Origin of the sequence: Nostoc sp. DedQUE08 (genome assembly GCF_034530895.1) — a bacterium.
Lineage (GTDB): Bacteria > Cyanobacteriota > Cyanobacteriia > Cyanobacteriales > Nostocaceae > Nostoc.
Genome location: NZ_JAVRCD010000038.1, coordinates 1 through 57,671 on the forward strand (window position 1 = coordinate 1; position 57,671 = coordinate 57,671).

Here is a 57,671-nt window from a genome sequence, read left to right on the forward strand (position 1 = left end):
CGCACGGATCTAACTGAGAGGTGCGGGGAATAATATCCCCCATCGACTCAACCAAAACTACTTGCCTTTACATATGTGACTGTAACCATAAGTTTTGTGACTTACACCATAAGTTGTCCGCTACGGACAACTTATGGTTTCAAAAACGGACAGCTTATGGTGTAAGTCCCATTGTCGGTTTGCAGACTAAATGAAATTTGTGCAGACTAAGTGAAATTCTGTCGCAGACTAATTGAAAATGTGCTTTTGTAACCCTTATTATTCCGTAGCCCTCAGCGATCGCCCCTTACGAAATTTTTGCTCCAAACCCTTGTGTTGTAATGAATTGGAACGTTTTATGGCCATTTGGTGGAAAATTTCATTTAGTCTGCGAATTTAGGGGGAATTTTTCACTTAGTCCGCAAAAAAATTTCATTTAGTCTGCAACAAAGGTTGCTCAAACCCTTATTCTTGTGTGAGTTCGCAGATAAGATGAAATTTGAACAACGGAGCTATAGGGATTCCAGGCGACGGAATTTACGCATAAAGTGAAATCAATTGTAGTGTCTGGGTTTGAGCCAAATAGCCAATTCGCACATAAATTGAAATTTTCCGACTTTAATTTGACGACAGCCCGAATACTTTTAAAAGCGGACTTTTGAGGTGCGATGGAATTACGCCTTGCCCCAGGCGCTCGCTCCGTGCCATAAGTAGCCAAGTAGCTTGACTATAGAACATTTAGGAATTTAGGTCTAAATTATCATCAAGATTCAAGAAAATACCCTGATTTTCCATGATTAGATGCAAAATTTCACTTTATGCTCGAATTTCCTAGCTAGCTCAAAGCCTTGCTTCACAGTCGATTCCACTTTATGTGCAAATTGCAGTGGTTCAAACCCCTGTAACTTCGTTGTTCTAATTTCATCTTATCTGCGAACCCACACCACACCCTGATAAAACAGGCTTTTCAGTCTAAGTATGTTTTCAAGAATCAAATCGGAGCTCTATAGTAAAGATAAGTAATGCAAATGACAGGCTATAAACTTTATATCTTCATAGCTTGCAGCATTTTGAGAGATAAATTTGTTCATTAATTTTACAATTATTTACAATCAGCTAGTTGCATCTTAACTACTTTATCGGCAAGATAACTACAGTTCAGTCTTTTAATAAATCGGCTATTCTAGCGGAAAAAAATATGATAACCCTCTGCTGAGAAAGATAAATATTTCTTTACACCCATCACGAGCAACCACCTGTAAACAGGTTTCATCCCTCGGTTAACTTACTTTACGGGATTGTTAAGTGATTTTTTAATATTGCAGTCCCTCTAGTTTTGTCATACAAAATCCACTCAAGTTCTTAAGCAATTCTCATTAATGTTTTGTCTGAGCGGAACTTGACAAGACAAACAACTGTTTGTAATTCAACTTTAGATACTTTCGCTCTTAGCACCTTACTCATGCAGATATGTGCTAAATCTGACGATATGTAATTCATATTAGAGGAACAGAAGCTTTGGAAAGAATAGGGACAAAAGGTGTTTGCTCAGAAGCAGATGGTATTGAGCGATTCAACTATAGCGGTTCTCAATTGTATGGAATACAAACCCAACCCCTAGCCTTTCCCCACAAAGCTACGGGTGTATACACAAATCCTAAAATCTTTGCCTGATAAGATACAAGGCTTAGTAGGCGAGGTTTTGAACTGAGCAAGCTAATTATCAATAATGTCTGCTTATTGATAGAAGTTTAACGGAAAATCAAGGATTTTAAAAATAATTTTCCGTTCTTATATGTGTCCATTTGATTCCCAACTCAACTTGTGTATACACGGTAGTTCCACAAGGAAGAGGAGTAAGATTCAAAGGCTCTGTTCTTACAGGAAAGAAGTCAAAACTGTACTGCACGCAAGCGAGAACCGCTATATACATTGAGGCACCGAGTGTCTCGGTTAATGGAAAAAACCTCATCCTTTTCTAAATCGTTAGAAAACTACATTGGGGCATTTGGTATTTTGTACATTACTACAATGCATCATTACTTGTTTAGTACTACCATCGGGGTTACTGAAATGAGGAAAGTCTGTTTTTCTACGCTCCTATCTGTTCTTCGTGACAGAAGCTTATACAGTCCTGATAGAGTTATTTATACATTTCTAAAAGATGGAAAAACAGAAGTTAATAGTCTGACTTATCAAGAGATCGATCGACAGGCAAGAGCAGTTGCAGCTCAATTGCAAGTTTCAGGGTTGAAGGTGGGTGAACGAGCACTACTACTATACCCACCATGTTTAGAGTTTATTGTTGCCTTTTTTGGCTGTTTGTATGCTGGAGTTATTGCTGTTCCTGTATATCCCCCGGAAGGTAATCGAGCAAGTTTAAGGTTAGAGGCAATTTTATCTGATGCTCAAGCATCTATAGCACTCACCACTAGTTATACGCTGGTTAGTGTAGGACAACAAATAATTGACAACCCAAGTTTGGGAAGGCTGCAATGGTTAGCTACTGATGATTTGGATAAAGATATAGAATCTACTTGGCAGGATCAGAATTTGAGTGATGACACCTTAGCTTTTCTCCAGTACACATCAGGTTCTACTGGGATACCTAAAGGAGTTATGGTCAGCCATAAGAATCTACTAAACAATAGTGCTGATCTCGATCTAGGTTGGAAGCACACAGCAGAGAGTATTATGGTCTCTTGGCTACCTTTTTTCCATGATATGGGTCTCATCTATGGAGTAATTCAACCTCTATATAAAGGTTTTTCCTGTTATTTGATGTCCCCTATGTCCTTCTTACGTAAACCTTTGAATTGGCTAGAAGCAATTTCACACTTCAAAGCTACTCATAGTGCTGCTCCTAATTTTGCCTATGAGCTTTGTCTACGTAAGATTACACCAGAACAAAGGTCTACATTAGACCTCAGTAGCTGGCATATGGCTTTAAATGGTGCAGAACCAGTAAGAGCAGAAATACTCCAGCGATTTTCTCAGACATTTAAACCGTGTGGTTTTGATCTAGCTGCTTTTTGTCCTGGTTATGGTCTTGCTGAAGCTACTTTAAAAGTCGCTGCGGTACGTCGAGAAACTCCACCGACTTTCTATGAAATTCAAGCTGATGCTCTTTTACAAAATAGAGTGCTAGAAGTGAATTCATCTAAACAGAAAGCACAAGTGTTGGTTGGATGTGGATTTAGCGAGATTGATACAAAGGTTGTTATTGTTCATCCTGAGTTATTAACCAAATGTGCATCTGATGAAGTAGGAGAGATTTGGGTGTTAGGTTCCACTGTTGCTCAGGGGTATTGGAGAAAACCTCAAGAAACACAGCAAACCTTTCAAGCTTACCTAGGAGATACAAATGAGGGTCCATTTCTACGTACTGGTGATTTAGGGTTTTTAAAAGATGGAGAACTATTTGTTACAGGAAGGCTCAAGGATGTAATAATTGTTTGGGGCCGTAATCATTTTTCTCATGATATTGAATTAACAGTAGAACAAAGTCACATTGCATTAAGACGTGGTTGTGGTGCAGCCTTTGGATTAGAGATAGAAGGTGAAGAAAGATTAGTGATTGTTCAAGAAATAGAGCGGAGGTATCTGCAAACATTAAATATAGAAGAAGTTATTGGCAATATTCGTCAGGCAGTTATGACACAACATAATTTACCAATTTATGCTATTGTGTTAGTAAAACCTGGAAATGTTCCCAAAACTTCTAGTGGGAAAATCCAGCGTCGAGAATGCCGAACTAGGTTTTTAGATGGTTCTTTAGCATGTGTGAATCAAGTTGGAGAAAGTCTAAAAATTCAAAAAGAATTAGTTTCCTAAGATTTTAATTCACAATTGGATTTTTTAGTCCTAAGAGCTAGGTTGTTGTCAAGATTTTTAATGCCAATGCACATATAACTTACTAAGGCATTAAAAAATTCAGTAATACAAACAAGAAAGGAAAAGATAATGTACACACTTAATGAAGATCAAGTAAAAAATTTCCATGAAAAAGGATGGATTGGTCCTCTAGATATATTTACAGAGGCAGAAGTTGCTTCTGTAAAAGAATGTTTAGAATTTAATAGTACTATCAAAGTTGTAGATGAACAACCAATGATGATGTTCTATAATAATATAATGAACATTAGTACATCTCGTGATCTTCATCTATTCCATAAAGCAATAACTGATTTTTTCACGAGCCAAAAAATTGTGCGGTTATTAAATCAGTTGGGTGAACCAGATCTGTTAATGTGGCGTTCAAACGTTTTTTGCAAAATGCCAGGCGAAGGTGAGATAAAATGGCATCAAGTTTATGATTCTTACAATCCTACTGGTTACGATGAGGAAAAACCAACTCTAGTATATACTGAAGAAAAAGATTTTTTAAATCTCACCGTATGGGTAGCTTTGGATAATGCCACTATCGAAAGTGGTTGTGTGCATTTTGCTAATGGTACTCATAAACACAAGTTTGGACGTTTACAAGTGCCTGCGGAAGAAGGTATGTTTGCAGGTGTAAAAGTTCACAAAATGATTTGGCAAGGAGGAAAACAATATTCAGAAGTATTTGATTTTGATGCTAGTCAATGGGAAGTAGAAGCAGTACCAGCCAAACCAGGGCAGATCATCATTTTTACTGAGAGATGTATGCATTATTCTCCTGGTAATAGTTCCAATAAACGTCGCTTAGGTATTAATGCACGTTATATACATCCGAAGGTACAGATTTATCCTCATCGCTTAAAGGGTGATTTTTTTGATGAAAACTATCATAATATTGAAAGACATTTCTGTATTCTTGTCTCTGGACGCGATGATTATGGAATTAATCGTGTACGAGCCTGGAATGATTTAGATAAAACAGAAGTTGAATTTCAAAACATGACAAACTTAGTAAGGTTTGACCATGTTGAGCTACCAACGGGTAAGCAAAGAGTAGAAATTGATAGTTTATACCAACAAGCAATAGAGGGGGATTGTACTATTGAAGAACCAGACCCAATTTTACATGCACGTAAATACATTCAGTGGCAAGCATGGAAGAAGCTGGAAGGAATAAGCCGTATTGAGGCAATGCAAATGTATAGCAAATTAGTAGCTTCTTTACCACGTAAGCGCAGCCAGGTTACGACTCTAGATGAAGAAAATAATGATAATAATGGCTCTGTTAATGGGGCAAATCCTGGGGTAATAGAGATTCAAGAATGGTTAGTTGCTTACCTAGCTGAACTTTTGAAACAGGAACAGGAGCAGATAGATATTACAGCACCCTTTGATCGCTATGGTTTAGGGTCTCTTGATGCTACAAGTCTAATTGGAGACTTAGAAGCTTGGCTGGAAAGAGAACTTACTCCTACTCTGCTGTTTAATTACCCAACTATTCAAATTTTGGCTGAAAGTTTAGCTGGGAAAACCAATGTTTTGGTTAATGCCTAGATTGAGTACTGGCTCAGGTGAACTGTTGGAGGAATTTTTAAGTATTTTTCTTCACCTATATGGGATTTAGCCTATTGAGTTTTAGGAAGGAAGTAAATAGTACTTCCTTCTTCCCTCGGTCTGGTTAACAACTGGCATAAGTGAAGGAAAGAGAAAGTCTAGTCCTTTATTCAAGGGCATGACATGAGAAAGAATTTCTGTATGAAAATCAGGCGTTGCTGAATTAAGATATGAAAGTCAAAAATTCCATTTTTCAAACTCTTGCTCTTGCGTAAGATAAATTCATACTCAATACGATTCAATTAAACATTTCTTTCTTCTCTCGGTATCCTCTGCGCCTCTGTAATTCGTTAAGAAAATTGGTTTTTTCAAAGCATTTTAGCCTTAACTGAACCATATTTAATTCATACTTTCGTTCAGTAATGCCAAAAATGAATCGGCAAAATTGACCCAGAACCTGCCATCGTTTATCTAAAAAAGGTGCAAAAGCAATTTAAACGCGAGTTTAGATGTCTTTCTGTTAGGCTCCACAGTTTTGTCAATCACCCAGTAATTTTCGCTTTACTTACCATAAAAGAAGTAGATAAAATTGGGAGTTAAAAATTGAAACCTATAGCAATTGTAGGCATTGGATGTCGTTTTCCTGGAGCGAATAATTTAGAAGCCTACTGGCATTTGTTGAAAAATGGCGTAGATGCTATTGCAGAGATACCGCAAGCTCGATGGGATGTTGATGCTTTCTATGATCCAGATCCTACTAAACCTGGGAAAATGAACACTCGTTGGGGTGGTTTTTTAGATCATGTTTCCCTTTTTGACGCTAATTTTTTTGGAATTTCCCCTCGTGAAGCAGAAAGAATGGACCCCCAGCATAGGCTAGTGATGGAGGTAGCATGGGAAGCGTTAGAAAATGCTGGACTGTCACCAGATATTTTAGCAGGTAGTCAGACTGGAGTCTTTATTGCTATAGGTAATTACGATTATGGCTTGCTATTACGCAAAGATATATTTCGTACAGATGCCTATGATGGAATTGGTAGTTCTTTTAGTATTGCTCCTAACCGTCTATCATATTTCCTAAATCTTCATGGGCCAAGCATAGCTATAGATACTGCTTGTTCCTCGTCTTTAGTGGCATTAAATTTAGCTTGTCATAGTTTGGATAGGTTAGAATCTAATGTCTGTTTGGTAGGAGGAGTTAATTTAATTATTTCTCCAGAGTTAAACATTGCTCTTTCTAAAGCTAATATGATGGCCTCTGACGGCCGCTGTAAAACTTTTGATGCTAAAGCTGACGGTTATGTTAGAGGGGAAGGGTGCGGTGTAGTTGTACTTAAACTTCTTGCGGATGCAATCCGAGATGGAGATACAATTCAAGCAGTTATTAAAGGTATAGCAATTAACCACGATGGAATGAGCAATGGTCTGACAGCACCGAATAGCCCGTCTCAACAAATGCTGATTCGTAAAGCTTTAGAAGATGCTCAGGTAGCACCCGCGCAAATTAGCTATGTAGAAGCTCACGGTACTGGGACGCCTTTAGGAGATCCAATTGAAATTGAAGCTTTAAAAGCTGCATTGATGCCTGGTCGCTCTCTCAATCAACGTTGTTGGATTGGTTCTGTCAAAACTAATATTGGTCATTTGGAATCTGCCGCAGGAATAGCTAGTTTTATTAAAGTAGTACTTTCTTTACAACATAAGCAAATTCCTCCTAATTTACACTTAAAAGTATTAAATCCATATATTTCTCTAGCAAAAACACCTTTTTGTATTCCGACGGAGTGCCAGCCCTGGTCTGTTGATCAAGAAACCCGGTTAGCTGGGGTTAGTTCTTTTAGTATTGGCGGTACTAACTGCCATGTAATTTTAGAAGAAGCACCTTTGCTAACAAAGCCAACTAATGATGTAGAACGTCCTGTACATCTATTTACTCTTTCAGCAAAAAGTGAAGAGACACTAGATGAATGGGTGCTGCGTTATGAAAATTTTTTAATATCTCATCCTGAGATAGAACTGGCAGATATTTGTTTCACAGGGAATGTAGGGCGCTCGCATTTTGATCATCGTCTGGCTATTGTCTGTCAATCCACTACACATTTGCATGAGCAGTTAATTTTGTTAGCAGCTGATAAACATATCCCTGGAATTGTTAGCGGTCAATTGTCCAGTAAAAAATGCCCCAAGATAGCCTTTTTATTTACTGGTCAAGGGTCCCAACATATTGGTATGGGATATCAGCTTTATCAAACTAACCCTACTTTCCGGCAAGTTTTAGAACAATGTGATAAGACATTACGTCCTTACTTAGGTTTTTCAATCATCTCTATTCTTTTCTCATCGATTGATAAAAATCAGTTGTATAGAACAGAGTATGCACAACCCGCATTATTTGTCTTGGAATATGCTTTAGCAAAGCTTTGGCTTTCCTGGGGGATTATCCCTGATATGGTTATGGGTCACAGCTTGGGAGAATATGTAGCCGCCTGTTTTGCAGGGGTTTTTAGTCTTGAGGATGGGTTGAAACTGGTAGCCGGACGAGGGCGATTAATGCAATCATTACCAAATGATGGTGTGATGGCTGCGGTGTTTACAAATGCAAGTATAGTTGCAGAAATCATTACTTCTTGTGGGAATAAGGTAGTCATTGCCGGGGTAAATAGTCCGAGTAATACGGTTATTTCTGGTCTGAATGTTGATGTTGAGGAAGTATTACAGCAGCTAGAAGCAGCAGGTATCAAAACTAAGTTGTTAAATGTATCACAGGCTTTCCATTCACCTGCTATTGAGCCTATGCTTGCTGCTTTTAGCCAGGTTGCAGAACAAGTAAAATATGCCAAACCAAAAATACAGATAATTTCTAACTTAACTGGTCAGTTGGATAATGAAGCAATAACAACTTCTCAATATTGGTGTCGCCATGCACGGGAAGGTGTTCAGTTTGCTCAAGGAATGCAAACATTACATAGCTTGGGTATAAAAACATTTTTGGAAATTGGACCCAGTTCAACTTTAATAACTATGGGTCGTCAAAGTATTTTGGAAGCAAGCAGTGTTTGGTTACCTTCATTACATCCACAAATTGGGGAATGGCAACAGTTACTAAACAGCTTAGGAGAACTATATATTCGGGGTTATAAGATTAACTGGTTAGGTTTTGAGCAAGATTATCACCGTTCTCGACTTTCGATTTTACCAAATTATCCATTCCAGCGACAACGGTACTGGATTGAAGATAATTTAGAAAATTCTTTTCAGCTACAGCCTCAATTTTTGCAACTTTGGAATTCTTTAGTGCAAGCAGGTCGCGACCAAAGCTATAAAGGGGTTTTAGAATATAAGTTACCGACTGAGCAAAGACAAAATCAGTGTATGTATCAGTTGTGTATTAATTACATTAATTTAGCATTAAAAAAATTAGGGGCTTTTCGTCAAGATAAAGCTTATACTCTGGCTGAATTAGTAGACAGATTGGCTATTCGCTCTAGTTATAAGCAATTAGTTGCTAGATGGTTAGATGTATTAATAGAGAATGGACAATTACAAAAGCAGGGTGAATACTACATTAATTTTTCACCTATTCAAAGTAACAATTTTGAAGAATTAGTAGAGGAAGTTAGAAATCAATGGGAAGGTACGCCACAATTAGTAGAAATTATTCAGCGTTCTGGGGAACATCTGGCAGAAATACTGATTGGAGAGGAGGATATTAGAGCTTTGCTCTTTTCTGGCGGTTTTTTAGATATTATGGCAAGTCTTTATCAAGAGACTCAATTTTCTAGCTATTACAATGCTATAGCTAGGGAAGCTATACAAGCCGTGATTAAAACTTTATCGTCGAATACTAGCATAAGGATTATAGAAATCGGTGCGGGGACAGGAGGAACAACTTCATGGTTATTACCAATTTTGCCGATGCATCGAAGTACATATACATTTACAGACGTTTCTACCCTATTTTTAAATAAAGCTACTAAAAAGTTTCATAAATACCCGTTTGTTAAATATAGTTTACTGAACATTGAACAGTTACCTCAAAATCAAGGTTATGAAAGGCATAGCTATGATATAGTTCTGGCAGCAAATGTTCTTCATGCTACTCGTAACCTTGAAGAAACGCTACAAAATGTAAAGTCGCTTTTAGCCCCTGGAGGAATTTTATTAGTTTGGGAAGTTACTCAGCCTTTGTTATGGTTTGATGTAGCTTTTGGAGCACTGGTACAGCCGATTGAGGATGAAGAACTCAGACAAAATCAGCCGTTTATCTCGGTATCCCAATGGCAGAACTTATTAAAGGCTCAAGGTTTTAGCCAGGTTGAAGCTTTTCCTGAATCAGGTTTTGAGACTGAGGTTTTGGGGCAACATATATTAGTTGCACAAGCGCCAATATCCACAGAATCAAGCCTTGCAGCTTTTACAATGCCAATGCCCGTAAAGATTAATCAAAAATTTTCTATAAATAATCTTGGCTCACCAATAGCAGATTTAGCTCCGGAGACCCATGTTTTGCTAGGTAATAGGCTACATTCAGCCTTGCCAGATGTTCAATTTGAAACTTATTTGAATAAACATTCATTTCCCTACATCAAGAATTCTCCGGCTTTTGGAAAGATAATATTGCCAGCTTCTGTACAGTTAGAGATGTGTTTGAGTGCTGTGATTGAGACTTTTGGTGTAGACATAAAAGTTTTAAATAATATTACTTTTCAAGAGATTTTGAGCTTATCGGAGGGGGAAACTAAAGTTATACAATCAATTTTAAGCCAGACGGAGAAAGAAAAATTTTCTTTCCGGATTTACAGTGTATCAGCTCCTGTTGAATCAAAATTATCCAGATGGATTTTAAATTGTATTGGTGAGTTTGATAATTCACTCCAAACAATTAAAGAACTCCAACAACAGAAAATGAATTTTGAAGAAATTCAGGGTCAATGTTCAGAGGAAGTACTTAATGTTGAGCTTTATCAAAATTATCTTAATCAAACTTTACAATATTATGAAGAGACTGCCTTAGAAATTCAGGCTTTATGGCGAAAAGATAATGAGGTTTTGTCATTGTTAAGTCTACGACCAGAATTATCTACAACAGTAGACAATTATTATATACATCCAACCTTACTTGATGGCTGTATTCAGCTTGCTGGTGTGGATTGGTCAAAACCAGTAATTCGTGTGATAGCTGAAAATATCCATATTCCTACAGCGGTTAATGAAGTCCAATTTGACCATAAACCTGGAGCAAAAATTTGGCTCCATCTAGTTTTGCGATCACCTTACACCTCATCTAATGAAATAGTAACAGCAGATTTACATTTATTTGATGAAGATAAACAGTTTGCAGCCTCACTCATTGGTCTACATTTACAGCCTGCACACACTCAGAAACCTGAGCTTGTCCGTCAATTGGAAGCAGCTCTACCAAGTCATCGCTCAGAAATTTTAAGTCGTGCTATTTGTGCGGAACTTGCAGAAGTACTAAATTTAAGTACACCTTCTGAAATTCCTGAGCATAAAGGTTGGTTTGAAATGGGCATGGATTCTCTGACAGCAGTTGAATTTAAAAATCGGCTGGAAGTGAGTTTAGGTCAACGTTTGCCTTCGACTCTCACTTTTGACTACCCTAACACTGAAGCCTTGATTCATTATCTAATTAAGAAAATATTTTATTGTGGCTCTTCCCCGGTTACTATGCTTAAGCCGCAGCTCGCTAATACTGACCAGCAAAATATAGCGATCACAGATGCAGAGATTGAACAGCTTTCTGAAGATGAACTAGTTACATTACTTGCCGAAGAATTAGCCCATCCTACGGAAATCAATTGAGATGAATACACCCCCTGATATCCCTGATCGTCACTCTGTATTGAAAAATGCTTTGCTAGAGATGAAAACCCTACGTGCTAAACTCAAGATTCTTGAGTACTCGCGTAAAGAGCCCATTGCAATCATTGGCATGGGTTGTCGATTTCCAGGCGGCTCTAGTAATCCGGAGGCACTCTGGGAATTGTTGTGTAATGGAGTAGATGCAGTTGTTCCGGTTCCACAAAATAGATGGGATGTTGATAGTTTCTACGATCCGCGACCAGAAGCCCCTGGTAAAACTTATATGCAGTGGGGTGCTTTTTTAGATGAGGTGGATAGTTTTGATGCATCATTCTTTAATATTTCTCCCCGTGAAGCAGTTAGTATTGATCCTCAACAAAGGTTGCTGTTAGAGGTAAGCTGGGAGGCTTTAGAAAATGCAGGTTTAGCACCTAATCAATTATTTGGCAGTCTTACAGGGGTGTTTGTAGGTATTTGTGCTAACGATTACACTTACCTCCAAATGCAGAAAGATTATTACAAGAGTATTGATGCTTACAGAGCTACAGGCAATGCTCTTAGCGTTGCATCTGGTCGTTTATCTTACACTTTAGGCTTGAAAGGCCCTAGCCTGTCAGTTGATACAGCCTGTTCTTCTTCTTTAGTAGCTGTACATTTAGCATGTCAAAGTTTGCGAAATAGTGAATCAAATTTAGCGATCGTAGGTAGTGCGAATTTAATTTTATCACCTTACGCAAGTATTGCTTTTGCTAAATCTCGAATGTTAGCTAGTGATGGACGTTGTAAAACTTTTGATGCTGCTGCTGATGGCTTTACAAGAGGTGAGGGCTGCGGAGTAGTAATATTGAAACGCCTTTCGGATGCAATTAAAGATAGAGATAATATTTTAGCATTAATTCGGGGAACGGCTATTAATCAAGATGGAGCTAGTAGCGGTTTGACTGTTCCTAATGGGCCTTCCCAACAAATAGTTATTCGTCAGGCTTTAGCCAATGCTGATGTTAGCCCTGAACTTATTGATTATGTAGAAGCACATGGTACGGGTACTGCTTTAGGAGATCCAATTGAAGTACAAGCATTAGGGGAAGTCTTTCAAGCTCGTCCTGCTGATTCCCCCTTAGTTATTGGCTCAATAAAAACTAATATTGGGCATTTAGAAGCTGCTGCTGGAATAGCTGGGTTAATGAAAGTTGTTTTATCATTGCAGCATCAGCAAATCCCACCGCATTTGCATTTCAAAAAACCAAACACTAGAATTTCTTGGGCAGATATTCCTTTAACAGTCCCTACTAAGCTAACATACTGGAATGCTGAGAATAAGCGGCGTTATGCTGGACTAAGTTCATTTGGGTTTAGTGGTACTAATGCTCATATAATTTTTGAAGAAGCTCCAATCAAAGAACTTGAGCATGTAAAAATAGAGCGTCCTGTAAACATCCTGACTCTATCTGCTAAAAGTCCACAAGCTTTAAAACAGTTAGCAAAGCGATTTAAGCATCATTTAACTATGCACCCTTCGCAAGCATTGGCAGATGTCTGTTTTACTGCTAATACTGGACGCAGTCATTTTTCCTGCCGTTTAGCCATTGTGGCTCCTTCAGCGAGTTATATCTGTAATCAATTAGCAGAGTTTTTAGAAAAACAAGAATTTGCAGGAATGGTACGGTTTGGTAAACAAACAGACAGTCGTCCAAAAGTTGCTTTTCTGTTTACTGGACAAGGATCTCAATACTTGGAGATGGGCCGTTATCTTTACGAAACTCAAGCAACTTTTCGGAAAGTACTCGATCAATGCAACGAACTACTGCAACCAGATTTGCCACAACCATTACTCTCAGTACTTTATCCTCGATGTGATGCAACACCTTTACTGCATGAAACCCAGTATGCGCAACCAGCCCTATTCTCCTTAGAGTATGCATTAGCTGAACTTTGGCGTTCTTGGGGAGTTGTCCCTGAAGCCGTAATGGGCCATAGCGTTGGTGAGTATGTAGCGGCCTGTGTAGCCGGAGTATTCAGTTGGGAAGATGGATTGAAACTCATTGCTCAACGGGGAAGATTAATGCAGTCTTTACCTTGTAACGGTATGATGGCAGCGGTACAAACCAACAAACCACTGGTGCTTAAGGTTCTTTCAGCTTATCAGGGTTTAGTATCTATTGCTGCGGTCAATAGTCTTGAGCAGATAGTGATTTCAGGTGAGCATACAGCAATGCAAGCTGTTATTGAGGAGTTGCGATCGGAGTCTATTCCTGTCCATCTTCTACAAGTGTCTCATGCTTTCCATTCTCCTCTAATGGAGCCTATACTTAAGGAATTCCGGCAAATTGCACAGCAGGTTAAATTTAACACTCCCCAAATTCCTTTAGTTTCTAATCTCACAGGTCAGATTTGGAAATCAGGAAAGCCCCTAGATGCTGACTACTGGTGTCAACATATCCGTGAACCTGTTGAGTTTATGGCAGGAATTCAATCACTAGCTACCAATAACTATAAAATATTTGTCGAATTAGGACCAAATCCAACTCTTTCAAGATTGGGACAACAGTGCTTATCAGAAAATAATGTATTTTGGTTATCTTCTTTGGTACAGGGTCAAAGTGATTGGCAAGTTATGTTAAATAGTTTAGGTACTCTATATTGTCAGGGACGAAATCTAGATTGGGTAGGGTTTGACCAAAATTATCCACGTTACCGTATTCCTTTACCAACTTACCCTTTTGAAAGAGAACGATACTGGTTTGATGAATCACATTCATTGCCATTGAATTCATCCGACGATAAAAAAGTTTCAATAACTAAGTCTAAAGCTCCTATTCATCCTTTGTTAGGAAAACGTATATCTAACTCAGCTTCAACAGGCGACGAAAAATGACAACATCAAGTATCCCATACATTAAATTTGAAACTCAGATCAGTACGAAATACCAGCCTTATCTGTTAGAGCATCGAGTACAGGGTAAAATTATCTTCCCCTTAACTGGTTATATAGAAATGGCTCTGGCAGCAGCGACAGAAGTTTTTGGTACGGTTCAGCCTATTGCCGAAAACATTGAACTTAAAGAAGCGCTTATTTTAGCAGAAAGAGAAACGCGTAATATTAAATTTATTATTTGTTCGCAAATTTCTACTGAAACCGCTACTTTTGAGATTCTCAGTCAACGCTCAGATAATGAAGAGCTATTAAACCAATGGACTTTACACGTAAAAGGTGAGCTTCGCAATAAGACTAATGATACTAATAGTTTTATATCTGCATCATCAATATTCCTTGCAGATATAAAACAGCGTTGCTCTGAAATCATTCCCAGTTTTGCATTTTATCAGAGTTTACGCAGTCGGGGGATGGAGCATGGTCCTAGTTTTCAAGGGATACAACAAATTTATTGTGGTATAGGTGAAGCATTAGGCCAAATTTACCTACCGTCTATGCTTGCAGAGGAAGCATCTTTCTACCATATACACCCGGCATTTCTTGATGCTTGCATTCAAGTTTTAGTAGCTGCTCTCCCCTCAAATAGTTCTCAATTTTCTAGCTTTGCTACCTATTTACCCTATTGTTTAGAAAAAGTGTGCATTCACAAACCTGTTAGTACTCAGGTTTGGAGCTATGTTAATATTCGCTCAAATAACTTAGATACAAATCCTGATATTTTTGAATGTGATTTCTACTTAGTTGATGATTTAGGGGAAATTTTTGTAGAAATCTTGGGTTTAGGGTTACAGCGATTTGATAAAATTGAACACGATAAAAGTATAATTCCTTACTATCTTAAAAATTGGCTGTATCAATTACAGTGGCAACCTAAAATTGTGGAACAGACGATTAAACCACTAATAAGTAATTATGCAGGTAAATGGTTGATTTTTGTAGAGAGTGACAAAAATTTGGGTAAAGAATTAGTTGCTTTATTCCAATCCTCCAATCATAGCTATATAGTTGTTTCCCCTGGTTCTAGTTATAGTATTTCTTCAGATAAAACACAGGCTTGGATTGATCCAGAGAATTTTGAGGATTATCAGAAGTTATTGCATTATGTTGGTAGCGATCATCAAATACCCTGTCGTGGAATAATACACTTGTGGAGTTTAAACACCGAACTGGCAAACAATAATATCAATACTCTAGATACTTCTCAAAAGTTAGGTTATCAAAGCATACTTTTGCTATTGCAAAGCTTAAATAGTATTACATGGTCAGAGACACCGAAAATCTGGCTAATAACCCGTGGCGCTCAACCAGTGAAGGCAAATGTAACAGATATCAATTTAGCATCATCCCTGCTTTGGGGCATGGGTAGAGCGATGGACTTAGAACATCCTGAATGGTTTGGTGGTTTGATTGATTTAGATCCTGAAGCACCCATAGAAGAAACTTCTATTTTATTTCAAAGTATTTGCCAATCAGATGCAGATAAACAAGTTGCTTTCAGAGATGGAAAGTGTTATGTGCCGCGTTTAATACGTCAGCCCATCTCAGAAAAACCCATGCGTTCGTTCCAATGGCGCTTAAATGCTAGTTATCTTATCACCGGTGGACTTGGCGATTTGGGGCTGCAAGTTGCGCGTTGGATGGTACAGGAAGGAGCTAAAAACTTAATATTATTAGGGCGTACAAAACTGCCTCCCGCCTCTGAATGGAAGCAAATAACAACAGATAGCCATATAGCAAATAAAATTATAGCAATTCAAGAATTGCAAAAACTGGGAGCAAATGTCATTTATGCTTCTGTCGATGTTGGCAACGAAAAAGAAATATCATCTTTTATTCAGCAAATTAAGCAAGATAAATTTCCTCAAATTCGTGGTATAGTTCATCTAGCTGGAGAATTGCGTGACGGAACAATACTAAAGCTCAATAAAACTACATTTGCAGAAGCCTTACACCCTAAAGTATTAGGAGCTTGGCTATTACACAAACTATTTGCAGATGCAGATATTGACTTTTTTGTATTATTCTCTTCAGCGGCTTCATTATTGGGTTCACCAGGACAAGCTAATTATACTGCTGCCAATACCTTTCTTGATGCTTTATCTCACTATCGCCATGCTCAAGGGAAATCTGCAATTAGTATTAACTGGGGAGCTTGGGCTGAGACAGGTATGGCAGTTAGGACAAAAGCATCTGGGTATTTTGACCCCAGTATATTAGGTAGTATGACAACTCAGCAAGGGTTGGCAGCATTTAACTATCTTTTACAACAAAATTTACCCCAAGTTGGTGTATTACCTATTAACTGGGCACAATGGCAGCAAGTTTATCCAAATTTGAGCCAATCACCATTGTTTACATATGTTTTAAACGGTAGGCTTAATACAACAACCAGCGTACTGACAAGAGATACTATCTTAGCTGCAAAACCACAAGAGCGGCTTTCCCTGATAGAAACTTTGATGCATCAAGAAGTAGCTAAAGTTTTAAGAATTTTACCCTCAAAACTTGATATTCATTTACCTCTGAATCAATCAGGGTTAGATTCTCTTATGGCTCTAGAATTGAAAAATAATATCGAGGCTGCTCTAGGAATTCTAGTTCCTTTAGTGAAGTTTATTGAGGGTAATAGTACTGCACAGCTTGCCATAGAAACGCTCGAAGAACTAATGGTAACAAGCAAAAAAATAAATGAGAAAGTTCAAGCAGAAAAGTTGCTTGCAGAACTTGAACATTTATCAGATACCGAAGTAAACGAACTACTTAATAAATTAGTTTTAGAAGAGGAAGATTCATGAGCGACTCCACTAAAAATACTGCCAATCTGCCACCAGACGAGAAGCGAGCTTTATTAGCAAAAAAGTTAAGGGAAAAAGCTGAAACAGAACAAACACAATCAACAAAAACGGCTACTAAATTGCCTAGAATTGTACCTAATCCAAAGGAACGTTACAAACCATTTCCCCTGACAGATATTCAACAAGCATACTGGATTGGTCGTATGGGTGCTTTCCAGGGGGGAAATGTAGCCATTCATGCTTATATGGAAATTGAAAATACTAGTCTTGATTTAGTATCTTTAAATATCGCTTGGCAGCAATTAATTGAGCGTCATGATATGCTACGGTCAATTGTGCTTACAGATGGACAGCAACAAATATTGGCACAAGTTCCTCCTTACGAAATCAAAATCTTCGATTTACGGAACCAAGACCCTGCTGTAGTAGAAGACCATCTTTTAGTTACACGGCAGCGTTTATCTCATCAAGTACTACCATCTGAAAAATGGCCTCTATTTGAGATTTGTGCTTCTCGCTTAGATGATTCTTTGATTCGGCTCCATATTAGTATCGATGCCTTAAATATTGATATTGGGAGTTTTATGATCCTTATTCGAGAATGGGTACAAGTTTATCAAAATCCTGATATATCGCTTACTCCTTTAGAATTATCTTATCGAGATTATGTCTTGGCTTTAGAGGCTCTACGTGATTCAGACCTGTATCAAAAGTCATTAAACTATTGGCGCTCTCGCTTAGTTAGCCTTCCTCCAGCACCCGATTTACCATTTATTCAACTTAGTCAAAATACAGAGTCTTCTCAATTTTGCCGCTTCAGCTATCAACTCAATAAAGAAGCCTGGCAACGTTTAAAAGCACACGCTAGCCAAGCAGGATTAACCCCATCCGGAATATTACTAGCTGCCTACAGTGAAGTATTAACAATATGGAGTAGAATAGACCATTTTACCCTTAATGTGACGCTATTTAATCGTCTACCAGTCCATCCTCAAATCAATGACATTTTGGGCGATTTTACTTCAATTATTTTACTAGAAATAGATAATTCCGTCACAGATAATTTTATCACTCGCGCCCAAAAAATTCAAAGACAGCTTTGGAACGATTTAGAGCATCGTTTTGTGAGTGGAATTCAAGTATTACGAGAGCTAACCCATCATCTAGGGAAAACTGGTGAAGCTATCATGCCGATTGTATTTACCAGTGCGCTTGACTCGATTGGTAGTAGCCAAGGTTTAAATTCCTTAGCTCAACTTGGTGAAAAAGTCTATAGTATTAGCCAAACTCCTCAAGTCTGGTTAGATCACCAGGTATTTGAAGAAGATGGAACACTATTATTTAATTGGGATGCATTTGAAGCTATCTTCCCTGAAGGTCTACTTCAAGATATGTTTGATGCTTACTGCCAACTACTTCAGAATTTAGCCAATAAGCCTACCATTTGGACGGAAGCCAATAATTGCTTAATACCATCTGCACAACTACAACAAATAGCATTGCTCAATGGCGTTGAAGCTGATATTCCTGAAGAACTTTTACATAGTTTATTTAGCCGACGAGCAAATCAACAGCCCAACTATCCAGCCATAATTACAACTAATTTGACTCTTAGCTATGAAGAAGTAGATTGCTACTCTAACCAAGTAGGTTCACAATTACGTAACTGGGGGGCACGTCCCAATACCTTAGTAGCAATCGTCATGGATAAAGGCTGGGAGCAAATTGTTGCAGTTTTGAGTATTCTTAAATCTGGTGCGGCTTATCTGCCTATTGACCCTAACATTCCTAACGATCGCCTCTTATTATTATTAGACAACGGAGAAGTAAATATTGTACTGACTCAATCTTCGATAGACAATAAAATTCCCTGGCCCGCTCACATACATAAAATATATATAGATCAGCAACCCTTAGATGATATTAAACATCCACCGCTTAAACCTATCCAGAAACCCGAAGATTTAGCCTACGTCATTTATACATCCGGATCTACAGGACTTCCAAAAGGAGTCATGATTGAACATCGTAACGTCGTTAATAGAATTACTGATATTAATCAACGTTTTGGTATCAACCCAGGCGATCGGGCCTTAGCCCTCACATCTCTGCATCATGACCTATCAGTTTATGATATATTTGGCATTCTAACTGCTGGTGGAACTCTTGTTTTACCTGATGCCGGATTAACACGCGATCCGTCCCATTGGGTAAAATTAATATACCAAGAAAAAGTGACATTTTGGAACTCTGTGCCAGCATTTATGCAAATGTTGGTAGAGCATTTAGAAAATATACCTAATTTTCAAGACCATTTACTCCGTTCTTTACGCTTAGTTATATTATCCGGAGATTGGATTCCTGTCACACTACCTGACAGGCTCAGATCCTTAATTAATAGCGTTCAAGTTATTAGTGCGGGTGGGCCTACAGAAACAACTGTTTGGGATATTTGCTACCCAATTGTAACTGTAGATCCCAATTGGAAAAGTATTCCTTACGGTTGTCCCTTAACCAATGCCCGTTATTATATATTGAATGAAAAATTAATGCCTTGTCCTGTTTGGGTAGCCGGGCAGCTTTATATCGGCGGTGCAGGATTAGCAAGGGGTTATTGGCGCGATTCAGAAGAAACCAACAAAAAATTTATTAATCATCCCAAAACAGGTGAACGATTATATAACAGTGGCGATTTAGGAAAACTTCTTCCAGATGGAAATATTGAATTTTTAGGCAGAGAAGACTTCCAAATTAAACTTCGCGGTTATAGAGTAGAACTGGGTGAAATTGAAAAGGTTCTCTGTCAGCATCCAGAAGTAGAAAGCGTCGTAGTTACAATTACGGGTAGTCCCGGTAATGAAAGCCTAATTAGCTATATTGTTCCTAAGGATAAGCAATTAATAAGCAACGAATTACAAATTCAGATTAAGCAGAAACTACCAGAAAACTTTAATCAGCAACAGGAAAAAAATATTATTCTTGATCCTTTGAAAAGGCTTGAGTTTAAAATTAAACAGCCTGGATTAAGACAAGACTTAAATAAATCATATGTCAATCTCTCTAAGCCTGAACTCACTGAAGAATTGAAACTAAAATATATCCAACGCCGCAGTTATCGAGAATTTTTAAGCAGCCTTATTTCCCTTCATCAGTTTAGCGAATTTTTAAGTTGTCTATACAACATAGAAATAGATGCTTTACCTAAATATCAATATGCTTCTGCTGGGGGTTTATATCCAGTGCAAACTTACCTCTATATCAAGCCTAACCAAATCGAAGGGATCAAAGCAGGAATTTACTATTATCACCCTAAAGAACACTGTCTTCTTATCATCTCCGAATGCATCTTAACTAGCGAAGACATACATAGTTCAATCAATCGTGATGCATTTGAGGAATCAGCATTTTCTGTCTTTTTCATTGGACGAATGAATGCAATCACCCCTATGTATGGTGATTTATCCAAAGAATTTTGTTTACTTGAAGCTGGCTATATATCTCAATTACTGATGACTACAGCTTCAAGTCATAAAATTGGGCTTTGCCCAATAGGTGGAATAAATTTTGAAAAAATTTGCGATTTATTTCTCTTAGAGGAAAATGATATTTTTCTACATTCTTTAGTGGGAGGATTAATTAATTTTCAACCTAAAGTAAAGCAACCATTTAATACACAATTGTCCCTAAAGCCTTCACCTCAAGTATTTAAGAAGAACGATTTTTTAGATATCGATTTAAAAAAATTACTACGGCAAAAGCTACCGGATTATATGGTTCCTTCACATCTAATATTTATAGATAGTCTTCCACTAAATCCAAATGGAAAAGTAGATCGTAAATCCCTACCGCTACCAAATTATTTTAATATTAACCTTGATAAAATAGAAAATGTAGCACAACCTAATACTCAAATTATGGAAAATCTTAAAGGGATTTTTCAAGAAGTATTAGAATTAAAAAATATTGGAATTCATGATAATTTCTTTGATTTAGGCGCAAATTCAATACATATTGTTAAAGCCCATAATAAATTGCAAAATATTTTTAATAAAAACATTCCAATAATTGAACTTTTCCAGTATTCAACATTAAATTCTTTAGCCCAATACCTGAGTCAAAAAATAGAAGAAAAGCAAATTTTGCAAGAAGCTGATCAAAGGGCTGAAGCTCGTAGAGGAGCCAGTAAGCGCCGTAAAAAATCTATCTAGCCATAAAAAAATTAAATTAGAATAACCAAGAGTATGAATATGCATGAGAATTCAAACGAACTCTTTGAATATCCTGACGAGATAGCTATTATTGGTATATCTGGGCGTTTTCCCGGAGCTAAGAATATTGAAGAATTTTGGCAAAATTTAAAAAATGGAGTTGAATCAATAACTTTCTTCTCTGACAAAGAACTTCAATCAGTAGGAGTAGAAAATAGCGATTTAGCTGACCCCAACTACGTGAAAGCAGAACCCGTGCTAGCAGATATTGACTTATTTGATGCAGCATTTTTCGGTTTTAGTCCCAAAGAAGCAGAAATTACAGACCCCCAGCATCGCCTCTTTCTAAATTGTGCTTGGGAGGCTTTAGAGGATGCAGGTTATAATTCTGAATCATATAAAGGTTCTATTGGTATTTATGCAGGTACAGGAATGAGCAGTTATTTGTTCTTCAATCTTTACCCTAACCATGAACTAATAAAATCTGTAGGAAAACTTCAAACTATCATTGGTAATGATAAGGATTATTTAGTTACCCGTGTATCCTACAAACTAAATCTAAAAGGACCTAGCGTCAGCGTTCAAACTGCTTGTTCTTCATCATTAGTATCTGTACACCTAGCTGCTCAAAGTTTGCTAAATAATGAGTGCGATATGGCTTTAGCCGGTGGTGTTAGAATTTCTTCACCCCCTAAAACTGGTTATCTTTATGAGAAAGGTTCTATTCTCTCTCCTGATGGACATTGCAGAGCATTTGATGCTGAAGCACAAGGAACAATTTTCGGTAGTGGTGTTGGAGTCGTAGTCCTAAAGCGTTTAGCTGATGCTATAAACGATGGTGACTCAATTTATGCTGTTATTAAAGGTTCAGCAGTCAATAATGATGGCTCTTTGAAAATTGGTTACACAGCACCTAGTGTTGATGGTCAAGCAAAAGTAGTTGCAGAAGCTTATGCCGTAGCAGGGGTAAAACCGAAATCAATTACTTATATTGAAGCGCATGGTACAGGAACACCACTAGGTGATCCTATCGAAATATCTACTCTTACTCAAGTTTTTCAAACTAGTACTAAGGTTAAACAATTTTGTGCTATTGGTTCAGTCAAGACCAATGTTGGACACCTAGAAGCTGCCGCAGGTATCACGAGTTTAATTAAAACAGTTTTAATGATGAAGCATAAATTAATTCCACCTAGTTTGAATTTTCAGCATCCTAACCCGAGAATTGACTTTAATAACAGCCCCTTTTATGTGAATACTAAATTGAAAAGATGGGAAGTTAACCAAGGCAAACGACTAGCAGGAGTAAGTTCCTTTGGAATTGGTGGTACAAATGTTCATCTTGTTCTTGAGGAAGCCCCTATAATTGCTGAATCATCTCTACAAATAAGACCAAAGAAATTATTATTGTTATCTGCTAAAACTAGCTCCGCGCTAGAAAAAGCAACCAAGAATTTAGCTATGTATTTAAAACAATATCCTGAAATTAATATTGCTGATGTAGCCTATACGTACCAAGTAGGACGAAGAGCCTTCAATTATAGACGAATGTTAGTTTGTGATAATGTAAGCGATGCTGTCAATATATTAGAGCCAATTAATACAGATAGAGTGTATACAAGTTATGAAGAGTTAAAACAGCAGTCAATTATATTTATGTTTCCAGGACAAGGTTCACAATATGTGAATATGGCTCTGGAACTTTATAAATTTGAACCAACTTTCCGCAAACATATAGATATATGTGCAGAATTACTTAAGACTGATTTAGGTCTAGATTTAGGTGATCTACTATATCCAAGTGTAAGTGAAAGCGAAAATGCAAGACATAAGTTACGCACCACTGCCATAGCACAACCTGCACTTTTTGTAATTGAATTTGCACTAGCACAACTATGGATAGAGTGGGGTGTATGTCCCAATGCAATGATTGGTCATAGCGTAGGCGAATATGTGGCAGCTTGCCTAGCTGATGTTTTGAGTTTAAAGGATGCTTTAACCTTAGTAGCTGCTCGTGGTCGGTTAATGCAGCAAGTGCCTACTGGAGCTATGCTGAGTATTGCTATTTCGGAAGAAGAAATAATACGAGTTTTAGAAACTAGCGAACTTTCTTTAGCTGCAAATAATGCCCCTAATCTTTGTGTAGTTTCGGGAGCAGAACATCATATAGCTGAACTAGAGCAAAAAATGAAGAATGAAAATATTACTTGCCGTCGCTTAAACGCTTCCCATGCTTTTCATTCTAATAGTATGGACTTAATTTTAGAAACTTTCACTTGTTTAGTCAGTAAAATTAAGCTGTCTTCTCCTCAAATCCCCTACATTTCTAATGTAACTGGTACTTGGATTACTGCCTCAGAAGCAACAGATCCCAATTATTGGAGCAAGCATTTACGCCAAACAGTGCGTTTTATGGAAGGTATTCAGACATTGATGCAAGCACAAAACCCTATTTTACTGGAGGTTGGTCCTGGTTCAACATTAAGTACGTTGACTAAGTTAACTCTAGGGAAATCAACAGTATCAAATGTACTATATTCGATACGTCATCCTCACGATCAGCAATCAGACATAACATTATTGCTAAATACCTTAGGTCAACTATGGTTAAGGGGAATTAACATCAATTGGTCTAAATTTTATACTCATGAGCAACGCCACCGTATTTCATTACCAACTTATCCATTTGAGCAGCAACGATATTGGATTAATCCGCCAGCTATGAATCATAATCATAGCCACCAGATAGAATGCGAGCAAAAAATAGAAGATACTTATTCTTCAGATATAAAGAACACATCACTATATTCAAGACCAAACTTACATAATACGTACGTCGCACCTCTTAGCGAAATAGAACAAAAAATAGCCGAAATATGGCAAAATTTACTAGGTGTCAACCAAATCGGTATTCACGATAATTTCTTTGAATTGGGGGGGAATTCTTTAATTACAACTCAATTTATCACCCAAGTACTCAATATTTTTGATGTTGAACTTCCTCAACGTTCTTTATTGGAATCACCAACCATTGCTAAATTGGCTGAATTAGTTAATACGCTCCAAAGAAAATATCCGGAAAATCATCCATTAAATAATAATTCTATAGATTTTTTAAAGGACTCGTTGTTAGATCAAAATATTAAACTTCAAGGAATTTATTTTGAGCCAGTAGCAAATCAATTAGATAATATTCTTTTAACTGGAGCAACGGGTTTTTTAGGAGCATTTTTATTATCTGAGCTTTTAAAACAGACGGAGGGACATATTTACTGTTTAGTCCGTTCGCATAATATTAGAGAATCCAAACAGAAAATTAGACGGAATTTAGAGTATTATGGGCTTTGGCAGCGTGGTTTTAGTACTAGAATTATTCCTGTAATCGGTGATTTATCTCGTCCTTTTTTAGGGCTTACGTCTAAGCAATATCAAAAGCTTGCTAGTCAGATTGATACCATTTACCATAATGCGGCAATAGTTAATTTTACTTATCCATACTCCTTTCTCAAATCAAGCAATGTTTTAGGAACTCAAGAAATTATTAAGTTAGCTGCTCAATTTAAGGTTAAACCAGTACATTTTACTTCTTCAATTGCTGTATTTGAATCAGTTACTACCTCTGAATCTTCTATTATTCATGAAAACTATGACTTGGATAAAGTTCAAGGACTTTTTAGAGGTTATGCTCAAAGCAAATGGGTTGCTGAAAAATTAATTGTATCAGCACGTTCTAGAGGTATTCCTACTACTATATATAGGCCAGGAAATTTAGGAGGTCATAGTCAAAATGGCATAGGTAATACAAATGATTTTATCTGGAGAATGATAAAAAGCTGTATCCAGTTGGGTATTGCACCAGATTTAGATACTCTAATAGACATAACCCCTGTAAATTATGCAAGCAGTGCTATTGTTTATCTTTCGCGACAGCTAGATTCTTTAGAAAAAACATTTCACTTAGTCAATCCTCAACCTGTTAATTGGAATGATATTATTAACTGGATGATAGATTTTGGCTATGCTATTGAAAAAATTTCATATACACAGTGGCAAACAAAACTAATTCAAAACATCAATATGACTGATAATAATGCATTATATCCATTAGCCTCCCTATTTTTTGGCACAGTAAATATGTCTGAAACAGAAATATTTGCACAAATTCAAAGGCCTCAATTAGGTTGCCAAACTACTCTCCAGAGTTTAACAGGATCTTCTATAACCTGCCCGACAGTAAACGTTGATTTATTAATAGCATATTTTTCACATTTTATTGATAGTGGATTTATTAATCCTCCCACTGTAATTAAGGAGCAGAATTACAATTACTTATCTGTGTAGAAACCATGTGAATTTGTCTAAAAATTTCGATGGAGTGTTTGATATGACAAACTCAGTTTTACTAACAAGACAGTCTGCCTGGTCATTTTTCTATCGGTTCGGTCTTTTTGACCCTGTTATTCCTATTAACTATGACCTTTCAATTAAAGGTGCTTTTGAAGCTTTAGCTCCCAAAGTATCAGATCGAATAATTGATGTTGGTTGTGGTAATGGCCGTCTTATCCACCATGCCCGTTCATGGTTAAATGAAGGTGGACGCTTGGTTGGTGTAGAAATTAGCCAAGGTGGTGCTGACTATGCTCGATATCGTGCCGAAAAATTTGGTTGTGCAGATAAGGTCACTATTAAGCAAGGTGATATGCGCCACCTTAAAGATTTAAACTTAGGCTTTTTTGAAGGTGCGGTAGCTCATTTTTCCGTTTATATGCTTGCGACTCAATCTGAGCGGCGGGGAGTAATCAAAGAAATAAGTAGTTTACTTAAGCCTGGAGCTAAACTTGTACTTGCTGTACCTAGTGAGAATTGGGCTGTTAAAAATATCTTCACCCATGCTCGCAAAGTTGAATCAGAGCGTCATGATGTCAATTGGTTGTACAAAATATTCCGCCAGTGGGTCATTTATCCTCTGACTGCAACTGGATTTAGTGACCTTGAAAAAGGACTCGATAAAGATATTTTCCACCGATACACACCTGAAGAAATTCGCGAACACTTGGTTAATGGAGGATTTGAAGAGATAGAAATTGAATCTATATACGGTGGGAATGGCTATCGTGCTATAAGTAAAAAAATTTAAAGTCACAACATTTTTATAGCAATCCTAAATCAGTAGGTCAGTAGATCAGGGCGACCGTATCATATTAACAAAAGTAGTTTATTGTCAATAAGCTCAAGAATAGTGGCATTAATTGTTGCTTATTGAGACACATTTAATGATCACTTTGAGTTTGGGAAACTAAGCCAAACGAGAAATGCTGATTTTTTCGTTGGTTCTTAACCTTGGTTGTGATCAAGAGTAATTTAGATGCGTTTGCCCTGGTCGGTACATAAAACAACTAGTTGTGGATACATTTTTAGGCAAGTAAAGGTAAAAGAAAGTCATGAAAGCACATAATTTCTGGCATCCTGTTTTAAAAACTAAAGATATAAAACGTCAACCGGTGAGTGTAAATTTTTGTGGAAAGGAATTAGTTATTTTTCGGGGTGAAAATGGAATATTAGGAGCATTAGAAGATTGTTGCCCACACCGCAGAATGCGATTGAGCAAAGGAACTGTCAGGGGAAATCGTCTAGTTTGCCCTTATCATGGCTGGAATTATGATCGAGATGGGAAAGGAACCAGCCCTAGTACTTCAGGACTACGTCCATGTGTTAAATCTTATGATATTGCCGAAAAATACGGGGCAATCTGGGTAAAAGAACTTCATTCTACTGCAGAATTACCAGTAATAGTTAATCCTGAATTCCATCAAGTTTGTACCTTACATTACCGTATTCAAGCGCCTCTAGAACTATTAGTAGATAACTTTTCTGAGATTGAGCATAGTTGTACAACTCATATTTTTCTTGGACACGATTTAGAGGGAATATCTCGGGTTGAGAGTTATCTTGAGGTTACAGAGGATGCAGTACGAATTATTAATAAGGGGCCACAAAGGAAAATACCCAGATTTTTAGAATTGCTACTAGGCTACAAACGTGGTAGTTTGTTTGTAGGCGAGTTAGAGGTCCTGTTTTCTCCAGTACATATCAACATAAAAAATTATTGGATTTCTCCTAATGACTCGGAATTCAGAAAAGGAGAGGCACAAGGCGCTGTATTTTTTAACCCAGTTAATGACCAAGAAACAGAAATGATGATGTTTTCTTTTATGTCCTCAGAATTAGCCGTATTTAGCCGTTTTTTAAATCCTTTAGCAACATTTTTATTAGATTATGAAACCAAGTTAGATAAAAAAATGCTCGAAGGAATAACAAATAAAAATATTAGTATTGTAGGAATGCAGTTAGGGCGTTTTGATAAAGTATTAAAGCTAACTCGTGAACGTATAAAAAGCCTTTATTGGCAAAAAGACGTTATTTCTTTACGCTAAGTTTTTTGTAGTTTCTTTGATTTGAGACTGAGGTTAAAATAAAACTATTTTTAAAAAATAGTTACTAAATCTTGATTGAGTTTATATTAGTAAAAGCAGGTTCTATATCTGGAGTTAAATCTTTTAGCTAATGATTATTCGTGTGGGGAAAATATTATTTTTTAGTTGTTTATTCCTGAATATTTTAAGTACTGCTGTTTTAGCATTTGAATTAGAAGTTGAAAATAATATCGTCAAGGATAAATTCTCAGATATCCCACTCAAGAATATTCAGACTCAAGCTCAAGTTGAATTAGAGCCTCTTGATAATGATTCTAGTACTGCGGCTGACAAAGTAACTTCTGTCTCTCAATTTTCAGATGTGCAACCTAGTGATTGGGCTTTTCAAGCTCTGCAATCTTTGATTGAACGTTACGCATTGATAGCTGGTTACCCTAATGGTAAATTTCAAGGTAATAGAAGTTTGAATCGTTACGAGTTTGCAACAGCTTTAAGCCTAGCTCTAAAGCAACTTAACAAAAAGTTAGCAACAGATAGTGGAAGTTTAGCTAATAAAGATACTTTAGATACTGTACAGCGATTGCAAAGAGAATTTGCATTGGAACTTAAATATTTAGTAGGTAGTATAAACATCATAGATGACAATATTAGCCAACTAGAAGCTAGGCAGTTTTCGACGAAAATTAAATTGAATGGTGAAGCTAGTTTTGCAGTTTCTGATATTTTCAGGAAAAGTAACTCAAGTTCAACTGTTCTTTCCTATGTGGCTTATCTAGACTTTGCGTCTAGCTTTTCTGGTAGAGATAGGTTGATTTCTAGTTTTAGATATGGTTCTAATCTAGAACTTAACCAAAGGTTAAATAGGTTTACCCCTTTTAGAACAGCCATTGTTCCTAGTTTTCAAGGGACTCTTATAACAGAAGCATACGGAACCAATAATCAACTGGAACTAGATAAGTTAGTTTATGATTTTCCTATAGGTGATAGAATACAGGCTGTCTTAATGGCTACAGGTGGGCGCCATGAGTATTATACCCCTAGCATTAATCCTTTTTTCGATGATAATGAACGGGGTAGCGGAGCCATTTCTGCATTTGGGCAACGTAACCCAATTTATCGTTTTGGTAGTGGTGGTTTTGGTGTTGGTATGAAAGTTAGATTAACTGACTCAGTTTTGTTGAGCGCAGGTTACCTCAGCAATGAAGCCAACGATCCAAATACAGGAATTTTTCAGGGTAACTATAGCGCTTTAGGACAAATTACTTTTACACCCAGTGAACAGTTGCAGTTTGGTTTTTCTTATATTAATAGTTATTTTGGTAATCCTAGAGTAGGTCCTTTACCTGCACCTTTGGTTGGTAGCTTTCAAGCCAGTAATCCTAACGTATTTTTAGGACGGAGGTTTAGCCCAGCTATTACAAGTTCATACGGTTTTCAAGCTAACTTTCAGGTTACTGATAACTTTTATCTTGGTGGTTGGGCTGGATTTACAGATAGTCGTATCTTTCAGGTCGGCGACGCTCAACTTTTAAACTGGGCTATCACGCTTGCTTTTCCTGATTTGGGTAAATCAGGTAGTCTCGGTGGTATTATTATTGGACAGGAACCTACTCTTATAGGTCTTCAATCTGGTAGTAATCTTAGGGAAATATCTATTGAAGATGACGATATGTCATTACATCTTGAAGGTTTCTATAAGTATCAACTTAATGATTTCATTTCTATTACGCCTGGAATTATCTGGATTACTGCACCTAATCAGAGTAATGAAAATGACGATTTTGTGATTGTTACTCTTAGAACTACATTTAAGTTTTAAAAGGTTAATCAATTAATCAATTTTATAAGAAAGGATTTTTGTTGAAAACGTTGACGTGGCTTCTAATTATTGTGTTAAATCTTATTAATTCGGTACTGATCTTATCCAAGATTCTATTATAAAAGCTTGATGATGTAGTTTAGTTTAGAGTTTTAAATTCAAATGCAATCTCAATCCCCTATTATTAAGTCTATTGAAAAATCACCTTCAAAGATAGATGACAAGTGGTTTAGATATTCAGTACGAGTACAGCCTCATCATACGGATTATGCTGGTGTTGTTTGGCATGGTTCTTACATCAACTGGATGGAAGAGGCACGGATAGAATATTTGCACTCTATTGGAATCGATCATGCCAAACTGACTAGCTTAGGTTGTGATTTACCTGTTGTTGATTTATCAGTTCGCTATCATCGGCCTATGCGGATGGGAATGGTAGCTGTTGTCCGAACCTGTATGAAATCTAGAGTAAGTGGGATAAGGCTTGATTGGGACTATACAATTCAATCGTTAGAAGAGCAAGAAACCTATGTAACAGCACAACTAACTTTAGTAGTAATTAATACACAAAAAGGAACGATTATGCAACATTTACCATTAGAAATAAAGAATTTGTTAAGGACTAAATCTAGTTAAGTTAGATTTTTATAAATGCGACTCTTAAACTCCTTTTTTTCTGGGGGTAAGGAGAGAGCCGCTCCTATTTTCATTAACGGTTAACTGTTGGCTGAATTTCAGTAAACATTAACACTCAATACGAAATCCCTACTTAAAGCCAGAGGATTAGCTTGATTTTTAATACTGTTTCAAAGGTTAATATTCATGGAAATGCCAATCGATAATTATATCAATATAGAAGGTATTAACACTCGCTACTGGAAAGTTGGTGAGCATGGAACACCTCTTATACTTATTCATGGGGCTGGTGCATCAATAGATTACTGGTACAAAAACATATTTATCTTAGGGCAAAATCATGTAGTTTATGCTCTGGACTGGGTAGGCTCAGGCAAGACTGATAAACCTGAAAAAACATATAACTATGATGATTTAGCAAATTTTGTAATCCAGTTTATGGATACAATAGGTGTGTCAAATGCCACTGTGTTAGGAGCATCTGCGGGTGGAGTTATTGCACTAAAATTGGCATTAGCTTTTCCCAAAAAAGTAAATAAATTAGTTTTGATTGGCAGCGCTGGTTTAGGCAAAGCCGTAGGTTTAGGAATGCGTATTTCATCCATACCGGGAATTGGCGAAGCTCTTAATAAACCAAGTCTTGCTACTACTAAATTTCTGATTCGGCAGTGTGCCCACTATCCAGAAAACTTTCTCAACGATGAATTTGTGAACCTTGTATACCAAAATCTACCCTTAGAAGTTTTAAAATTTCAATTACGCCTTTTTCGGACAACTGCAAATTTCTGGGGAATGAAACCAGAATTTTTAAAAAATATTTGTGATTTTTTGACACAAATTCAAGCCCCTACACTTATAATCTGGGGAAAACAAGATCAAGTTATACCAGTTAGCTATGCAGAAAGCACTGCTAGTAAAATTCCTGATAGCAAATTACACTTATTTAACAACTGTGGTCATTGGCCATATCTGGAATATCCTGATGATTTCAATCACTTAGTCCTTGAGTTTCTAAAATAATTAAGGGTTTACTTCTAAGCTCGACTTTATTCATTTGTGATGAGAGCGGTTTTTTTGGGAGATAACCAACAATGAAACAGGTGTTTTATACTAGTTTTGTGTAAAGATGTATAGAAAGAACCTCATTGCCTACGGTACTTCATCGCAAGTTTGGGGAGGTTGGGAGGGATCAAAGTAATGTGCAGCTTCACAGAGAATTGGTACTAAAGATAAATTATACTAAAGACCTTAAAACTTAAGTATATGTAAATTCGGTGAAACTAACAGCGTAAAGCTCACAAGGCTTAAGCTAAAATTTGAAGACATTACCACCTTATAAGCGAATGAAAAAAGCATATCCTAATGATTTAAGGTGGGAACAGTGGCAATCTTAAATCTTTGCTCAAGTTGTCTGTCATCTCCGGTTAGATTTTCAAATCAGTCTGTATCAAGTATTGCTATCTCAGCTTAATACACTGTTGTTGCCCCTACCGTATTTAAGGACTGGCTCATGACCACGTTCATTAAGCTGTCTAGCAGACGGTCGCGTGATAAAAATGTAAGTTCTTTTCCATACAAAATTTCTTGTACAATCACGTAAGATACCAACGAACCAAAAAAAATGTGAGCCATTGCTTCTGGATCAGTAATTTCTAATTCTGGATGAGATGCGAAATACTGACTCAGAATTTGCCGACCACGCTGTACAACAGTTTGGGTATAAAGTTTGGCTAATTCCGGAAAGTTCTGTGACTCGGTGATAATCAAACGCAACAATGCCAAATAATCGGGATTATCAGCGACTTTGGTTAAATAGATTTCAGCAACTTGACGCAACAAAATTGCTGGTTCACCGTGCAATTCTTCTGTGCAAAAAATACTTTGAAAACAAGCGAGCGTCAACCGTTCTATCAACGCTTTAAAGAGTCCTTCTTTATCTTGAAAGTGACTGTATACGGTTTGCTTCGACACTCCAGCTGACGCGCTGACACGATCCATACTTGTTCTAGCGTAACCCTCCTTCAAAAATACCCGTATAGCTCCTTGCAAGATTTGCTCTTGCTTTGGAGTGATAACAGGTAAAGGATTTTCTAGTTGGGAACTAGGGTTTTTGAACATGAAGAGTAAATTTTTTGACGCATATCTTGTAAGATTATACTATACAGTCTAGTATGATGACGAAGAATTCAAAATTCTCGATTCTTGTCTATAAAATATTTTTCACAATCCAGGGTGCTACCATGACTCAGACTATCCCAACATCCCCGGAAAATCTCAAAGATGCCCCAATATTAAAACAGCAGCACCGCAAAAAACCGATTCCTTTAATGATCGGGGCGCTGCTGGTGGTAAGTGGCATTGGTTACGCTGTGTGGCGCAGTCAACCGCAAGTATCAGCAAATGTATTGCAAGTTAGCGGACGGATTGAGGGTTATGAAACCGAGATTGGGATCAAGCGTTCTGGAAGAATAGAGTCAATTGTTGTGCGGGAAGGGGCAGCAGTAAAAAAGGGGCAAGAGTTAATTAAGTTAGACGACACAGACGATCAATTGCTGCAACAACAACTGCTTGGTAGCCAAGCAAGAGTAACATCTGCTAAGTATGATGAACAGCAGGCAATTTCAGATGTCGAGCGAGTCACCAGAGAAATTCAGGAAATTAACAGCCAAATTAACGAAGCCAAACTGAATTTGCAACAGTCTCAAGGGGATACCGAAGGAAGGATTGAGCAGGCACTAGCAAATGTGGCAGCAGCTAGAGCCACATTAGTGCAAGCACAAGCGCAAGTTAAACAGGCAGCAGCAGAAATTAATTTAGCAAAAATCAACCGCGATCGCTATGCCCAATTAGTCAAAGCAGGGGCGGTAAATCAACAACAATTCGATCAAGCACAAACTACCCTAGATACAGCAATAGCAACCCTAGAAGCACGAGTTGCAGCAGTTAATGCCGAACGCCAACAATTAAAGGCTACATCAGGGGCGTTAACTCAAGTTAAAACTACAGGTTTCAATCCTGACATTCGCAATGCCCAGTTAACAGCATTAGTCAGAAAGCAGCAGCAAAGTTATGCTCAACTTAAGTCTGCACAAGCGAAAGTCAACTCTGCCCGTGCCAAAGTAAAAGATGCCCAAGCATCAAATCAGCAAATTCTCACCCAGATTGCAGACTCCAAAAAAGATTTAAATGTAGTCAGCCCCCTAGATGGAGTAGTTACAGCGCGGAGTGTCGAACCAGGCGCAATAGTTAGCAGTCAGACTAATATTTTGACAATTGTTGACCCCAAAACAGTGTATTTTAGAGGTTTTATTCCCGAAGGTGATATTGGCAAAGTGCGTCTAGGACAAACAACAAAAATCTTCATTGATTCTGCACCGGACAAACCATTAGAAGGTAAAGTAATTGCGATCGATCCGCAAGCTTCATTTACACCAGAAAATATTTACTTTCAAAAAGATCGAGTCAGACAAGTAGTAGGGATTCGGATCAAAGTTCAAAACCCTGATAGCTGCTTTAACCCCGAAAATCCTTATAGTGAATCAGATTTACCCTGCGCCAAAATGGGGATGCCAGCAGATGCCGAAATTAGTTTGAAGGCAGTCGCGATGAAACAAGTTTCATAGTCAAGCATGAGAATGTGATGTAAGACTGATCTATATAGATACTCATCGAAGGAGCATTTTCAAGCTAGGAGGTAGATAAGAGAGCAGGGGGAGCAGGGGGGGAAATATTTATTTAGCACTTTTAAGATAGTCCCGATTAAAAAATTTCATTGCCAACCATGAAAAAGGTATCTTCGTCTACACTGCATCCTCTGAAACCATTACACCACTTTTCAAGATAGGACGCTGAAGGGAATGAAACAGCAAATTACTACTTTTCCTCCAAACTTACCACCATCATCTAGCCTGCCAACCACAGCAATTGAAGTTCGCGGTTTGCATAAGCACTATGGAAACTTGGCTGCTGTGCGAGGAATTGATTTGAGTGTCAATAAAGGTGAAATGTTTGGATTAATCGGCCCTGATGGTGCGGGGAAAACTAGCACTTTTCACATTTTGGGCGGTGTGATGGAAGCAACGGCGGGAGAGGTGCAGATATTTAATCAACCTGCACGAGATGCCCGATTAATTACAGGTTATCTTACTCAACAGTTTTCGCTGTATTTGGATTTGAGTATTGATGAAAACTTGCGTTATGCAGCAGGGTTGCGGCAAGTAGCAGATGATTTATTAAGGGAACGCCGCAATAAATATTTAAAATTAATGAATTTAGAGCGATTTGGCGATCGCTTAGTGGGACAACTTTCTGGTGGGATGAAACAAAAACTGGCGCTGTGTTGTGCTTTGGTTTCGCAACCAGAAGTATTGTTACTAGATGAACCTACGACGGGTGTCGATCCAGTTTCCCGGCGGGAGTTTTGGGATGTGCTGGGGGAATTATCAGCCGAGGGGATGACAATTGTAGTTGCGACACCATATTTAGACGAAGCTGAACGCTGTCACCGCGTGGCTTTGATGTACAGTGGGCAAATTCATGAAATTGGCACACCCAAAAAATTACGGGCTAACTTAGGCTTACATCGCTTAGAAGTGCGAACAGCAAATCTGCAAGCTACAGAAGAGATATTATCTCAGACTGACCAGACAAATATAGTAGATGTGCAAACTTTTGGCGATCGCTTGGATGTCCTTGTTGAAGATATAAATTCCGGCGAAATCCAAGTCCGCGAACTGCTGCAACAACATCAGTTACCTTATCCCAGTATCGAGCATGGCGAACCCACATTAGAAAACGTCTTTGTCACGCGCCTGCGACAACAAGGTTCTGCGCCGCAATTTTTCCCCTTTCCTCGTTTTCGCAAAAGAGGACAAGGAGACACAAAGGGAGTCGCCATCTATGCCCACAACCTTAGTCGGATGTTTGGCAAGTTCCAAGCCGTTAAAGATGTCAACGTCGAAGTGCGCTACGGGGAAATATTTGGGTTGTTAGGTGCTAACGGTGCTGGAAAAACCACCACAATTAAGATGCTGTGTGGATTACTAGCAGCAAGTGGCGGTGAAATTTTCTTAGGTGGTGAAACCGGAAATCTGCGGAGTGCAAACTTACGGCGACGTATTGGTTACATGAGCCAAAAATTCACCCTTTACGACGATTTAACTATTCTGCAAAATCTCGAATTTTATAGCGGAGTTTATGGCGTACCTCGCAAACTCCGACGGGACAAAATTGATTGGGTAATTGCTACCTGTGGTTTAGAAGGACAAGCAAACATGATTACTGGGCAACTACCGGGTGGTTGGAAGCAACGAGTCGCTTTTGGTGCTTGTGTGATGCACGAACCAGATATTTTATTTTTAGACGAACCCACATCGGGGGTAGATCCCTTGGCGCGTCGCCAGTTTTGGAAGCTGATTAATAACTTTGCCCGCAACGGTACAGCCATTTTAGTAACAACACACTATCTAGAAGAAGCTGAACAATGCAACCGCATGAGTTTTATGGTTGCAGGAGAAACCGTCGCCGAAGGTTCACCAAGTTCTATCAAAGCCTCGCAACCGGGACAACTAATAGAAATTATTGTCAATCAAAATCAAGTAGCTTCCAAGATACTCAAACAACACTTCGAGCCTTTGTGCATATCGATTTTCGCTGATAGTTTACACGTTGTTCTCGATCATCCTGAACAGGAAATAGATCAACTAACTCAACTTTTAGAAGCTAATCAAATTACCATCAATTCTTTACGTCCTATTCCTTTTTCTTTAGAAGATGCTTTTATTGGTATAGTACAGCGATCGCAAAGTAAGGAGGCTACGTGAATAATCGTGTCTATCTGTACAAAAGTAGGATTTAAGAAAAAGTTTCTTCAGTATATATGAAAAGAGTTTTAGCTCAATGTGTGAAAGAAATAGCCCAATTTCGCCGTGACCGCCTGACGTTAGCATTAGCATTTTTATTGCCATTTATCACCTTAATCATTTTTGGTTTTGCTATTAGATTGGAGAGTAAAAATATTCCCTTAATTGTGCAAGATTTTAACCACACAAACCTAAGTAGCAGCTACATTGAAAGATTGTATGCTACTAACCAGTTTATACCTAAACAATGGTTTGGCGGTAATCCAATACGCGATGCTATAGATAAAGGAATCGCCAAAGTTGCTGTAATTATTCCGCCAGAATTTAGCCGCGATATTCAAGCAGATAGAAGTACAAGCGTGCAAGTATTAATCGATGCGACTGATGTTAATAATGCCCGTGTAATTAGAAATAATATTCAAAGAGTCACAAACTTTTTTATGCAGAAGCATGGACTTCTACCCGCTATTAGTATTACAGCACGAATGCGTTTATGGTTTAATCCTGGTAGATTAGAATCGCTGTATATTGTACCGGGAGTTTACGGTGTTGTACTGTGGATTTTTCCTTCATTACTGTCAGCAATCGCAATGGTACGAGAAAAGGAAAAAGGGACAATTTTACAAGTCTATACCTCTAGTATTAGCGCCACAGAACTATTACTTGGTAAAGGATTAGCATACTTATTAATTGCGATTGCCGAGGCATTAATAGTTATGCTATTAGGCTCAATTATTTTCCGAGTGGGCATAGTTGGCAACACTATTACATTGCTAATCGGTACTTTACTATTTCTAATAGATAGCGTTCTATTTGGTTTACTTTTAGGAGTCCGTAGTAGTAACCAAAATGCTGCTGTACAAGGTGTTTCCCTTGTAGGTTTTATCACATCCTTATTACTCTCAGGTTTCATTTATCCCCTCAATAATATTCCTTTTCCCTTATCACTAATACCTAACGTAATTCCAGCGCGTTATTACATTGATATCACTCGTGATGCCTTCGTGCGCGGTACAGGATTTGCCGGAGTTTGGTTTGATTTAATTATGCTTGCAGCTTTGGGATTAGTATTTTTTAATGTATCACGCCGAGTTTTAAGCCGAATGCAGTTACCTAGTTAAGAAAGTTGCTAAAATTACAGTTAATTTTTTATTGCTAATTGTTATTTTGCCCAGTATTGAGTACCCAATTCCGATTTATGAAACTTATTCAGCGATTATTTGATAGTCCATTTTGGGCATTAATGCGGAAAGAAATTAATCAAATTCTCCGTAATAAGCAATTAATTGTATTGTTAGTTGTTCCGCCGACAATCCAATTATTACTGTATGGCTTTATTCTCAATCCTGACGTTCATAACTTACGATTAGGCGTAATCGACTATGCCAACGTCAACGTCAGTCGGGAGTTAGTTTCAGCTATGACATCAAATCGAATTTTCAGCTTAGAATGTGTACCAAATAGTGAAAAAGCTTTGAGTCGTCAGGTAGAAGAAGGAAAGCTAGATGTTGGAGTCATAATTCCTCCCGACTTTCCGCGTCAATTAGCAAAAAAGTCAGCAGAAATCCAAGTATTTATCGATGCTGTCAATGCTAATACAGCCGGGATTGCGGGAAATTATATGAATCAAATTATCCAGCAATATAATTTGAAATTAGCCCAAGGTAAAGCACGGCCTCCAGTCTCATCTGAAGTTGTATTTCTTTACAACCCTGGACTGACGAGTAGTTGGTTTTTTGTACCAGGCATTATGGGTTTAGTTTTAACATTAATTGGCACATTAGTATCAGCAATTACTCTTGTCCGGGAAAAAGATACGGGAACTTTAGAACAATTATTAATGACTCCGGTTGCTAACTGGCAAATATTACTATCGAAAATTGTCCCTTTAGTATTTTTATTAATGGGAGATGTGTTATTCGCTATCACTTTAGCAATAGTAATATTTCATGTACCATTTCGAGGTAATTTTCTACTATTTTTAGCCTTATCAAGTATGTATGTATTTGTAGGAATTAGCCTGGGTATTATGTTGGCAACTGTGAGTAGTTCCCAACAACAGGTAGTCCTGACATCTTTCTTTATTAATTTGCCAATGGTACAAACTTCTGGGGTGATCGCACCCATTGAAGCGATGCCTCCTTTCTTTCAAGCCCTATCCCTACTTAATCCCCTCCGTCATTACATTGCGATCGTTCGAGGTATTTTGCTCAAAGGCGTTGGCTTAGATGTGCTGTGGATGAATGTTTTGGCTTTAGTCGCCTTTGCTGTTGTGTTATTAACTATTAGTATTAGTAAGTTTCGCAGTCAGTTAAGTTAAGAGGATGGGTAGTACGGGAGCATCCCTCTTTAAAATTATTATCATTATTAGACCTCTTGCAAAAGTCACTCAGGCAAATTCGGTTTGGGAGAGATGAAGCTCGTAATTGTAACGTGAGCTTGACGGATAAAAAAGCCTAAAAAGCTTGCTAGATAGGAATTTGCTTAACTGGGCAGGCGAAGTGTGATCGCTAAGATTGATTGAGAATAAGCAAAAAAGGCACAAGAAAACGCCGAGACTAAAAATATCTAAGAAAAATGAGGGTCTCGGCTAACACGGCAAGTGTGCAGGCTTGTATTTCACATCTTTGCGCCCTCCGACTCGTTCAATCAGTAGTGGTGTTGGTACGCCCGTCGCCAGAAATTTTTCTACCGCTTGCCGTTGTTTGGGGAGTAGTTGGGAATCAGGCATTGTGGGGATGAGATGCACGATACCTTCGGCACACTTCGTGAACGCCTCGTACCAACCGCGAGGTGTAGTTCCCAAAGGTAAAGCAACGTGAAAACCCTTGCTTGCAACCAGAACTCACCGCCGCCGCGCCTGGGGCAACCCAAAGTCAGCCATGTTGACCACGCTGTAATTGACCGAGTACCCTTCAAGTTCCAAAGCTGACAGAATGATACTGAAACTCTGACTGTTCTGATAGCGCGGCACATTTTCGAGCGTAAACACCCGTGGCTGCAACTGTCGGATGGCTTCTGCTACTGCGATCGCAGCCGTCAGATCGTCAGCCGTTTCAATACCCTTACCCGCTTTAGCTGTGTGGGCTTGGCTGAAGTTGGCACACACCGGAGAGGCGTGGAGGTAATCGGGGCGGCGGGGAAAACCTAGAAATCTTAACCGTGCTACTTCTTGAACTGTTAGTTGGATGACTTTGCAGCCATATTCATGAAAGTTGCGGTGATGATTGAGAGCGATCGCCCTGCTCAAGTCTGGTTTCGTGGGGTCGAATTCCACAGCGATGACTGGGCGAATACCAGCTTGCACCATCCCAGCTTCAATCCCGCCGCCACCAGCGAAAAGTACTACAGCGATCGCTGCATTATCTGGAAGAACTGGTTTTAATTTTGTGTTATCAAAATTTTTGCAGACATCTAATTTTGGTGATGTCTTTTTGGATTTCGCTCTCTTGATAAAGGCGATAATATCTTCCCTAGTTGCCCTCTGCTGTTGCATTAGACGAATCATTGGGACAGCACCAGGGGGAATTGAGCCTATACTTTTACCCTTCCAAAGCCCAAGGTTGACGAACAGATAGCGCTTTCATGAATTGACCTCCAAAAATGGCAATAGTGATAGTTGTACAGGAGAATCAATTACAGATTGGCGATAGCTCAAAGCATGATTCCAGTCGTTCGCGTATTCATACTTTTTAGTCTTACGGGGTTTACCATAACTACCTAGAGAACCGGCTTGAGAATCGACCGAGTAAAAACAACTGCGAATCGCGCCATCTACTAAAGCTGTACGCTTAACTCCGAAGCCGTGCCAGCGAAAATCTGTTGGCAGTCGGTGGAGGATTGCCCAAATCGAACCAGGATTAGAATTGCGTTTACAGACTGAGCCAATACCTACCCAGTCATTTGTTTTGAGGCGTAAGCCATAATTATCCAAATGCCTCAAGTATTCATCTGGTTCATACCCTTGTAGCACTGGCATTATGTAAGGGGGTTGTTGCCCAGTGAGTTGGGCTAATTTGTCCAACTCTTGGATTAGGCGATCGTAGCGATGTAAAGTTAGCTTTTGATGAGTCGGAATGTCTAACCCTGTAATTGAGAGAATATATGACTCACACATATAGTCCTGGACGACTACAGCAACGAGATTACAGCAGTTTTTGAATCGCCAAATAATTTGGGCATAAGTTTTGGTGGGTAAATGATTTTTGTAGCCGTACTGTCGAGATATTCGGCTGAATGCCCCGCTATCTATAATTAGTGGCTGGGTTCCACCATTAAATGGAGCTTTACAGCAAGTATATTTTTCTTTTCTTTTTTTGAAAAAACCATTGACTGAGAGCATAACAGGACAATTCAGGTCAGCAATTTTTTCAGGAAAGTTGCACCCCAGGAAGTATATTGGTTCAATTTTATTCATTTACCACCCTCTAAAACTCCAGTAATTGAATGTATGCGTCTTTCTTCTGCGATCGCTGGATGTGGATGTAGTTGTGAACGCAGTCTGTTGCTTTTTTGTGGCAATAGTTCCAAGCTCTATTAGGCTTGAGAGAAATCATGTTTGTGTCATTATAGAAAAGGGTAAAAGGTGGAGTTGAAAGGGATTATGACTTCTTCAAGTCAGCCAGAAAACATCAGTAGTAGATTAGATGACATTGATACTCGCCTGGAAGAACTAGGCGACGAACTAGATTTAATTCGCACAATACAAGACGGCAGTCGCAGAGAAACACGGAGTAACTCACAAACTGTTGCTCGATTAGAGCGCACAGTAAGGGAACTAAGTGATATTGCTCGTTTACATCAAGAAGGCTTGCGTATTGCACAACGTGAAGCTGAACGCGATCGTCTTGAGTTTCGAGAAGCTCAACAGGAGTTTCGAGAAGAAATCCGCCGAATTTGGGAATATTTACGCGATCGCAACGGTGGCAGCAGTACGCCGAATTAATTAACTCCATCCCGTTTACCTCGCCAAGTTCAAAAATTTTGAGGTCGATAAATTGCACAACATGGTCGCAGTGCCGAGCTTACCGTAAAGCCTGTTTTTCTCAACAATCAACTCAATAGTGCGGTCACTTGGGTCTTTTGTGTAAACAGCATCCCGGTAAAGCATGATTAACTGGTCACAAACCTCGAAGATTTCACCAGAGTTGCGAAGTAAATGACGATTGGGGCGTTTGTCAGCCGTTGTTTGATTCCCTCGATTGATTTGACAGCCCAAGAAAACAGGGATTTTGTGAGACTTGGCAATGTCTCGAATTTGGCGGGTAATCTTACCGACTTCAAAAGCCATATTCCCGCCTGACTCCAGAGGAATCTGCTGCAAGTAGTCAATAAACATAGCACCAATAGAACCATCAAATTCGGCAATAGCACGACGCACAGCACTTGCAATCATTGTGGTTGTAGGGGAGGAATGCTCGTAAACCTTCCAAGGCAGTTCCACCATTTGTCCTATGCCTTGTGCTATTGGTTCCCAGTAGTGCTGAGTATTGGTTTGAATCATAGAAGCGTCTACGCCTGTGATTCGGGCTAGCATTCGGGCATTGAGTTGATTCTTATCCATTTCTGGAGTAACATACAGAACTGGCTTTCCAAGTTTGGTCATGATTTCGTAAGCATAAGAAATCATAAAATGGGTTTTTCCCATGTGGGATTCAGCAGCCACTACAACTAAACTACTGGGATAAATGCCACCGGTGATATTTTCGAGGTCGTACCAGCCAACTCTGTCGCCTGCCATGTTTCCCATCTCCAGTTTTTGAAAAAGTTCAATGCCCATGTCTTGCGCCGAGAAAACCTTGCAGCGTTCATCGCTTTGATTTTGGGTAACGCCAAAAACTTTTGCCTCAGCTTGCCCAAGGACAAGTGGTAGTTCAGTTTCTGTTTCGTAACCGAGTCGGACAATTTCGTTCCCTGCTTTGATTAACTGTCGCCGTCGATATTTCTCCATCACCAGATCCGCCAAAGCATCAATGTTGACGGCGGATACAGTGCGGTCAACCAGAGTCGCTAACTTATTCCTGCCACCAACGCGATTGAGCAAATTGTGGTCAGCCAACCATGCGGTGACGCTTAGTAAATCTGTGGGTTGGTATGTAGCATGAAGTTGAACTGCGGCTTGATAAATATCTTTGTGGGCGCTGATGTAGAAGGCTTCAATGCTCAAGCGATCGCTGATTCTAGTCATTGCTTCTGGGTCAAGCATAATCCCGCCCAAAATCGCTTCTTCAGCTTCGATATTTTGTGGAGGCAAACCTGAAACTGAATAGTTAGAGCCAAAAGGAACTACATTGTCTTGATTGGAGTGCATAATTATGCCCTTAGTGCTAATTTTAACTGCGCTTCAACTTCTCGCAAATTAATGGAAGATGGTCTGGTGTTGCTCGGAACTTTTGGAGCGTTAGCTGCGGCTTGAAGTTTTGCTTTTAGCTCCAGCATTTGTGGGCTAAATCGATACTCATTCTTACGCTCTTGTTTTGATTGTTCTTGTTGACGGCGTTCTTCGTCAGCAGCAATTGCCATAGCTAAAACATCATCCTTGCTGGTATTTGCATTATGTTTTGATTCGGTAGGCTGCTGACGTTCTTTCAACTCATTGAAACTATCCCAGTGGTTTTGAATCTCTGCTTTGCCGGAGTCAGTTTTTGAGAGTCGAGTCAGGGCATTTTTTGCCTCGCCTGTTGTTGCCTGACGAATTAACTCTTTGGCATACCTGGGAGTGCTGTTCAAGTATTGCCTGTAAGACTCTACAAATTCTGCTTTCCAACCGTTAGGGCCTGCTTTATCCATCCAAGGCGGCAGTCCAGATACTCGCATCGCTTGCTCAGTTTTCTCTGTGGGGTGCATTGTGTAACAAGTCGAATCGGGCAGTGATGTAGGATTAGCACTTTTTGGGTTTGGTGCTACTAGCTGGTTATTAGATTGTTCGTTTTTATTGAACGACCCCACCGCAATAGTTGGTCTACAAGAGGGGTTATCGGTTTGTTGCAAAGACTCGGAATTTTTTAACAACGAAGTGGAAAGTTTTGGGATTGATTCTTCTGGGGTTGGTTCTTCAAGTTCAATTTGTTTTGTTGTTAAATCAAGTTCTTCTTTCTCACACACACTATCTTGGGTGGGGGGCGCGGGTAGCGGAGCTAGGGGCGCATTGTGTGTAATCTCTGAAGTAATCTCTGTATATAATGACTCTCATGTTGGTTATGCCAAATATGAATAAGTGTTTAACGTGGCGATTGCTACTTGGGGAAGAGCGATCGCTTTTATCTCCAAGGTGTAAAATTATTCCATTGAAACCAGCTTGAGCCAGAATCAGAGTATGCAGAGGTGCGGTGGATTGCTAGCGGATTACCCCAGCAGCAGCAGGCGTTGATAGCAAATGTGGGTTTATCCTGAAGTGTTCCGTCTTTTAATTGAATCTGGTAAACCTCATCCTCAGCCCAAAGTTCTAGCCATTGCCCATGCAAGTACTCGGCGTAAAACTGATTCCACCGAGATGAAAGCCAGCGCTCGTCAGCTTCACGGTCATAACGCCACAGTTTGAAGGCAATGTTCCAGTGCGCGAGGAAGTCGAAGGCCACTGGTTTGGAACAAGTAAGAATCTCTTTATCTCCCGGCACAAGTGTCAGTTCCTCACATAACCGGGGAAGCTCTACAGCCATGCCGCCGTACTCAACGGTGTACCATTCGATTCCGCTAATACCCTGGCTTAATTGTTTTGCCCAAATTGCTTTTCTTTTATCGGCAGTTTCTTCTGTCTTGGCGAGGAACATATCGAAACGCAATACTGTTTCTACTGGTGAGAGTCCACCTTTAACTGCGTGGTTTTGTAGTGCTAAGTCACACGCCGACTCCCAACCGATTGCGTTGATTTGGTCTATCTGTTGGGCAAGTGCAGCGGCTCTTGGATCATGAAATCGTTTCATATTTACTTAACCTCAAAAGAAAATTCATTCTTGTGAAACATAGTTCCAATACTCAACAACGAAATCGTTTGCTTGCTTTAAGACTTGGGGGAGTAAAAATAATTGGATTTCCCAAGCAGCTATTACACTTTCTGCGAAACATTCTGAAAGTTCAACTCGGATAAATTCTGGTAGATTGCTCTCTAAAAATTTGAGAGAGTGATCTTTGTTATCTGGTAATGGCACGAAAAAACAATCATCGTGCATAAAACTTGCGACCAAACCGTGTTTTTCGGCTAAAAGCTTTCGTAAACTATTCATAATTTTGGTGAAAGAATTATGGACATATCACTTTAACTATTTCAGGCAACCACCGTAGCTGAAAGACAGTCTGGTTTGAACCTTTGGCCATTGCCGAAACCATTCGCCCCCATTGCTTACCTGAGTTAGTCGGACGATATGGGATTTTCTTGTCATCAGTGCGGTACTGTAAACCTGCGTGAACTAACCAGTTGTTCACAGACACTGCACTCATTCCAACTTTCTCACCAATATCTGTAGGCTTGAGATATGCATCATCACTGACGTTGGTAACTACGATCGCTGACTTGAGTTCATCGGCTGCTGGTTTAAGTGCGGGATTAACTCTGGTGGCGGCGTTAACAGCTAACTGGGCGGTGAGGGATTTTTCTAACCCAGCGAATTCTCCTACCAACAGGGCTAATTGTGCAGCTTCTTGAGATAGAGCTAATGCTTTTGGTGGTTCTTGCTGTTGTACTGGCTCTACTTGGGTTGAGAGCATCACTTTCATCAAAGTTCTGTTAGCCCAGATGCGGAACTCGACACAAACCCACTGAGCTAAATCAATTGCGATTTCTGGATAAATCCAAGTCCCTTGAGAACTGCCATAACCATCAACTTCGATGACAAGAGACGATATCGGAATCCCGATGTCGTTTGAAAGTGCCCTCCAGTAAGCTTTTGTGGACTTTCTTTCTTTATAATGTCCCCAAGACTTGTTATTTGCATGGCACATCTGAGTTGCATTCACATAGCCCTTGGGAATGCTATATTTGCCTACCTGGCCATCTTCGGGCATTTGGTTAATTTCTGTGTCATGCCATTTGTGTATCAACATAGTCGAACTCTCTATTTATTGTTCAAACAGTTAATCTTTGAAAAGCACTTAGACATCTACCCGCACCAAACTTTTCTCACCAACCAGTGAGAAACGATTCGATATAGTCGGTGTTTTAATTAGCGTTGGTGACATCAACTCAACAAGGTAAAACCAAGAATTATTCACCAGCCCAATCCCTAAAATCAGCCGTTGCTTTGTTCCCTTATCGTGAGAACAGAGCATTACTCTTTCGCCCAGAACGAAGGCAGGTTTTTGCACGGTGAGAGTTTCTAACTCTCCAGTCCCGATAATTTGGTTTTGTGTAGCATGGAGTATTTCATTACGGCAATCAATTGAATAAATCCAGCACTCATGCTTCCATTGCATACCGCAACAATAGCCAAATGTTCTCGTGGTTCGTAAATATACTCTCTCCAGTAAATTCACCTCAACGGGTGGAATTGTTCCACGCCAAGGAGGAGAGAGATACCAACTTGTTTTGAGTGCATTAATATGGTCAATCATGCTTTTCTTCCCTGGGATTAATAACCTAAAAATCTTCGGCAATGTTTGAAGAAGAACGCCCAAAAAATACCTCAAAGTGAGCAGCAATTTTCACTGCTGCCCACATAGGGCTTCACACTGTGACTAATTCTTGAAGAAGAGATCGCACTTCATGGTTGAAAAGCTGCTGTAATTCATTAGAACTCAGTTGCTCTAAGGGTCGGGATTGCAAGTATTTGTGAACTGGTTCAGCCAGCGATGTATCCACCATTGACAATGAACGCACAGCATCAAGCACCGAGTTAGAATACTGCTGCTGACCTGAATAACGCCTCTTCACCCACCAGTTCCCGTTAGTGCATCCGACTTGCCCCAGTTTCACGCCCTTGTTGTTGTAAATGCCATCATCGAGAATTTCAAACCCATAATTTTGGCACTCATTGAAGATATGCGCCATGATTTGGTTTTCAGTAGAAGAGGAAGGCATGGGGGCAGAGGCGCAGAGGGGCAGAGGAGAAAGTTGTTGTAAGTTTTTCCCCTCTGCACCCCTGCTCCCCTGCACCTCTGCTTCTTCTTGCACTGGCAGTGTGCCATCTTTGTAGTGAGTGCAGATGAAGCGATCGCAACGCATTAGAGTGTTGGCACGAAATACTTCTTTGTCGTTGACCATGACCTACCCAGCGTTGCGTTAAGTGGTTGTCGTCATGGCTGATGTTGGCTATCAGTTGATTACCAGCATAATATTCGTGATGGTCAAACGAGATTTCGACTATTGTGAGAGGTTCGGGAGCTACAACTTGGGCTTGGTGTGCGATGTAGTTGTCAAGTTCAGCTTGGGCGATCGCTTGGTTGTCGGGGGCAGCAGGGGCGAGTTTCTGAATCTTGCTTGACTGATAATCAGCGATCGCAGTAATCCATGCATCCTTACAGCGTTTGTCGTTTACTTCGACTGTGCAGGCGATTTCACTGTAGATTTGCTTGAGTCGGGCAATTGATTTCAGTTGCAGCTGTTGTTGGCTGTAGATATGGTATGTCATGATTGATTAAGTTCCTAACGGGACGGAAAGCGCTTCTGATTGCGAGTCTGGGGCGCTTTCTTTATACCTAATAGTGTAATCTGTTAATTAACAAGTTGTCAACTGTTTAGTTGACAATTAACATATACTTTTAGAATTGGAATTACGACTATGACTGTGAAAGTAAGACGGATTATTAAGCTAGAAGTTGATGTTCCTGGTTTAGGGGAACGCATTAAGCAAGCCAGAGAAGCTAGAGGGCGGCCAGTGACACAGATGGCCAAAGAAGTTGGAATATCTCGTAACTACTGGTATCAGTTAGAAGCGGAAGCTGTTTTGGGTGGTGTCGCAGAAGAGACTCTTCGGAAAATTGAAGAGGTTTTAGGTGTAGATTTAGGGGTACAGTTTGATGATTGACCCTCAGACTATTAATTCTCTTGCTCTCCGGTCTGTCTTACTAAAGAAGCAGTGGCCACGGCAGACTAGGTTTACGCAGTTACCAATTACATCCAAAATCTATATTGCAACTGACTCAGAGCAAATAGCATCGAATTAAAGGAGGTGGAATCATGCCTAAACCACCTTCTAGACGCAACAAAGCCACCTCTGCCACATCTACCGATTCAACTTCAGCAGCTAGCTCTGTAAACGAGGATATCTCCCAGCAAGTAGATTCAGCGACAGCAACAATTACGGTTACGGCTGTTGAAGTCCCAGAGTTGACGGAGGATGAACAGCGCGATCGCCTTCACCTAGAGCACCGTGTGGAAAGAGCGTTTTTTGAGGCGGGGAAAGCGCTGACGGAATTGAGGGACAGACGGCTTTATCGCTCCACGCATAAAACATTTGAAGATTATTGCCGCGATCGCTTTGGGCATAGTCGTCGGCAATCTTATCTTTTAATGGATGCGGCGGTTGTTTTTGATAATTTGATGGAAAAATGTGATCCAATGGATCACATTTTGCCAACTAACGAACGTCAAGTCAGACCAATGACAAAGCTTGAACCCCACCAACAGCAAGAAGTGTGGGTAAAAGCGGTGGAGCAGGCAGGGGGTAAAGTGCCGCCAGCTAGAATCGTTAAAAACGTAGTGCAGCAAATAATGGAACGCACCCAAGCACCTAACACTTACCAGTTAGGCGAAGTATGCCAAATCCTTGCAAAGGATAACCCCCAACTCAGAGGCAAGGGTGGGTGCTGGGGGATAGTTAACCATGTGGGCCAATTCAGTTGCACAGTCAGAACCTGGGATGGAGAGTATACGGTTGGGTTACAGTACCTGAAGTCATACAACTACTTGCCTGCCGAGTGTGAGCAGATGCGGGTGATTTGCGATCGCATCAATCGGGTGTATTCGAGTGGACTGGAGGAATCGGTGCAGAGGTTTTTGGAGTCGTTGGGGAAGCTGAATCGGGCTTATTTGACTGGGCTGGAAGAGAAAGTATTGAGTCTTTTGGAGTTGGAAATCAGACCGTAATGCTGCAAGTGATTAATTTTGGTATTCAAGGGATTCTACAAAGTAGAATTTTGACTTGTGCATTTATACAGGTAGGGATGAGATTTTGGTACTGGTTATTAGGGAAAGAGCAACGCTCGAACAAGTGGAGTTAATGCTGCAAACCTTACGAGTTTACATTAAAGTGGCAGTAGATATAGAAAGAAGGATTTTGGCTGGAGGAGGAGAGAAACACGCTTACTGTGAAGCAGCATTGCTTGAAGACGGTAGTAGACAGCGAGATATCTGGGGTGCGGATTGGACTCCCTTTAACCAATCGATAGCTTATGAATCGATTATTAACATTCGCCCCAGCCAAAATAATCGCTCAATGTTAATTCAAGATCCAGCCATTCAAGAACGTGTTAAAAAAATAACCCAGGAGCTAATTGGTGGATATGAACCAGAATTTAGATGAAAAACAAGCACAGTTTCAAGGCGAAAATACATCACATCGCTTAGGGCATATAGCTTCTAATTTAGCTAGGCTGAGAACATTTTGTAACAGCGCTTATAAAGAAGCTGTTGAGAGTGTGATAGATGAAACTATATGTTTTATTGAATGGACGGCAGCAGAAATTGAACCTGAATATGCTGAAGAACTGGTTAACATTGAAGTTCAACTGGCACGATGGAGATTAACTTTTAATAGTATTTGGTCTGAAGAGAGTGAACGGAAAAATATGTCCGAGCAAGCAAGTACTTGGTCAGAGAGGGTATTAAATATGTCAGGTTTATTGTCCCAATCTGCCTAAATCTCTTATTACTTGGATCTAAAATGCCAGGATTTCACCAAAAATGTGAAATTGCGTAATGCAGTTCATAATTGCAGATATAGCTTATGCACCAGATTGCACTAACACCCACAACAGCGATCGCGCCCTCAAGCCATCGAAGTATTCCCCAAGCGGTTGAGTAGAGCGAATTCAGGAGATGGAGGGGAAGAAAGTGGCGGTGAGGGACATTTTGCAGTTTTTGGAGGTGAGAAGATGATGATTCTGAGGTTGAGTTCATACAGAATTACACTAAACGATTATCAGTTAAGGCATAGCAGGGGCAACTGAGGCGTGGTGTTAGACATTGTGCAGCGCTTCAAGGGGCGAACCAGAGTACCAAACACTTACCACTTGGGCGAAGTATGCCAAGTTTTAGCCAAGGGAAACCCCGAACTCAGGGGTAAGGGTGGGTGTTAGTGTGAGGTAAAGGTTATTTGCAGCCGCTCAAGGGAACCGTTAGCAGTAGTTACGATGCACTTCAACGGACTAAGGACAAGCAACTAAATCGAAATTACAATCATTACAAGACAAAGTAATCATGGAATTCAACCCAAACAACAATATCGTCCCTATCTTACTGCTGTGGAAGAAAAATTGTTGAATGTTGTGGAGTCAGAATACGGGGGTGATATACCGCCCTAAGCAATTTTAGCAAATGTGCTGATACTGCTATATGGTTATAAGTATGGTAAGAGCTTTTGGGGCAAGATGAGTTTAGTCGCCACCTGTATTATTTTGGGGATTTTGTTTTGGAGATGTGGATGCGGAGCTATAGGTGATTGGTGCTGGGGGTAGACAGTGGAGTTAGCGCAAAGCTGAGAAAACCGAGACAAAGTTGTACTGTGAAGTTATGATTGATGCCTGAAAGTTACAGGTCTAATTTATTTTTATCGTATATAATTAATAGACGGTTATGGATTTGACAATTGAAGAAATTCTTACAATTTTAAAAAATAATTTTTCTATTTGGAATGATTGGCGTAAGAGTAATCCAAATATTGAAATCAATCTTTCTAGAGTAAATCTATCAAATTTAAATCTTAGTTTTAAAAATCTTAGTAGTATAGATTTTTTCGAGACTAATTTTAGAAAAGCACAATTAACTCTAGCCGATTTAAGAAACACGGATTTAAGAAGAGCAGATTTGTATGAGTCAAAATTAGATGGTTCTAATCTGACTGGTGCAGACATACGTGAAGCTAATCTTGGTAATACAGATTTAGCTGAAGCTATATTTATTAAAGCAGACTTGCGTGGGGCTAGTTTAAATGCAGCACACATCTACAGAACAAAATTTTGTGAAGCTAATTTAGGTCAAGCAGACTTAATGGGTGCAAGAATAGTTGAAACTGATCTGGAACACGCAAATCTTGATGATTGCAAAATTTACGGTATTTCAGTTTGGAATTTAAAAGGCAAACCCCGAAGCCAGTCTAACTTGATTATTACTCGCCCTGATGAGCCAACTGTTATAATTGATAACCTCAAAGTCGCTCAATTTATCTACTTACTTATTAATAATAAAGAAATTAGAAATATTATTGATACTGTTTCCCAAAAGGCAGTATTGATTTTGGGTAGATTTACACCAGAACGGCTAGAAGTTTTAGAAGCGATTCGTACTAAGCTACGTGAACTTGGATATGTACCAATTCTTTTTGATTTTACTAAACCACAATCTCACGACTTTCTAGAAACAGTTTCCACTTTAGCTCACCTATCAAAGTTTATTATTGCCGACTTTACCGATCCTAAAATTGTACTTGAAGAAGTACCCCATATTGCAAGAAATGTCTCTGTACCGATTCAACCGCTATTTATGAAAGGAACAGGCAATATTGCTGTCTCTATAGGTAATCTTAGAGTCAATCATCGTTCGATTCTTGATGATTTTTATTATGAAAATCTTGAGCATTTAATGCAAAACTTTGAACAAATGGTTATTAGTCCTGCTGAGAGCATGGCACAAGAGTTATTAGAGCGAAAACGTAAGGAAGCTATTAAACAGCAGAAGTAGCTATAGTAATATAGTATCTATTAAGATATTTATTATATATTCGATAATTATGGCTCTTCAGTACTTAGTATGCTAAATTAATCTGCTAAAAAGCTGAAAACATTGCTGCACAACAAAAACAGGCATTATTTTTAAGATTTTAGGTAATTCTTGCGAGTTAAGCGTTCTAAACTTGATTTTAAAGTCCAGTTTTGATGTTTAACTAATAATTTGGCATAACAAGTACTGAAGAACCATAATTATTTTAGTGGTTTATTATAATTAGGCTTACTTCTCTTTATAATTCTGTCTGCTTTCTTCTGCGCTTCTTGAATAGTTTTCATTTTCTCAATTTTAACTTTGAACCCTGGAACATAATTTTTTCCAGGTACTAAGTGTTTTTGAATAGTTGTATAAACTTCTCCTCTCTTTGCTACTCCTGTATAATTATTCCTATTTGCTTTAGTTAAGATTTTATAAACTATTGGTTTATCGTTAGATAACTGAGCAATGCCTTCAAAATTAAAATTTACAGTTTTTGTTTGTGGTTTTAAAGTTTTAGCATTTTCTAATGATTTATAATTTATATTGATAGGTTTTGGATCAGATTTTTGTTTATTATTTGGTGTTTTTGGGCTGGATTTTATAACTTTAGGTTTGGATACGTTCGTAGGAGTTAAAATATTTAAGTTTGCATCTATAAGTTTATTAATAATAATCTGTGCAAATACTGTAGGTCTAATTATTTGTAAATCAAAATAAAAAATTGTTGGGGGAAGTCCTGGAATCTTTGTATCATCAAATCGTGCGGGAAGAATATACTCTTCTTTCGTTTCAAATGCACGAGCCTGGGCGCTTTTTCTTTCGTGATTAGTCCAAGTCTTTTTCAAATAATGTTCAGAAATAAATATGACATAAAAATGCGCCTGATTACGATAAACATCATCTAAATGCTCATATAAATTTTTGCCCCAAAAATTAGTCTGTTCAAATTTATCATAAAAAACTCTAATACTAGATTTTCGGAGAGCAGCAGCAACTTCTTCAACATATTCCCGATTTTCACTTGCAAAAGATAATGCAACTTGGTATTTCTTGTCCATAAATTAGCGATTAACGCTACTTATTACTGAAAATATATTTGTGGTGTCATACAAAAATGACATAGCTATACTAAAACTATATAGTGAATTCTACAATAGATTTGCTCTAAGGTGATCTCTCAAAATAATTTTATCAATGAGGAGAGTGAACAGCCTTTCCCCCTACGATGGAAACATATTGTGTGCTAATCTTTATTCTGGAAATAACCTAATGAATGAACTACCTGAATTTGATGTGTTTTTAGCTCATAATACTCAGGATAAGCCTCAAGTAAGGTTGATTGGATCTGTATTGAAACAGCGTAGGCTAAAGGTATGGCTAGATGAAGAACAAATTATTCCAGGACAAATTTTTCAACTTGAGATTCAAAAGGCGATAAGTAAAGTTAAATCTGCTGTTATCTTTATTGGACAAACAGGATTAGGTAGATGGCAATATGTAGAATTACAAACTCTTTATAGTCAATTTGTGCAGGCTGAGAATGTAAAAACTATTATTCCTGTATTGTTACCAAGAGTTAATGAAATACCAAAGGATTTGCTTTTCCTTGCCCAATATCATTGGGTAAGTTTTACTAATGGAATAGATGATGTTGAAGCTTTGCACCAATTAGAGTGGGGTATTACTGGACGGAAGCCAGAGCGGAAATCAAACCAGAAACAGGTTATTGAAACCGATGTTTTACAATCTAATGACCTAAGTTCTGCCAAGGGAATAAATTATACAAAACTACGTGATTTTCTAGCGGAGAGAAAGTGGAAACAAGCAGATCAAGAAACTACGTCTGTGATGCTTCAGGTAGCTAATCGACAAAAAGAAGGCTGGTTAGACGTAGGTAACATCAAAATTTTTCCCAGTATAGACTTACGTACCATTGACACTTTATGGGTAAAGTTCAGTAGGGAACGCTTTGGCTTTAGCGTACAGAAGCGGATTTGGCAGGAAGCTAATCAAGCTTACACCAAGTTTGGCAAGCAAGTTGCTTGGTATAAGTATGATTGGATAATTTATTTTAATATAATTTACTCTTCTAATGCTCCCACTGGCCATCTTCCTTGTTCTTATTATTATATCCTAAGTAAGTTTAGAGTATAGAGATATACAGAAATTATTCCAGTCACACGAGAGGTAGGACAAGTCGGCAAATTTTCAAAAGATGACCCAGGAGTTGTTTGTTTATTTTATTTGCGCGACAGGACTTGTAATATCTAAAATTAAGTATTTTTTCCTTGCACACAAAAATGACACTACTACACTAAAATTATCCAGTGGAATCTACAGTATGACTTCACCTCAATTTAGTATCCGAATTCCGTTAGACGTAGAACAAAGGCTAATGGGTTATGTCAAGCAGAATGGCATGACAAAGACAAAAGTGATGATTGATGCTTTGGCTCACTACCTTGGTTGTGCTGAGGATGTGCCACTGACACACAGAGTTACTGAATTAGAGAAAAGAGTATCAGCATTAGAGGCTGAGAGAACAGGTAAGTAAAAAGTATGATTTTACTTAGTTGTAAAGAATTAACCCTTAACATTGCTATAAACTCATGCCTAAATCTGACCGAGCGAAAATCAAAAAAGTATCTTTCAGCCTCCCCTTTGGCATTGGCTCTGTGGAATGGGAAGCCGATCCAACAGAACGTAGAGCAGCTTGGTCGCTGTACGTTGAACTTGTAACCCGCATTGCTGTTCAGCCTTTGGAAGCAGACAATGGACTTTTGCGGGAGGCTTTATCATCCTTGTACAACTTGTTCCCTGTGACACGACAAGTTCTTAAAGAGGGTGGCCCAGATGTGGGAGCAACTTATGATTCAGTTGGGGGGATTGCGATCGCAGTGCTAAACAATGGGTTGCGTCCGTTTCTGTCCAAGTGGCATCCATTATTGCAGACATGGGAAGCGCAACGACCGCCGCATCAGAGTCCGAAAGAACACGAGTGCAATTGGTCTGAAGAACCGAAATTAAGAGATGAATTGGAATCGTTAAGGAAGGACTTGGAGCAGTATGCGAATGCGTTGGCTGTAATTGCTGGGGTGAAAGAAGAAAAACCGAATAAGGCTAATTGAAGAAGTTGTAACTGCAAGAGCATACATCTGTCCTTGCTCCTTAGAGTTTTGGTTATGATAGTGCAAACTGCAATAGCAAGGTTAAGGCAACCACAAATGTCCATCGCCAGAGCGTTCTTGTCTCATTCATCGAAAGATAAAGAATTTGTTACAGCTGTTGCAAACGAGCTAGGTCGCCAACACTGTATTGTTGACAAGCAAGTATTTGAAACGGGCACTGAATTTAAGCAGTCAATTCAAGATGGATTAGATTCCTCTTCAGTATTTGTTTTGTTTGCAAGCAAGAATTCATTGTTATCAGACTGGGTGAATTTTGAGGTAGAAGAAGCATGGTATAAAAAACTTGAAAGAAGTTTACAAAAATCTCTTGTTTATATCATTTCGGACTCAATTGATATAGATCAGCTTCCAATCTGGTTAAGACGTGCGAAGATTCAGCGTGGTAATGTTGCTAAAAGTGTTGCAAGAGAAATTCGCATTCATCTTGACCAGCTTAGAGAAGAACGAAAAAATCCTTTTGTTGGACGAACTGGAGATATTCAGACTCTACAAGAAGCGTTGACTCCGGCTGACGTGGAATTCCCTCCACACGTTTTTTTTGTAACTGGACTACCAGGGATAGGCCGTAGATCACTTATTCAACAGGTTGTAGAAAGTAGTCTTGGGCTAAAACCTTTAAAGAGTCCTTTTCGACTAGGTGAGGGATTTAGTATTCAAGACATCTGTAGCTCTGTTGCTAATTTAAATGAACCTTATACTACAGATTTACGCTTTCAACAGATCATGAGGGAGATTCAAGCACTTTCTAAAGAGGAGGCATTAGATAGAACGCTTGTAAATCTTCGTAGAATGACAAATAATGGTGAACTTCCAATTTTTTTGGATGAGGGTGGATTATTTGATAGTAATGGAAATCTTTCCGAACCTATCCAATCAATAATTAAAAAACTTTCGCTAAATGATGAAGCATACATAGCTTTTGTGTCTAACCGTAGACCACTTAATGGTAATCAATCTATTGTAAGAATTCGCCTTAATCCTCTTAAAACAGAAGATTTAAAATTGCTTATTAGAACCTTAGATAGAAAGTATCTTAAGGTTAGCAGTACAAGACAAAAACCCTTAAAAAGCAACGAAATATCCGAACTTGCTGCATACACTGCTGGCTATCCACCTTCAGCGTATGCAGCAATGGAACAAGTAGAAGAATATGGCATTGACATTGTATTAGCAGATAAAAACAGATTTTTAGAACTGAGAATCGATCAATTCCTTAAGCATTTTTCAAAAGAGAAGCTGTCTGAAAGTGAAAAGGATATTCTTCGCTTACTTGCTAGTTATAGTCCCTTACCACTAAGGGTTATTACACTAACTGTTTTGCAAGATATAATCATTACTAGTAAGAACTTAGCACGCCTAATTAATTTATCATTTGTTGTTGTAGAGGATGGACTATATCGAGTATCTGATCCAATTGAAGATGCTGCAATTAAAGCTTTTGGATTAACAGGATTTGAAGTCATCAAAATATTGGTTAAATCCATAATTGATCTAATTGATGATCCTAACTATGAAGAACAACGTCTTGATTTACATCGTATCCTTTATAGAGCATCTTGGTATCTTAAAGATAAAAAAATTCAGAGAAAAGTAATTTTTTTGTTTACTGATTTAATTAAAACTATTAAGAGTTTATATGATCATGAAAGAAATTATCCCAAGGTTATTGAAGCAACCGAAGTAGCATTAAATAATTGCAAGAATAAATCTGACTATGAAACAGTTATTTCATACAGAGCTAAAGCTTTTATCCATCAGGAAAAATGGCAAGAAGCCGAACAAGAAATACAAAAATTGAAGGAGTATGCCCCGCTCCGAAACTTCTATTATCTGGAAGGTTTTTTAAATAGAAAGCAGCGAAAAAACCAGGATGCTATTGATTTTTACCTGGAATCACGCAGGTATGGTAGGGATGATGAAGCACTTAATAGAGAACTTGGTCATTGCTACTTTTTTGTCGGAAATTATGAAAAAGCAAATGAGTGTGTTCAGAAAGTACTACAGAGACAACAGGATAAAAAGCGCGTTAATTTCTATGCCTTAGATTTGCAGGCTCAAATAGCTATAGCACTGGGTGATGTAAATCTTGCAAAAAGATCCATTGAGCAATTGCAATATATTGATGAGTCTGCACACTATTACAGGAAATCAAGATTTGAGTTTTTATTAGGCGATAAGTATGTAGCGGAACAATATGCTGAGAAGGCGAAGTCTAGCGATAACAATCCTAGATTTCAAACTTTAGCTCACTTAGCATTGTGCAAGATTGTAAATGGAAAAGTAGATGAGGCAGAAAGTATACTGAACGAAATAGAGCGCAATCAACAGTTTGGAGCAATTAATTCAGATATTCGTAAAGGATTAAGAACTAGACTGGCGATTGCTCGTAGTCGGTATGAAGATGCTTTTTATCTCATTACAGAGATTAGAGATAAGTCAAGTAAATCTTATAAAGGTATTCGACGAGATGTTTTACAAGGATACTTAAACACTTGTGTAATACCTGATAGTGAGCGAACTAAGCTTGATGCAGAGCTAACGATATTAAAAGCGGAATTAACGAGCATTAACGAAGCTGAATTGGCAACGGAAATTGATAGTTATTTCGATATTGATTAGTATTTAATCAACTCCAGAATTATGGTACAAGCTTTAGCATACCGCTCCAAGCTTTGTTTACGACTATGTAATTTGGTCTTTTACTCAATCTGACTTTTCCCGTTAAATCTCTCTAGCAAGCTGCCAACCCTCACGGAGGTCGTGCAATTTTAACCAGCCGCACCACAGTACGTGGATACCAATGGGTGTATTACGTCGATGTTCCAAGTAACCCCCTAAACGAGCGATCACTTCTATAGCCCAACTAACTGTTAGCACCTTGGGGAGTTTGGGAGATTTAGCTTTTAAAATCCGAAGCTCAAGGGGATTAAGAATCTTAATGTCGGGGGCGAAAGGTTGGGTGCGGTGTAGATAAGTTAACTGCAAAAGCTCAACAGCAATCACACTCAAAAAACCAATTAAGGTCTTCATACCCTCAGCAACAAGTCTGTATCTTTCTACCTGACACCCTGACTTGAAAATTTTATGATACTCTTCCACTCGTCAACGGTAAGAATACCAATTTAAAATTGTAGAAGCCATCTGGATATCTGCGACAACTTCCGTAGTTAGCAACATCCATTCTACAGGGGTTTCACCTTCTGGACAATCAACTTCTGTGGCATAAATAGCATACACGAGTAGAGGATCGCGATTGTCAAAACGGTGGGGAGTACGGAGATTAACGAGACAAAATATTACAGCCAGCTTTGCGGGCAGAACGCTTGCTCGTATCTGGGAGTTTGATTTCCTGTTCAAAACCGATAGATTGAGCTTCCAGCTTTGACCACAGACGTTCACTATCAGGACTTACGCAACTGGCACAAGCAATGGCGTGGTGTAACCGCGCCGCAAACCAAACAACTATGCAATAAACATGGGAACAGTTGGACGTTTGAGTTGTTGAACTAAATAATTTGATAACAATCCATGCTTAATTTGATAGATGGTTTGACCAGTGTTATAAGCTAAATCTTTGAGTCGAAGCCAGACTAAAATAGCACAGGCAATATGATTTCTTTGAATCCGACCCTTACGACATTGGCATGATTCAATGCCAGTCAATTGTTTTAATTCTCGGTGAAACTCCTCAACTTTCCATCGA

General features: G+C 38.8%; 39 protein-coding genes and 2 pseudogenes (1 of these 41 running past the window's edge). 26 read left to right on the forward strand and 15 right to left on the reverse strand.

The features are described 5' to 3' along the window. Nucleotides 1–2,052: 2,052 nt before the first annotated feature. The 12 genes from RMY64_RS23025 to RMY64_RS23080 all read left to right on the forward strand — a co-directional run bounded on the left by RMY64_RS23025 (nucleotide 2,053) and on the right by RMY64_RS23080 (nucleotide 31,085). On the forward strand, nucleotides 2,053–3,813 hold the full coding sequence (locus RMY64_RS23025) for a fatty acyl-AMP ligase (protein ID WP_322701218.1): 1,761 nt from the start codon (nucleotides 2,053–2,055) through the stop codon (nucleotides 3,811–3,813). A 129-nt stretch (nucleotides 3,814–3,942) separates the two neighbouring features. Continuing rightward, a complete protein-coding gene (locus RMY64_RS23030; protein WP_322701219.1) occupies nucleotides 3,943–5,415 on the forward strand; it encodes an acyl-CoA-binding protein in 1,473 nt (490 codons plus the stop codon). Nucleotides 5,416–6,018: 603 nt separating this feature from the next. Continuing rightward, on the forward strand, nucleotides 6,019–11,238 hold the full coding sequence (locus RMY64_RS23035; RefSeq protein WP_322701220.1) for a polyketide synthase: 5,220 nt from the start codon (nucleotides 6,019–6,021) through the stop codon (nucleotides 11,236–11,238). A 1-nt stretch (nucleotide 11,239) separates the two neighbouring features. Next, nucleotides 11,240–14,113 carry a type I polyketide synthase gene (locus RMY64_RS23040; RefSeq protein WP_322701221.1) on the forward strand — a complete coding sequence of 958 codons (2,874 nt, stop codon included), beginning with the start codon at nucleotides 11,240–11,242 and terminating at the stop codon, nucleotides 14,111–14,113. Further along, a complete protein-coding gene (locus RMY64_RS23045) occupies nucleotides 14,110–16,968 on the forward strand; it encodes a type I polyketide synthase (RefSeq protein ID WP_322701222.1) in 2,859 nt (952 codons plus the stop codon). Before RMY64_RS23040 ends, RMY64_RS23045 begins: the two co-directional genes overlap by 4 nt. Next, a complete protein-coding gene (locus RMY64_RS23050; RefSeq protein WP_322701223.1) occupies nucleotides 16,965–21,176 on the forward strand; it encodes an amino acid adenylation domain-containing protein in 4,212 nt (1,403 codons plus the stop codon). Before RMY64_RS23045 ends, RMY64_RS23050 begins: the two co-directional genes overlap by 4 nt. A gap of 33 nt (nucleotides 21,177–21,209) precedes the next feature. Beyond that, nucleotides 21,210–25,517 (forward strand): thioester reductase domain-containing protein, encoded by a 4,308-nt coding sequence (locus tag RMY64_RS23055; RefSeq protein WP_416212155.1) that lies wholly within the window; start codon nucleotides 21,210–21,212, stop codon nucleotides 25,515–25,517. Nucleotides 25,518–25,560: 43 nt separating this feature from the next. Beyond that, a complete protein-coding gene (locus RMY64_RS23060) occupies nucleotides 25,561–26,313 on the forward strand; it encodes a class I SAM-dependent methyltransferase (protein ID WP_322701225.1) in 753 nt (250 codons plus the stop codon). A 304-nt stretch (nucleotides 26,314–26,617) separates the two neighbouring features. Continuing rightward, nucleotides 26,618–27,610, forward strand: a complete 993-nt coding sequence (locus tag RMY64_RS23065; protein WP_322701226.1) for a Rieske 2Fe-2S domain-containing protein — start codon at nucleotides 26,618–26,620, stop codon at nucleotides 27,608–27,610. Nucleotides 27,611–27,740: 130 nt separating this feature from the next. Continuing rightward, the gene (locus tag RMY64_RS23070; protein ID WP_322701227.1) at nucleotides 27,741–29,429 is read left to right on the forward strand and encodes an iron uptake porin; all 1,689 of its coding nucleotides are present in this window, start codon (nucleotides 27,741–27,743) and stop codon (nucleotides 29,427–29,429) included. 162 nt (nucleotides 29,430–29,591) lie between these two features. Continuing rightward, nucleotides 29,592–30,065: a thioesterase family protein gene (locus RMY64_RS23075; RefSeq protein ID WP_322701228.1), complete on the forward strand. Its 474-nt coding sequence runs from the start codon at nucleotides 29,592–29,594 to the stop codon at nucleotides 30,063–30,065. Nucleotides 30,066–30,251: 186 nt separating this feature from the next. Next, nucleotides 30,252–31,085 carry an alpha/beta hydrolase gene (locus RMY64_RS23080; RefSeq protein WP_322701229.1) on the forward strand — a complete coding sequence of 278 codons (834 nt, stop codon included), beginning with the start codon at nucleotides 30,252–30,254 and terminating at the stop codon, nucleotides 31,083–31,085. Between the two features lie 447 nt (nucleotides 31,086–31,532). Here the strand turns inward: RMY64_RS23080 and RMY64_RS23085 are convergent, their stop codons facing one another. Next, nucleotides 31,533–32,183, reverse strand: a complete 651-nt coding sequence (locus RMY64_RS23085; RefSeq protein ID WP_322701230.1) for a TetR/AcrR family transcriptional regulator — start codon at nucleotides 32,181–32,183, stop codon at nucleotides 31,533–31,535. A gap of 122 nt (nucleotides 32,184–32,305) precedes the next feature. Between RMY64_RS23085 and RMY64_RS23090 the strand changes: the two genes are divergently transcribed. From RMY64_RS23090 to RMY64_RS23105, 4 genes are all read left to right on the forward strand, one after another. Further along, nucleotides 32,306–33,688 carry an HlyD family secretion protein gene (locus tag RMY64_RS23090; protein ID WP_322701231.1) on the forward strand — a complete coding sequence of 461 codons (1,383 nt, stop codon included), beginning with the start codon at nucleotides 32,306–32,308 and terminating at the stop codon, nucleotides 33,686–33,688. A gap of 234 nt (nucleotides 33,689–33,922) precedes the next feature. Next, entirely contained in the window at nucleotides 33,923–35,887 is a 1,965-nt protein-coding gene (locus tag RMY64_RS23095) for an ATP-binding cassette domain-containing protein (RefSeq protein ID WP_322701232.1), read from the forward strand. A 56-nt stretch (nucleotides 35,888–35,943) separates the two neighbouring features. After that, nucleotides 35,944–37,047 carry an ABC transporter permease gene (locus RMY64_RS23100; RefSeq protein WP_322701233.1) on the forward strand — a complete coding sequence of 368 codons (1,104 nt, stop codon included), beginning with the start codon at nucleotides 35,944–35,946 and terminating at the stop codon, nucleotides 37,045–37,047. 77 nt (nucleotides 37,048–37,124) lie between these two features. Then, a complete protein-coding gene (locus RMY64_RS23105) occupies nucleotides 37,125–38,246 on the forward strand; it encodes an ABC transporter permease (protein WP_322701234.1) in 1,122 nt (373 codons plus the stop codon). Nucleotides 38,247–38,516: 270 nt separating this feature from the next. On the opposite strand, the gene RMY64_RS23110 is transcribed toward RMY64_RS23105, so the two are convergent. The 3 genes from RMY64_RS23110 to RMY64_RS23120 form a co-directional block, all read right to left on the reverse strand. Beyond that, a complete protein-coding gene (locus RMY64_RS23110; protein WP_322701235.1) occupies nucleotides 38,517–38,732 on the reverse strand; it encodes a hypothetical protein in 216 nt (71 codons plus the stop codon). Between the two features lie 39 nt (nucleotides 38,733–38,771). Beyond that, nucleotides 38,772–39,434: a DNA cytosine methyltransferase gene (locus RMY64_RS23115; protein WP_322701236.1), complete on the reverse strand. Its 663-nt coding sequence runs from the start codon at nucleotides 39,432–39,434 to the stop codon at nucleotides 38,772–38,774. A 75-nt stretch (nucleotides 39,435–39,509) separates the two neighbouring features. Continuing rightward, nucleotides 39,510–40,343, reverse strand: coding sequence for a hypothetical protein (locus RMY64_RS23120; RefSeq protein WP_322701237.1), 834 nt, complete (start codon nucleotides 40,341–40,343; stop codon nucleotides 39,510–39,512). Nucleotides 40,344–40,529: 186 nt separating this feature from the next. Here RMY64_RS23120 and RMY64_RS23125 point away from each other — a divergent pair, with 186 nt between their 5' ends. Further along, a complete protein-coding gene (locus RMY64_RS23125; protein WP_109013399.1) occupies nucleotides 40,530–40,871 on the forward strand; it encodes a hypothetical protein in 342 nt (113 codons plus the stop codon). Nucleotides 40,872–40,886: 15 nt separating this feature from the next. On the opposite strand, the gene RMY64_RS23130 is transcribed toward RMY64_RS23125, so the two are convergent. The 8 genes from RMY64_RS23130 to RMY64_RS23165 all read right to left on the reverse strand — a co-directional run bounded on the left by RMY64_RS23130 (nucleotide 40,887) and on the right by RMY64_RS23165 (nucleotide 46,488). Continuing rightward, on the reverse strand, nucleotides 40,887–42,236 hold the full coding sequence (locus RMY64_RS23130) for a replicative DNA helicase (RefSeq protein ID WP_322701238.1): 1,350 nt from the start codon (nucleotides 42,234–42,236) through the stop codon (nucleotides 40,887–40,889). Nucleotides 42,237–42,238: 2 nt separating this feature from the next. Further along, nucleotides 42,239–43,030, reverse strand: a complete 792-nt coding sequence (locus tag RMY64_RS23135; RefSeq protein ID WP_322701239.1) for a hypothetical protein — start codon at nucleotides 43,028–43,030, stop codon at nucleotides 42,239–42,241. A gap of 155 nt (nucleotides 43,031–43,185) precedes the next feature. Further along, nucleotides 43,186–43,848 (reverse strand): hypothetical protein, encoded by a 663-nt coding sequence (locus tag RMY64_RS23140; protein WP_322701240.1) that lies wholly within the window; start codon nucleotides 43,846–43,848, stop codon nucleotides 43,186–43,188. Nucleotides 43,849–43,872: 24 nt separating this feature from the next. Beyond that, nucleotides 43,873–44,148 carry a hypothetical protein gene (locus RMY64_RS23145; protein WP_322701241.1) on the reverse strand — a complete coding sequence of 92 codons (276 nt, stop codon included), beginning with the start codon at nucleotides 44,146–44,148 and terminating at the stop codon, nucleotides 43,873–43,875. Nucleotides 44,149–44,164: 16 nt separating this feature from the next. After that, nucleotides 44,165–44,965, reverse strand: a complete 801-nt coding sequence (locus tag RMY64_RS23150; RefSeq protein WP_322701242.1) for a KilA-N domain-containing protein — start codon at nucleotides 44,963–44,965, stop codon at nucleotides 44,165–44,167. Between the two features lie 48 nt (nucleotides 44,966–45,013). Further along, nucleotides 45,014–45,472: a DUF1392 domain-containing protein gene (locus RMY64_RS23155; protein WP_322701243.1), complete on the reverse strand. Its 459-nt coding sequence runs from the start codon at nucleotides 45,470–45,472 to the stop codon at nucleotides 45,014–45,016. A gap of 112 nt (nucleotides 45,473–45,584) precedes the next feature. Beyond that, nucleotides 45,585–45,908 (reverse strand): hypothetical protein, encoded by a 324-nt coding sequence (locus RMY64_RS23160; RefSeq protein ID WP_322701244.1) that lies wholly within the window; start codon nucleotides 45,906–45,908, stop codon nucleotides 45,585–45,587. Between the two features lie 10 nt (nucleotides 45,909–45,918). Further along, nucleotides 45,919–46,488 carry a hypothetical protein gene (locus RMY64_RS23165; protein WP_322701245.1) on the reverse strand — a complete coding sequence of 190 codons (570 nt, stop codon included), beginning with the start codon at nucleotides 46,486–46,488 and terminating at the stop codon, nucleotides 45,919–45,921. A gap of 150 nt (nucleotides 46,489–46,638) precedes the next feature. On the opposite strand from RMY64_RS23165, the gene RMY64_RS23170 reads away from it, so the two are divergent. The 5 genes from RMY64_RS23170 (at nucleotide 46,639) to RMY64_RS23190 (ending at nucleotide 50,756) form a co-directional block, all read left to right on the forward strand. After that, complete coding sequence (locus RMY64_RS23170) at nucleotides 46,639–46,884, forward strand: helix-turn-helix domain-containing protein (RefSeq protein WP_225226185.1); 246 nt, start codon at nucleotides 46,639–46,641, stop codon at nucleotides 46,882–46,884. Between the two features lie 152 nt (nucleotides 46,885–47,036). Further along, on the forward strand, nucleotides 47,037–47,945 hold the full coding sequence (locus RMY64_RS23175) for a hypothetical protein (RefSeq protein ID WP_322701246.1): 909 nt from the start codon (nucleotides 47,037–47,039) through the stop codon (nucleotides 47,943–47,945). 85 nt (nucleotides 47,946–48,030) lie between these two features. Then, nucleotides 48,031–48,381: a DUF5674 family protein gene (locus RMY64_RS23180; protein WP_322701247.1), complete on the forward strand. Its 351-nt coding sequence runs from the start codon at nucleotides 48,031–48,033 to the stop codon at nucleotides 48,379–48,381. Further along, entirely contained in the window at nucleotides 48,362–48,718 is a 357-nt protein-coding gene (locus tag RMY64_RS23185) for a hypothetical protein (RefSeq protein ID WP_322701248.1), read from the forward strand. Before RMY64_RS23180 ends, RMY64_RS23185 begins: the two co-directional genes overlap by 20 nt. Before the next feature lie 940 nt (nucleotides 48,719–49,658). Next, complete coding sequence (locus RMY64_RS23190; RefSeq protein ID WP_322701249.1) at nucleotides 49,659–50,756, forward strand: pentapeptide repeat-containing protein; 1,098 nt, start codon at nucleotides 49,659–49,661, stop codon at nucleotides 50,754–50,756. 239 nt (nucleotides 50,757–50,995) lie between these two features. Here RMY64_RS23190 and RMY64_RS23195 read toward each other — a convergent pair whose 3' ends face one another. After that, nucleotides 50,996–51,838: a toll/interleukin-1 receptor domain-containing protein gene (locus RMY64_RS23195; protein WP_322701250.1), complete on the reverse strand. Its 843-nt coding sequence runs from the start codon at nucleotides 51,836–51,838 to the stop codon at nucleotides 50,996–50,998. Between the two features lie 211 nt (nucleotides 51,839–52,049). On the opposite strand from RMY64_RS23195, the gene RMY64_RS23200 reads away from it, so the two are divergent. The 4 genes from RMY64_RS23200 to RMY64_RS23215 all read left to right on the forward strand — a co-directional run bounded on the left by RMY64_RS23200 (nucleotide 52,050) and on the right by RMY64_RS23215 (nucleotide 56,587). After that, nucleotides 52,050–52,934, forward strand: a complete 885-nt coding sequence (locus RMY64_RS23200; RefSeq protein ID WP_322701251.1) for a GUN4 domain-containing protein — start codon at nucleotides 52,050–52,052, stop codon at nucleotides 52,932–52,934. A gap of 187 nt (nucleotides 52,935–53,121) precedes the next feature. Then, the gene (locus RMY64_RS23205; protein WP_322701252.1) at nucleotides 53,122–53,334 is read left to right on the forward strand and encodes a hypothetical protein; all 213 of its coding nucleotides are present in this window, start codon (nucleotides 53,122–53,124) and stop codon (nucleotides 53,332–53,334) included. 55 nt (nucleotides 53,335–53,389) lie between these two features. Then, nucleotides 53,390–53,908 carry a hypothetical protein gene (locus RMY64_RS23210; RefSeq protein ID WP_322701253.1) on the forward strand — a complete coding sequence of 173 codons (519 nt, stop codon included), beginning with the start codon at nucleotides 53,390–53,392 and terminating at the stop codon, nucleotides 53,906–53,908. Nucleotides 53,909–53,962: 54 nt separating this feature from the next. Continuing rightward, nucleotides 53,963–56,587 carry a TIR domain-containing protein gene (locus tag RMY64_RS23215; protein ID WP_322701254.1) on the forward strand — a complete coding sequence of 875 codons (2,625 nt, stop codon included), beginning with the start codon at nucleotides 53,963–53,965 and terminating at the stop codon, nucleotides 56,585–56,587. 102 nt (nucleotides 56,588–56,689) lie between these two features. On the opposite strand, the pseudogene RMY64_RS23220 reads toward RMY64_RS23215, so the two are convergent. Together RMY64_RS23220 and RMY64_RS23225 are read right to left on the reverse strand one after the other, a co-directional pair. Continuing rightward, nucleotides 56,690–57,371 (reverse strand): annotated as a pseudogene (locus RMY64_RS23220) (IS4 family transposase); the annotation flags it as partial. A 59-nt stretch (nucleotides 57,372–57,430) separates the two neighbouring features. Continuing rightward, nucleotides 57,431–57,671, reverse strand: a pseudogene (locus RMY64_RS23225) (transposase); it runs 773 nt beyond the window's last position.

Excerpts from the sequence above, each read along its gene's own strand:
- RMY64_RS23075 (WP_322701228.1), top strand. The coding sequence starts at position 29,592 with ATGCAATCTCAATCCCCTATTATTAAGTCTATTGAAAAATCACCTTCA.
- RMY64_RS23165 (WP_322701245.1), bottom strand. The coding sequence starts at position 46,488 with ATGACATACCATATCTACAGCCAACAACAGCTGCAACTGAAATCAATT.
- RMY64_RS23150 (WP_322701242.1), bottom strand. The coding sequence starts at position 44,965 with ATGTTGATACACAAATGGCATGACACAGAAATTAACCAAATGCCCGAA.
- RMY64_RS23095 (WP_322701232.1), top strand. The coding sequence starts at position 33,923 with ATGAAACAGCAAATTACTACTTTTCCTCCAAACTTACCACCATCATCT.
- RMY64_RS23115 (WP_322701236.1), bottom strand. The coding sequence starts at position 39,434 with ATGATTCGTCTAATGCAACAGCAGAGGGCAACTAGGGAAGATATTATC.
- RMY64_RS23170 (WP_225226185.1), top strand. The coding sequence starts at position 46,639 with ATGACTGTGAAAGTAAGACGGATTATTAAGCTAGAAGTTGATGTTCCT.
- RMY64_RS23210 (WP_322701253.1), top strand. The coding sequence starts at position 53,390 with ATGCCTAAATCTGACCGAGCGAAAATCAAAAAAGTATCTTTCAGCCTC.
- RMY64_RS23040 (WP_322701221.1), top strand. The coding sequence starts at position 11,240 with ATGAATACACCCCCTGATATCCCTGATCGTCACTCTGTATTGAAAAAT.
- RMY64_RS23120 (WP_322701237.1), bottom strand. The coding sequence starts at position 40,343 with ATGAATAAAATTGAACCAATATACTTCCTGGGGTGCAACTTTCCTGAA.
- RMY64_RS23050 (WP_322701223.1), top strand. The coding sequence starts at position 16,965 with ATGAGCGACTCCACTAAAAATACTGCCAATCTGCCACCAGACGAGAAG.
- RMY64_RS23125 (WP_109013399.1), top strand. The coding sequence starts at position 40,530 with ATGACTTCTTCAAGTCAGCCAGAAAACATCAGTAGTAGATTAGATGAC.
- RMY64_RS23025 (WP_322701218.1), top strand. The coding sequence starts at position 2,053 with ATGAGGAAAGTCTGTTTTTCTACGCTCCTATCTGTTCTTCGTGACAGA.
- RMY64_RS23215 (WP_322701254.1), top strand. The coding sequence starts at position 53,963 with ATGATAGTGCAAACTGCAATAGCAAGGTTAAGGCAACCACAAATGTCC.
- RMY64_RS23030 (WP_322701219.1), top strand. The coding sequence starts at position 3,943 with ATGTACACACTTAATGAAGATCAAGTAAAAAATTTCCATGAAAAAGGA.
- RMY64_RS23065 (WP_322701226.1), top strand. The coding sequence starts at position 26,618 with ATGAAAGCACATAATTTCTGGCATCCTGTTTTAAAAACTAAAGATATA.
- RMY64_RS23090 (WP_322701231.1), top strand. The coding sequence starts at position 32,306 with ATGACTCAGACTATCCCAACATCCCCGGAAAATCTCAAAGATGCCCCA.
- RMY64_RS23140 (WP_322701240.1), bottom strand. The coding sequence starts at position 43,848 with ATGAAACGATTTCATGATCCAAGAGCCGCTGCACTTGCCCAACAGATA.
- RMY64_RS23085 (WP_322701230.1), bottom strand. The coding sequence starts at position 32,183 with ATGTTCAAAAACCCTAGTTCCCAACTAGAAAATCCTTTACCTGTTATC.
- RMY64_RS23200 (WP_322701251.1), top strand. The coding sequence starts at position 52,050 with ATGAATGAACTACCTGAATTTGATGTGTTTTTAGCTCATAATACTCAG.
- RMY64_RS23060 (WP_322701225.1), top strand. The coding sequence starts at position 25,561 with ATGACAAACTCAGTTTTACTAACAAGACAGTCTGCCTGGTCATTTTTC.
- RMY64_RS23055 (WP_416212155.1), top strand. The coding sequence starts at position 21,210 with ATGAATATGCATGAGAATTCAAACGAACTCTTTGAATATCCTGACGAG.
- RMY64_RS23175 (WP_322701246.1), top strand. The coding sequence starts at position 47,037 with ATGCCTAAACCACCTTCTAGACGCAACAAAGCCACCTCTGCCACATCT.
- RMY64_RS23105 (WP_322701234.1), top strand. The coding sequence starts at position 37,125 with ATGAAACTTATTCAGCGATTATTTGATAGTCCATTTTGGGCATTAATG.
- RMY64_RS23155 (WP_322701243.1), bottom strand. The coding sequence starts at position 45,472 with ATGATTGACCATATTAATGCACTCAAAACAAGTTGGTATCTCTCTCCT.
- RMY64_RS23070 (WP_322701227.1), top strand. The coding sequence starts at position 27,741 with ATGATTATTCGTGTGGGGAAAATATTATTTTTTAGTTGTTTATTCCTG.
- RMY64_RS23045 (WP_322701222.1), top strand. The coding sequence starts at position 14,110 with ATGACAACATCAAGTATCCCATACATTAAATTTGAAACTCAGATCAGT.
- RMY64_RS23195 (WP_322701250.1), bottom strand. The coding sequence starts at position 51,838 with ATGGACAAGAAATACCAAGTTGCATTATCTTTTGCAAGTGAAAATCGG.
- RMY64_RS23100 (WP_322701233.1), top strand. The coding sequence starts at position 35,944 with ATGAAAAGAGTTTTAGCTCAATGTGTGAAAGAAATAGCCCAATTTCGC.
- RMY64_RS23185 (WP_322701248.1), top strand. The coding sequence starts at position 48,362 with ATGAACCAGAATTTAGATGAAAAACAAGCACAGTTTCAAGGCGAAAAT.
- RMY64_RS23145 (WP_322701241.1), bottom strand. The coding sequence starts at position 44,148 with ATGAATAGTTTACGAAAGCTTTTAGCCGAAAAACACGGTTTGGTCGCA.
- RMY64_RS23205 (WP_322701252.1), top strand. The coding sequence starts at position 53,122 with ATGACTTCACCTCAATTTAGTATCCGAATTCCGTTAGACGTAGAACAA.
- RMY64_RS23130 (WP_322701238.1), bottom strand. The coding sequence starts at position 42,236 with ATGCACTCCAATCAAGACAATGTAGTTCCTTTTGGCTCTAACTATTCA.
- RMY64_RS23080 (WP_322701229.1), top strand. The coding sequence starts at position 30,252 with ATGGAAATGCCAATCGATAATTATATCAATATAGAAGGTATTAACACT.
- RMY64_RS23160 (WP_322701244.1), bottom strand. The coding sequence starts at position 45,908 with ATGGCGCATATCTTCAATGAGTGCCAAAATTATGGGTTTGAAATTCTC.